General features: G+C 47.8%; 47 protein-coding genes and 1 riboswitch (1 of these 48 running past the window's edge). Of the genes, 19 read left to right on the forward strand and 28 right to left on the reverse strand.

The genetic code is table 11. From position 1 onward, the window contains the following. Nucleotides 1-595 precede the first annotated feature (595 nt). The 7 genes from Q1V85_RS19345 to vgrG form a co-directional block, all read right to left on the reverse strand. The gene (locus tag Q1V85_RS19345) at nt 596-952 is read right to left on the reverse strand and encodes a hypothetical protein (RefSeq protein WP_300602213.1); all 357 of its coding nucleotides are present in this window, start codon (nt 950-952) and stop codon (nt 596-598) included. 17 nt (nt 953-969) lie between these two features. Continuing rightward, complete coding sequence (locus Q1V85_RS19350; protein WP_300602214.1) at nt 970-1,629, reverse strand: MgtC/SapB family protein; 660 nt, start codon at nt 1,627-1,629, stop codon at nt 970-972. 207 nt (nt 1,630-1,836) lie between these two features. Continuing rightward, nucleotides 1,837-2,934, reverse strand: coding sequence for an Imm5 family immunity protein (locus Q1V85_RS19355; protein WP_300602215.1), 1,098 nt, complete (start codon nt 2,932-2,934; stop codon nt 1,837-1,839). A gap of 16 nt (nt 2,935-2,950) precedes the next feature. Next, nucleotides 2,951-4,522 (reverse strand): hypothetical protein, encoded by a 1,572-nt coding sequence (locus Q1V85_RS19360; RefSeq protein WP_300602216.1) that lies wholly within the window; start codon nt 4,520-4,522, stop codon nt 2,951-2,953. Beyond that, the gene (locus tag Q1V85_RS19365; RefSeq protein ID WP_300602217.1) at nt 4,512-4,727 is read right to left on the reverse strand and encodes a hypothetical protein; all 216 of its coding nucleotides are present in this window, start codon (nt 4,725-4,727) and stop codon (nt 4,512-4,514) included. The genes Q1V85_RS19360 and Q1V85_RS19365 overlap by 11 nt, the downstream gene beginning before the upstream one ends. 42 nt (nt 4,728-4,769) lie before the next feature. Continuing rightward, nucleotides 4,770-5,654, reverse strand: coding sequence for a hypothetical protein (locus Q1V85_RS19370; RefSeq protein WP_300602218.1), 885 nt, complete (start codon nt 5,652-5,654; stop codon nt 4,770-4,772). 11 nt (nt 5,655-5,665) lie between these two features. After that, nucleotides 5,666-7,510 carry a type VI secretion system Vgr family protein gene (gene vgrG / locus Q1V85_RS19375; protein WP_300602219.1) on the reverse strand — a complete coding sequence of 615 codons (1,845 nt, stop codon included), beginning with the start codon at nt 7,508-7,510 and terminating at the stop codon, nt 5,666-5,668. A 351-nt stretch (nt 7,511-7,861) separates the two neighbouring features. Between vgrG and Q1V85_RS19380 the strand changes: the two genes are divergently transcribed. Further along, the gene (locus tag Q1V85_RS19380; protein ID WP_300602220.1) at nt 7,862-9,916 is read left to right on the forward strand and encodes a M13 family metallopeptidase; all 2,055 of its coding nucleotides are present in this window, start codon (nt 7,862-7,864) and stop codon (nt 9,914-9,916) included. A gap of 853 nt (nt 9,917-10,769) precedes the next feature. Here the strand turns inward: Q1V85_RS19380 and Q1V85_RS19385 are convergent. The 5 genes from Q1V85_RS19385 to Q1V85_RS19405 form a co-directional block, all read right to left on the reverse strand. Next, the gene (locus Q1V85_RS19385; protein ID WP_300602221.1) at nt 10,770-11,348 is read right to left on the reverse strand and encodes an alpha-ketoglutarate-dependent dioxygenase AlkB; all 579 of its coding nucleotides are present in this window, start codon (nt 11,346-11,348) and stop codon (nt 10,770-10,772) included. Between the two features lie 157 nt (nt 11,349-11,505). Further along, the gene (locus Q1V85_RS19390; RefSeq protein WP_300602222.1) at nt 11,506-12,354 is read right to left on the reverse strand and encodes a methylated-DNA--[protein]-cysteine S-methyltransferase; all 849 of its coding nucleotides are present in this window, start codon (nt 12,352-12,354) and stop codon (nt 11,506-11,508) included. A gap of 756 nt (nt 12,355-13,110) precedes the next feature. Further along, nucleotides 13,111-13,791 (reverse strand): ATP-binding cassette domain-containing protein, encoded by a 681-nt coding sequence (locus Q1V85_RS19395; RefSeq protein ID WP_300602223.1) that lies wholly within the window; start codon nt 13,789-13,791, stop codon nt 13,111-13,113. After that, the gene (locus Q1V85_RS19400) at nt 13,788-14,705 is read right to left on the reverse strand and encodes a hypothetical protein (RefSeq protein ID WP_300602224.1); all 918 of its coding nucleotides are present in this window, start codon (nt 14,703-14,705) and stop codon (nt 13,788-13,790) included. The genes Q1V85_RS19395 and Q1V85_RS19400 overlap by 4 nt, the downstream gene beginning before the upstream one ends. After that, nucleotides 14,706-15,236: a DinB family protein gene (locus tag Q1V85_RS19405; protein ID WP_300602225.1), complete on the reverse strand. Its 531-nt coding sequence runs from the start codon at nt 15,234-15,236 to the stop codon at nt 14,706-14,708. It abuts the gene before it with no gap. A 219-nt stretch (nt 15,237-15,455) separates the two neighbouring features. On the opposite strand from Q1V85_RS19405, the gene Q1V85_RS19410 reads away from it, so the two are divergent. Then, nucleotides 15,456-16,409, forward strand: a complete 954-nt coding sequence (locus Q1V85_RS19410) for an aldo/keto reductase (protein WP_300602226.1) — start codon at nt 15,456-15,458, stop codon at nt 16,407-16,409. Between the two features lie 333 nt (nt 16,410-16,742). On the opposite strand, the gene Q1V85_RS19415 is transcribed toward Q1V85_RS19410, so the two are convergent. Then, the gene (locus tag Q1V85_RS19415; RefSeq protein WP_300602227.1) at nt 16,743-17,912 is read right to left on the reverse strand and encodes a PLP-dependent aspartate aminotransferase family protein; all 1,170 of its coding nucleotides are present in this window, start codon (nt 17,910-17,912) and stop codon (nt 16,743-16,745) included. A 147-nt stretch (nt 17,913-18,059) separates the two neighbouring features. Beyond that, a riboswitch (SAM riboswitch) is annotated at nt 18,060-18,172 on the reverse strand. A gap of 524 nt (nt 18,173-18,696) precedes the next feature. Here Q1V85_RS19415 and Q1V85_RS19420 point away from each other — a divergent pair. Continuing rightward, nucleotides 18,697-21,966 (forward strand): TonB-dependent receptor, encoded by a 3,270-nt coding sequence (locus Q1V85_RS19420; RefSeq protein WP_300602228.1) that lies wholly within the window; start codon nt 18,697-18,699, stop codon nt 21,964-21,966. 23 nt (nt 21,967-21,989) lie between these two features. Further along, nucleotides 21,990-23,753: a RagB/SusD family nutrient uptake outer membrane protein gene (locus Q1V85_RS19425; protein WP_300602229.1), complete on the forward strand. Its 1,764-nt coding sequence runs from the start codon at nt 21,990-21,992 to the stop codon at nt 23,751-23,753. On the opposite strand, the gene Q1V85_RS19430 is transcribed toward Q1V85_RS19425, so the two are convergent. The 4 genes from Q1V85_RS19430 to Q1V85_RS19445 form a co-directional block, all read right to left on the reverse strand. Next, nucleotides 23,750-24,751, reverse strand: coding sequence for a DMT family transporter (locus Q1V85_RS19430; protein WP_300602230.1), 1,002 nt, complete (start codon nt 24,749-24,751; stop codon nt 23,750-23,752). The two genes, Q1V85_RS19425 and Q1V85_RS19430, sit on opposite strands and share 4 nt — an antisense overlap. A gap of 213 nt (nt 24,752-24,964) precedes the next feature. Continuing rightward, nucleotides 24,965-25,690, reverse strand: coding sequence for an ABC transporter substrate-binding protein (locus Q1V85_RS19435; protein ID WP_300602231.1), 726 nt, complete (start codon nt 25,688-25,690; stop codon nt 24,965-24,967). A gap of 111 nt (nt 25,691-25,801) precedes the next feature. Then, a complete protein-coding gene (gene ubiE / locus Q1V85_RS19440; protein ID WP_300602232.1) occupies nt 25,802-26,545 on the reverse strand; it encodes a bifunctional demethylmenaquinone methyltransferase/2-methoxy-6-polyprenyl-1,4-benzoquinol methylase UbiE in 744 nt (247 codons plus the stop codon). Nucleotides 26,546-26,741: 196 nt separating this feature from the next. Beyond that, the gene (locus tag Q1V85_RS19445; protein ID WP_300602233.1) at nt 26,742-27,734 is read right to left on the reverse strand and encodes a DUF6600 domain-containing protein; all 993 of its coding nucleotides are present in this window, start codon (nt 27,732-27,734) and stop codon (nt 26,742-26,744) included. Between the two features lie 288 nt (nt 27,735-28,022). On the opposite strand from Q1V85_RS19445, the gene Q1V85_RS19450 reads away from it, so the two are divergent. Beyond that, a complete protein-coding gene (locus Q1V85_RS19450; RefSeq protein WP_300602234.1) occupies nt 28,023-29,045 on the forward strand; it encodes a GntR family transcriptional regulator in 1,023 nt (340 codons plus the stop codon). A gap of 10 nt (nt 29,046-29,055) precedes the next feature. Next, nucleotides 29,056-29,682 (forward strand): ribosome biogenesis GTP-binding protein YihA/YsxC, encoded by a 627-nt coding sequence (gene yihA / locus Q1V85_RS19455; protein ID WP_300602235.1) that lies wholly within the window; start codon nt 29,056-29,058, stop codon nt 29,680-29,682. Nucleotides 29,683-29,698: 16 nt separating this feature from the next. On the opposite strand, the gene Q1V85_RS19460 is transcribed toward yihA, so the two are convergent. Continuing rightward, entirely contained in the window at nt 29,699-30,076 is a 378-nt protein-coding gene (locus Q1V85_RS19460; RefSeq protein WP_300602236.1) for an RDD family protein, read from the reverse strand. A gap of 226 nt (nt 30,077-30,302) precedes the next feature. Here Q1V85_RS19460 and Q1V85_RS19465 point away from each other — a divergent pair, with 226 nt between their 5' ends. Next, entirely contained in the window at nt 30,303-30,953 is a 651-nt protein-coding gene (locus tag Q1V85_RS19465; RefSeq protein WP_300602237.1) for an outer membrane beta-barrel protein, read from the forward strand. A 33-nt stretch (nt 30,954-30,986) separates the two neighbouring features. Here the strand turns inward: Q1V85_RS19465 and Q1V85_RS19470 are convergent, their stop codons facing one another. Further along, nucleotides 30,987-32,306 carry a DNA mismatch repair protein MutS gene (locus tag Q1V85_RS19470; RefSeq protein ID WP_300602238.1) on the reverse strand — a complete coding sequence of 440 codons (1,320 nt, stop codon included), beginning with the start codon at nt 32,304-32,306 and terminating at the stop codon, nt 30,987-30,989. Between the two features lie 123 nt (nt 32,307-32,429). Beyond that, a complete protein-coding gene (locus Q1V85_RS19475; RefSeq protein ID WP_300602239.1) occupies nt 32,430-33,791 on the reverse strand; it encodes a dihydroorotase in 1,362 nt (453 codons plus the stop codon). Between the two features lie 153 nt (nt 33,792-33,944). On the opposite strand from Q1V85_RS19475, the gene Q1V85_RS19480 reads away from it, so the two are divergent. Continuing rightward, on the forward strand, nt 33,945-35,657 hold the full coding sequence (locus Q1V85_RS19480; RefSeq protein WP_300602240.1) for a hypothetical protein: 1,713 nt from the start codon (nt 33,945-33,947) through the stop codon (nt 35,655-35,657). 3 nt (nt 35,658-35,660) lie between these two features. Beyond that, nucleotides 35,661-36,263: a DUF922 domain-containing protein gene (locus Q1V85_RS19485; protein ID WP_300602241.1), complete on the forward strand. Its 603-nt coding sequence runs from the start codon at nt 35,661-35,663 to the stop codon at nt 36,261-36,263. Between the two features lie 166 nt (nt 36,264-36,429). On the opposite strand, the gene Q1V85_RS19490 is transcribed toward Q1V85_RS19485, so the two are convergent. From Q1V85_RS19490 to Q1V85_RS19505, 4 genes are all read right to left on the reverse strand, one after another. Beyond that, nucleotides 36,430-36,861: a hypothetical protein gene (locus Q1V85_RS19490; protein WP_300602242.1), complete on the reverse strand. Its 432-nt coding sequence runs from the start codon at nt 36,859-36,861 to the stop codon at nt 36,430-36,432. A gap of 97 nt (nt 36,862-36,958) precedes the next feature. Beyond that, nucleotides 36,959-37,498, reverse strand: coding sequence for a Uma2 family endonuclease (locus Q1V85_RS19495; RefSeq protein ID WP_300602243.1), 540 nt, complete (start codon nt 37,496-37,498; stop codon nt 36,959-36,961). Between the two features lie 18 nt (nt 37,499-37,516). After that, nucleotides 37,517-38,875, reverse strand: a complete 1,359-nt coding sequence (locus Q1V85_RS19500; RefSeq protein ID WP_300602244.1) for a pyridoxal-phosphate dependent enzyme — start codon at nt 38,873-38,875, stop codon at nt 37,517-37,519. Nucleotide 38,876: 1 nt separating this feature from the next. Next, on the reverse strand, nt 38,877-40,466 hold the full coding sequence (locus Q1V85_RS19505) for a S41 family peptidase (protein WP_300602245.1): 1,590 nt from the start codon (nt 40,464-40,466) through the stop codon (nt 38,877-38,879). A 155-nt stretch (nt 40,467-40,621) separates the two neighbouring features. Between Q1V85_RS19505 and Q1V85_RS19510 the strand changes: the two genes are divergently transcribed. Then, nucleotides 40,622-41,464: an N-acetylglucosamine kinase gene (locus Q1V85_RS19510; RefSeq protein ID WP_300602246.1), complete on the forward strand. Its 843-nt coding sequence runs from the start codon at nt 40,622-40,624 to the stop codon at nt 41,462-41,464. A gap of 26 nt (nt 41,465-41,490) precedes the next feature. Next, nucleotides 41,491-42,318, forward strand: coding sequence for an N-acetylmuramic acid 6-phosphate etherase (murQ, locus tag Q1V85_RS19515; protein WP_300602247.1), 828 nt, complete (start codon nt 41,491-41,493; stop codon nt 42,316-42,318). Nucleotides 42,319-42,579: 261 nt separating this feature from the next. Here the strand turns inward: murQ and rpsT are convergent, their stop codons facing one another. Beyond that, on the reverse strand, nt 42,580-42,837 hold the full coding sequence (rpsT, locus tag Q1V85_RS19520; protein WP_235553401.1) for a 30S ribosomal protein S20: 258 nt from the start codon (nt 42,835-42,837) through the stop codon (nt 42,580-42,582). A gap of 315 nt (nt 42,838-43,152) precedes the next feature. On the opposite strand from rpsT, the gene Q1V85_RS19525 reads away from it, so the two are divergent. Beyond that, nucleotides 43,153-43,650 carry a hypothetical protein gene (locus Q1V85_RS19525; protein ID WP_300602248.1) on the forward strand — a complete coding sequence of 166 codons (498 nt, stop codon included), beginning with the start codon at nt 43,153-43,155 and terminating at the stop codon, nt 43,648-43,650. Between the two features lie 254 nt (nt 43,651-43,904). Continuing rightward, nucleotides 43,905-46,655: a 2-oxoglutarate dehydrogenase E1 component gene (locus Q1V85_RS19530; protein WP_300602249.1), complete on the forward strand. Its 2,751-nt coding sequence runs from the start codon at nt 43,905-43,907 to the stop codon at nt 46,653-46,655. A gap of 66 nt (nt 46,656-46,721) precedes the next feature. Here Q1V85_RS19530 and Q1V85_RS19535 read toward each other — a convergent pair whose 3' ends face one another. Beyond that, entirely contained in the window at nt 46,722-47,369 is a 648-nt protein-coding gene (locus tag Q1V85_RS19535) for a response regulator transcription factor (protein ID WP_300602250.1), read from the reverse strand. A 227-nt stretch (nt 47,370-47,596) separates the two neighbouring features. On the opposite strand from Q1V85_RS19535, the gene odhB reads away from it, so the two are divergent. The 6 genes from odhB (at nt 47,597) to Q1V85_RS19565 (ending at nt 54,244) form a co-directional block, all read left to right on the forward strand. Beyond that, on the forward strand, nt 47,597-48,850 hold the full coding sequence (gene odhB, locus Q1V85_RS19540) for a 2-oxoglutarate dehydrogenase complex dihydrolipoyllysine-residue succinyltransferase (protein ID WP_300602251.1): 1,254 nt from the start codon (nt 47,597-47,599) through the stop codon (nt 48,848-48,850). 44 nt (nt 48,851-48,894) lie between these two features. Further along, nucleotides 48,895-50,055: a methyltransferase domain-containing protein gene (locus tag Q1V85_RS19545; RefSeq protein WP_300602252.1), complete on the forward strand. Its 1,161-nt coding sequence runs from the start codon at nt 48,895-48,897 to the stop codon at nt 50,053-50,055. A 32-nt stretch (nt 50,056-50,087) separates the two neighbouring features. Further along, on the forward strand, nt 50,088-50,927 hold the full coding sequence (locus tag Q1V85_RS19550) for a prolyl oligopeptidase family serine peptidase (RefSeq protein WP_300602253.1): 840 nt from the start codon (nt 50,088-50,090) through the stop codon (nt 50,925-50,927). Nucleotides 50,928-51,038: 111 nt separating this feature from the next. Then, on the forward strand, nt 51,039-52,025 hold the full coding sequence (locus Q1V85_RS19555; RefSeq protein WP_300602254.1) for an SPFH domain-containing protein: 987 nt from the start codon (nt 51,039-51,041) through the stop codon (nt 52,023-52,025). A 12-nt stretch (nt 52,026-52,037) separates the two neighbouring features. Next, nucleotides 52,038-53,114 (forward strand): hypothetical protein, encoded by a 1,077-nt coding sequence (locus Q1V85_RS19560; RefSeq protein WP_300602255.1) that lies wholly within the window; start codon nt 52,038-52,040, stop codon nt 53,112-53,114. Nucleotides 53,115-53,287: 173 nt separating this feature from the next. Next, the gene (locus Q1V85_RS19565) at nt 53,288-54,244 is read left to right on the forward strand and encodes a helix-turn-helix domain-containing protein (RefSeq protein ID WP_300602256.1); all 957 of its coding nucleotides are present in this window, start codon (nt 53,288-53,290) and stop codon (nt 54,242-54,244) included. Nucleotides 54,245-54,853: 609 nt separating this feature from the next. Here Q1V85_RS19565 and Q1V85_RS19570 read toward each other — a convergent pair. Both Q1V85_RS19570 and Q1V85_RS19575 read right to left on the reverse strand, forming a co-directional pair. Then, nucleotides 54,854-56,848, reverse strand: coding sequence for a M43 family zinc metalloprotease (locus tag Q1V85_RS19570; RefSeq protein WP_300602257.1), 1,995 nt, complete (start codon nt 56,846-56,848; stop codon nt 54,854-54,856). 386 nt (nt 56,849-57,234) lie between these two features. Then, on the reverse strand, nt 57,235-57,671 hold the end of the coding sequence (locus tag Q1V85_RS19575) for a glycosyl hydrolase family 18 protein (protein ID WP_300602258.1). 637 nt of this gene lie beyond the right edge of the window; 437 of the gene's 1,074 nt are visible here — the last part of the coding sequence; its start codon lies off the right edge, out of view; its stop codon occupies nt 57,235-57,237.

Raw genomic sequence — 57,671 nt, forward strand, 5'->3', positions numbered from 1 at the left:
TTTCCTGCCATGATTGAAAGCTGCTCTTTTATGGCTGCATCGCTCAGGTGATTTATCAACTTTAGCGTTCGCATGTATATAAGTTTGAACGCAAAGATAAGAAATTATTATTTTAGTATTTTTGATAGCGGGATATTATAAATTCAAAGAGGAATCCGTTTGATACTTGATGGATGTACATTTTGCAACAGATTGGAATCCTCAGGTGGAAAGGAATAATCACTTTTACATTTTAAATCCTGAAAGGTTTGGAGCACAGTGAGACGGAGGAGACAACAGCGTTTAGCTTTTAGCTTACAGCTTTCAGCTTCCAGAAATCGACTGAAAACTGAACGCCATTTAACCTTAGGGTTGGTTCGATACCTGGTATGGGATCGCTATCGGAGTAGGGATCATGAGGTAGAACGGATTCCCATTTCCACATTCTCACATTTCCACATCTTCAAATTTTCAAATAAATTCCAGTTTGCCATTTATTCAGGGTATCAATAATGGGGAACAAATTTAATAATCCCTTGCCGGAGGAGGAAAAGACCACCGAATGAAGCCGGATCTTCATTTCCACATTTCCACATTTCCACATTTCCAAATTCCCCTAAACCAACCTGCACGGCACCTCCAGGTCTTCCGTAAGATAATAGCTGGCGCAGAGGCGGTGATAGCCGTCGGCAATGATCAGCGCCGTTTCATTCCGTACCAGCAGGATGGGGGATAGCTTTTGTGCTTTCCGGAATTTTTTCAGGTTTTCTTTTACATGGATATTGTCTTCAGGCAGCAGGGGAAGTTTACTGGCTCTTAAGATATCTTTTGATTTTTTCTTTATGGTTACCGCTTTTTGTAGCTGGGCGGCGATCTTTTTGGCTGCAACAGGCGTGAATAGCAGTTCCAGGTAGTCCTGGGCGGCCGGATAATCATGTTTTTCGGGATCTTTAAGCCAGATGTTCTTTTTCATGTGCTACCTTTTAAACGTTAAAAATGATAGGAGAGGATCCTGGGATCCTGCACCATCCGCGAAACCAGCTGGTTGTGGTTCTTAAGCGTGCCTGTAACCTGCCAGGTGCGTGAAAAACCTTCAGCGCTTTTTTGCTCGCTCACCAGCAACGGTTTCAAACGGTACTCACGGAATAATGCTATACAGGCTTCAAAGTCCGTAATGGTGGCGGTGGCAATTTTATACTCCCGGATCTTATGATGATTGTCGATAAATTTTTGAATGGGCATCAGCAGTTTCAGAATTACAAGTACTACAGCGGTACCCACCAGGGCAAGATAAATATGTCCCGCTCCGGCGCTCATACCCAGGGAAGCCGTGGCCCAGATGGTGGTGGCAGTGGTAATGCCCTCTATCTTGGTACTGTCTTTAAAAATGACACCGGCACCCAGGAAGCCGATACCGGTAATAATATTGGCGGCGAGCCGGTCGGGATTCCCGACTCCTATCCGGATTGATAAGATCGTAAAAATACAGGAGCCGAAGGATACCAGGATAAAGGTTCTTAAACCGGCCGATTTGTTTTTGTATTCCCGTTCTGCTCCAATGACCGTACCGATCAGTATGGAAACGAAGATCATTATTAATTGGGTAATGATCGTGTTGAGGTCGAACCCGCTGATAACATTTTCAATCATGTATTGAAATTACAAATTTTATCGGTTCCCGGGAACAGGGGCCCGGTCCGCATGCGCATGCATCGCTTTACCGGGTGTTTGTGCTGCGAATGGTATCGGCGCTCTGCGCCCTGGTCATTTTTTATTTGTTCTGGTATTACAAAAACTGCCGATTGTTGAGGTAGCCTGTAGGAAAATGGTCTTTCTTTCCGTATAATGGCCTGTGATTTACAGGTAAGCCGCTTTTTTTCCAAGGATAGCCTGCCACCAGTCGGGGGTATAAGCTTTTGCCCGGGGAAAGGCTTCAAATTCCTGCTTAAAGTTTTCGGGATCCTGCCTGCTTCCGGGAAGGGCCGTGCGCAGATCATAGTTGAGGTCCAGGGTAAAGTCGAGATCCTTTTCGGCCACAAGGCGGAAGCCCATCCAGGCGCCTTCTTTTGGTGCCTGCTCGTACATGGCATATTTGATTTTGTTCATCAGGATAATGGTAGACTGGTCGCCTTTCTGAAGAAAATATTTCAGTTTAAACGGAACCTGGTTGCCCTCAAAAATATAAAAGCCCTTCATCCCGATGCCGGCCTTCATACATTCACCGCTTAGTTCCAATTGCTCCCATTGAACGTCCGGGTCACTCTTTTGAAGATCGGCCAGCGAAAGCTCGATGACTTTTTTGAGCATATCCATCAGCGCCGGCTGTGTATAGGTTTGCGTGCGGCTAAAAGCTTCGGAAATGACCGCTTCTGTTTCCACGGGTATATCAGACAGCCGCTCGCCGGGTTGTTGCGCCAGCTGGTCGGCAGCCTGGAGATACCATTGCCAGAAGGCCCGACGTTTTTGCGGGTCGCCCTCGTTTACAAAAGGGTTGCCGCCGGCAAAAGCTATAGAGGCATAGAAGTCGGGGTTCCAGGTGTCCCAGTCAAAAGCGCCATCGTCCTGTCCATCGTAGTCTTCAATATCCAGGATCATTGCAGCACCCGTGGCCATACTGTAACACAATGACACCGCGCTGAGACCGGCCATCCCGGCCATTCCAGGGGTGCTCTCCATATAGTTCCGGTACTGATCCCCCAGCTTCATAAAATCGGTTTGTTCCTGGTTGTAAAGGAATGCGTCGGCCCTGGTCAGCATGGCGATCATGGAGGGATTTTCCGGAAAATCCTGGTACCAGACCGGGAGCACTTTTTTGGCACATTCAAGAAAGAGTTTATTAACGATGCCGGGATCGTTCAGACTTTTCATAACGGCCACCCGGTGCTTTAAAGGAAGATGCCCCTGCGGATTTTCATTCAACGCCTTTACTGCTGCTGCTAATACTTGTTCAAGCATGTTTTTGCTGTTTTTATTAATCAATTGGATCCCACCCGATGTCTATGGGTTCTGTTCCGCCCGGCTCAAAAATATGCGTTCCGTTCGGATCTGTAACCACTACGTCCTGTCCCAGTGCATCGGCCTGTTTCTGCGCAAATTCACGGCAGTTGCTGCACATAGGCCGTGAAACGCCAACAGGGTCGCCCGGTTTATTGGTCATTACCTGTTTTTCGGCATGGCTGGCGCTGGCCTGCCCTGGTACTCCGTTATCAATGCTTGCATTTTCATTGAGCGTATGATTGATGTTGTTGGAGTGATTGATGACATCCTGCGGAGGCACATCGGTAACGCCGCCCATATTGGTCCTTGTTTTCTGACTGATCCTGTCTGGTGCGTAACCGCTAACGGTATTGATACCGTCTGATGCTGTTGTTTTACCGTTTTGACTATCGGGCAGTTTGCCGGCATTATTGGTGGCCTTGTTATAGGCATCCCTCGATTCAATGATGGCCTGTTCCCGCGTCAGCGGTACTTTTTCTGCTTCATATGCGCCATCACCTTCCTGCCTGGCGGCTTCCGTTTCCTGGGCATCGGGCTGCGGCTTACTGTTTTCATCTTCGGGCTTTTGGGTTTCTGCTTCCTCTGCTTTGGAGCTTCCCGGCTCTTCTGCTTTGGGTTTTCCTTTTCCTTCAAGATCCTGAACGCCCTTGCCCACAGGACTAAACATCAGCGCGATGCCGGCAAAATCCTGCCAGGAGCCGTTACCGGTAAACACATTTTTTACGGATTGAGCGGCGCCTGTTTCCATCGAGAAAAAGCCGGATGTAAAATCACCGGCGCCCGCAGTACCGGTGTTGCCATAAGTGGCGGCTGCGTTCTGGGCACCCAGCACGCCTCTCAGGGCCAGCCCGAATTTACCAAAGCTTTGAACCGCATTTACCAGGAAGTTTTTAGGCATGCTTTTGGCAAATTGCAGGGCCGCCTGGGATAATCCGCGTAACCCGGCCCCGCCGCTCATGGCTGCGGCACCACCGCTGAGCGCTGCGCCGCCCATTCCAACAGCAGCTCCGGCCATCATGCCTTCCATCAGTCCGCCAATGTAATTGGCCGCACCCATGGAAAGGGCCTGGCTCCAGTTCTTGATCTGGGGTGCAAACGTAATCACGCCTCCGATGGGGCAGGTCATAACATGGTCACCGGTGATGGTCTGTGTGCCCTGGGAGATAAAGTTTTGTTTTCCGCCCACCCAGGTCCGTTTACCCGACATTTTTTGTCCGCAGAGCAGGGCACCCACAACGGCACCGATGGCTGCACCGGCAAGTCCGGCCAGGGCGCCGATGGCAATCAGCGCGGCACCACCCGTGGCTACCGTAAGCACACCCAGCAATATGGCCCCTACTACCAGTACCGCTGCGGCAATCGCCATCAGGAGCATGTATTTCTTACAACTGAAATCCACGCAGCTGCTGGTTGACTTATCTTCTGTAGTGATATAAATGTCGCCGCTCTTTTTTTTAAGCCCCAGCCTTGTGCCCTGGAAGGGCGCGGGCATGTTTCCTTCGCTGCAGATCCAGAAGTCTTTTTCTGTAATGATCTTATTGCCCATAGCCGCTTATTTTTTGAAGGGTTTGGGTGCGATGATGCCATTCGATCCGGAGGCCGCCATGGGGTGCAATCCGTAAGCGGAATATGCGGGCTTTCCGTTTGACGATGCCTGCACCAGCGTCTTTTTGTGTAAGCAGGGCAAGGGTGTAGCAACGGCCGGAACGGTTCCATTGGAACCGGCTGTTCCCGATTTGAAAGCTTTTCATTTTTTGTGTTTTTTCCTGCATGGTATCGCGATGATGTATGTATTAAACAGGTTCATAGAACGCCGGCTGCGTCTTTAAACGTTCCCGGTATTTTTCTTCCGAAAGGAAGTGGTAATCCAGCTTGAGATAAAGATTTTTTTCATCGGCGATCTCCTGTTTCTGGCGGGCTGCTTCCAGGATCTTTCCGGTCTTTTTATCCAGCAGGTAATTGCTGTTGTCTGCAATTACCGGTGCCAGTTTATGCAGCGGAAGCTGATCGGCAAACTGGGCGTATGCTTTTTTTGTAAACCCGCCAAGACCAAAAAGCGGGGTGCCGCGGATTTCCAGCTGAACGGTGCGACTGCCTTCGGAAACCAGGTGCCCGCCAAATTGCAGGTGCAGCATTGCCGTATTGAAAAAATTATATTGCTGTTCCCGTTTTGCGCGGAACGGAAAATAATGGCCGTAAAGGTGGTTAAAGTAAAGCATAAAGAATTCGCTGTGCTGTATGGCAGTAACCATTTTTTCCGCACTTTGAAATAAGGCGTCGTTTAACAGGATAACGTCTTTTATTTCCGGTGTATGGTCTATATGCTGCTGCATTTCCTCCTTAACCGTGGCCCATTTGTCCAGGATAATGTCCTGGTTCAGTACCCGTTGTACCTGGCCCCGCTGGTCAAGTACCAGGTGCAGCTCATTATACATTCTGCCAAATACATCGCTTACCTGCTGTACTTCTTTTGTAAGCGGATTGGTGGCCTCCAGCAATACGTTATCCAGCCGGATCAGTTCTACTTCCAGTGCTTCCGGGCCCACACGCAGTACCCGGAAATCCCAGCGGATGCGGGCGCGGGAGTAGGCGGCAATATTCACCGCCCGCATATCGGTTTCAATAATGAGCGTGTACTTTTCAGAGAACGGCTCCCGGATATTTATGATTCCACTCATAGGTTCGGTTATTAGTTTACAAATACATCCCCGCCGTCCAGCTTGGTAATGCCTTTTATATGGTTGTTGGGTGCGCTCATATTCAGCTGGCCGGTCATGGTTGCATGCAGGTTGGCCCCGTTGAGCGTTACCTTCCCGGAATTATCGATAACGAGCTGATGTGAACCTACTGCAATTTTTACGCTTGTTTTACCGTTGATGGTTACATTGCCGGCATTGTCCATCGTAAGCACACTGCTGCCGTTGCCTACATCCGTGGTATGTTTTTCGCCTACGTTATTGGTTTGAACGGAGCCTACCTTATTGGTTTGGTTGGTGCCTACTTTGCTGGTATGGTTGGCACCCGCATTTACGGTATAGTCACTGTTGGTATTGGTAACGGCATTGCCGGCGCCATCAAATTTCATATCGGCGCCACCCTTATCCGTAAGGTGTACGCTTCCCTCATTGTCGTTTAGTACCAGCTTATTCCCGCTGCGGCTCTGCAGGGCCTTTACATCATTGCCGGCATTTCCAAAACTGTTATTGGCCTTGCCATGATATACAGCGCCGATCACATAGGGTTTGGTAGCACTATCACCTTCAAACCCAACAATGACCTCTTCACCTACTTCGGGCAGGAGGAACATGCCCTTTCCCCCTCCGGCATGGGGTGTGGTTACGCGGATCCATGGGGTTCTTTCCGATCCGTTCATCCAATGGAATTTTACACGGATCCGGCCCAGGCCGTTGTAGTCGTTATTGTCGGTTACGATGGCGCTTTGGGTTTCACAAACGGGATCCTGATGCACTTCAACCGGCGGCACTTTTATGCTGGCCGGAACGGCGGAGAAATCGTTTTTATAATTACCCTGTGCATCTACATGGTGGTTAACGGCAGTAACCAGGTAATCGCCGTACCCTTCAGACTGGCTGCTGAATACATTATTGCCCTTTACTTCAAGGGTGCCGCCGATTGCAACACCCGGATGTCCGCTTTGCCCGTTAAAACGCACGATGCGGCTGCTTTCCATCGCACTGCGGATATTGAGCAGCTCATCCTGTTGCTTTTTATTGGTAAGGAACTGGTTGTTCCAGAGTTTAGGCTGGGTTCCATAAACGGCCTGCCCGGATTTATACACCTGCTCACCCCAGGGGTTGAGACCGGCTTTTTGCTCAATACCATGGGGGGCACTGGTATATACCTGGCTGTTCATATAATCCCAGCCCATCATCTGCATCTGTGTGGGCCGGGCCTGAAGGGAAATATTAAAACTGCTGAGATGGCTGCCGTAAACCAGGGAGGCGGTTGGCCCCCCGGAGGGCTGCCCGATGACCAGGTTCCGGCCATTCCAGTAAATCCATTCTCCAAAAGTGCCGCTCAGCCGCTTCAAAAACTGCCAGGCGGTTTCTTTGTATTGTACCATATATGCCAGGGTTTCTCCATACATTACCTGGATCTTTGGCTCCAGCAGGTTCTGCGGAAAAAATTTTAATACTTCCTGCGCAATGTTTTTAACCGCTTTTTTTTCCCAGCTTTTACAATGCGGACCACTGTCTAAAATAATGGTAGGGCTGTATCCGGTAATGACCACATCCCCGTGATGCCCGGTAAACCGCGCCGTTTCCACGCCGGTTACAATACCGTTGAACAAAAGGTCGCCTTTGGTACCGGTGCCGGTTATGCGCGCACCAAAAGAGGCACCGATCATATTTTTAGAATTGTTGAAGATACCGGCCTTTCCGTCAATGGTTTGAGCCGGACAGGTAAGCGTAAAGCGATGATGTTCAAAGATGGACTGATTCAGGGAAAAGGTGGTGAACTGGGCAATGGGTTTGCCGTTGATGCTAAACATGGGTTGGGTGAGCTGGGCCATAAATAAGTTTTTTGTCGGTTATGGAATGCATGCGCTATAATTGGAAAAGAGCAATCCGCTGGAAAGAAAAAGGGCTGAGGTTCTTCCGGCAGACGGTTTCTTATTCAATAAAAAGGGTATTTCTTACAAAACAAGAAGGACAAATAAAGGAACAAAGTTTGTACCAAGATGAACAGCAGGCCTGTCTGTTGAAATAGTTTAAAAATAACTTAATCCGGATTAAGTTGATGTTGAACCATTGAGGAGTGGGTGCCGGGTGCCTGACCGGCGAAAGAAGCCGCACTACCGTTTGTGTAAATATTGGGTTCATACAGTACGGGATAATTAACTTTGAACGATAATTAATATTTTATGCGATATAAAAAAATAGTTGTTGCCGGGGTTTTGGCGGCCGGCACAGTGGGTTGTGGTGTAAATACCAGCAAACCTGCCGAACAAGCCACATCGGAACCAGCTACCTACCTGAGCAGGGCCAATATGGACACTACTGTAAAACCCGGTGATGATTTTTTCCTGTATGTAAATGGAACCTGGATACGGAATACGGCTATACCGGGTGATAAAACCCGCTGGGGAAGTTTTGACGAACTGCGGGATAAAACCAATAAATCGGTACACACACTGCTGGAGGATGTTTCAAAAGAAAAAGCAACAGCCGGAACCGCCCAGTTCAATGTAGCGGCCTTTTATAAAAGCGGTATGGATACGGCGGCTATCGATAAGGCTGGAATCGCAGTGCTGCAGCAACAACTGGATGCCATTCATGCCATTAGTACGCCGCAGCAACTGCTGGATGTGGTTATCGCAAACGGGAAAACCGGTTTGCAAACGGTATTCCCCAATTTTATAGGGCCGGATGATAAGAATGTTTCTGAAAATATCGTTCAGTTTACACAGGGCGGATTGGGATTGCCGTCGAAAGATTATTATACAGATAAGGATGCCGGTGCCGAAAAAAACCGTCAGGCCTATAAGGCATATATCGGAAAGATCCTGCAACTGGGCGGAGCCGATTCGGTAACTGCTGGAAAGCAGGCTCTGGCCATCTTTGACCTGGAGCAAAAGCTCGCAGCCGCTTCCCTTTATCCAAAAGAAATGCGGGATCCGCAAAAAATGTATAACAAATTCAGCCTCGATGCGCTTTCCAAACAAACACCGGGTATTTCCTGGAAAGAGGTGTTTGCAAAAATGGGCATCAACGGGCAGGACAGCCTGCTGGTAACCGTGCCGCAGTATTACAAAACGCTTTCCGGGCTGCTGCATTCCACGCCGCTGGATACCTGGAAAACCTACCTTACCTATAACCTGCTGTCTGATATGGCGCCTTATCTTGGACGGAGTTTTGACGAAGCGCATTTTGATTTTTATGATAAAACCCTGAGCGGTCAGAAAGAACAAAAACCACGCTGGGAGCGGGTAATGCAGGTGATCAATAATTCGATCGGGGAGCAGTTGGGCAAGCTGTATGTAGACCGGTATTTTAAACCGGAAGCCAAGCAGAAGATGGTGGAGCTGGTGCAGAACCTGCAGGATGCTTTTAGCAACCGGATCAAGAACCTGGACTGGATGAGCGATGCTACCAAACAAAAGGCGGAAGCCAAACTGGGCGCTTTTATGAAAAAGATCGGTTACCCGGATCATTGGAAAGATTATTCGGGCCTGGAGATTACTGCGGAGCATTATGCGCAAAATGTGTTGAAGGCTGCTGCGTTTGAGTATAACCGCAACCTGGCGAAGCTGGGAAAACCGGTAGACCGTACAGAATGGGGCATGACGCCCAATACGGTAAATGCCTATTATAACCCGGCATTTAATGAAATCGTTTTTCCGGCGGCGATCCTGCAATTTCCGTTCTTTGATTTTGGGGCAGATGATGCTGTTAATTATGGTGGCATCGGAGCAGTGATTGGTCATGAAATGACGCATGGTTTTGATGACCAGGGGGCACAATATGCTGCAGACGGGAACCTGAAAAACTGGTGGACGCCGGAGGATGAAAAGAAGTTTAAAGAAAAAACAAAAATGGTGGAAGAGCAGTTTAACCGTTATACCGTACTGGATTCCGTACACGTAAACGGCTCGCTGACCCTGGGTGAAAATATTGCAGACCTGGGAGGAATTACCATCGCCTATGATGCGTTTAAGAAAACCAAACAGGGACAGGGAAATGAACTAATCGACGGTTTTACCCCGGATCAGCGCTTTTTTATGAGCTGGGGGCAGATATGGCGGGGTAAATCAACACCCGAACGCGCTAAACAGCTGATCAAGATCGATCCGCATGCGCCTGCCGAATGGAGAGGGAACGGACCATTAACAAATTTTGAACCCTGGTATAAAGCTTTTGATGTAAAACCGGGCGATAAAATGTACAAGCCCGAAAATGAGCGGGCTAAGATCTGGTGATTTGTTTCTTGTTTATTTTGTTAGAAAGGCCGTCCTGATTCGATCAGGATGGCTTTTTTTCAGGCAATGGTGAATGGTCAATAGAGCATCAATGTCGTTCCCTTAAAGCCGCAGATGCGCAGATTTGGTATCGGCTTTAACTACAATAATGTCGCAGAAAAGCGCCGCAGGCGCAATCTGTGCATCTGCGGCAATCATAAAAATTGCTTAAGGAAACGACATTGAACAGGCAATGGGTAATAGTGAATGCGTAAGGTTGGGGAGCTAAATCGTAATCGGTAAATTCTAAGGTCCAAAGGGCAAAAACAAATATCAAAACCAGAAACAAAAATCAATGTCTCATTTGATCGTCCTGTCACCCAATATTAAACCCTAAATTCTAAAAAGGAACAAAAAACAAGAACCAAAGAACCAAAAGACAAAAGACAAAAAACAAAAGACAAAATTGCAAACCGCACCGGATCATCTGAAAGCCAACAGCTAAAATTCTAAATATTAAATCCTAAATTCTAAAAGAGGGCAAGATCCAAGAACCAAAAAACAAAGACCAAAATCCAAAGATCAAAAAACAAAATCACAAAGCATACCAGATCATCTGAAAGCTAAAAACTGACTGCTGAAATTCTAAATATTAAATTCTAAAAAGGAACAAAAAACAAGAACCAAAGATCCAAAAATCAAAAAGCAAAAAACAAAAGACAAAATTGCAAACCGCACCGGATCATGTGAAAACTAAAAACTGACCACTGAAAACTGACCACTAACCTTCACTTACCATCCCCGCCACATTTTCATATCTCGACATTCCCGCATTCCCACATTTCCACATTTCCAAATTTTCACATTTCCAAATTTAACCACGTATGCTCCGGAACGTAAGGTTGATACGGGGGGTAAGCACTTTTTTAGTGGGAGGCAACCGGTGCAGCCAATGGGTTTGGGTAGTACCCTTCATAACCAGCAGACTTCCATGTTCTAAAAAGCAATCGACCCGCTCGCCGCTGGTCTTGTGTTTGAAGGCAAATTTTCTTCCGGCGCCAAAGCTCAGCGATCCGATAGCTCCGTTTTTCTTTAGCTCCCGTTCTTCATCGCAATGCCAGGCCATGCCTTCGGTGCCGGTATGATAAAGATTGAGCAGACAGGAATTATACTGTTCACCTGTTGTTTCTTCACTGATCTTTTTTAGTGCCAATAACTCCTCTGTCCAGGGCAATGCCGTTTTGGTAGCGTTGGAATACGTGTATGCAAAATCTTTATCGCCATACCAGGCCACTTTTCTTTTGGTAATGATCCGTTTTCCAAAGATGACGGCCTCGTCATTCCGCCAGTCGATGGTTTCCATTAACCGGGTAAAATAAGCATCCGCTGTTCCCGGTGTAAAGATCTGGCCATAATAGTTTACAATACCGTCATAGGGTAAGAGATTCTGCATAAATGAAATCGTATTTTAAATATAGGACAGCAAACACAGCCTTTGTATTCTGGCTGTTGCTGTTTGTATCTTGCTATTTGTGTTTTGTTTTTTGAGTCTTTTGGGCCCTGGATCTTGCCTTTTGGGTCTTAGAATTTGGAGTTTAGTCTTTTGAATGTTATTCCCCATGCTGCGCCCTTGCCTGTTCCCATCCGATCATTGCCGTTTTGCGCGAAGGGCCCCACATATAACCGCCGGTATGCCCGGTAGACTGAATGACCCGGTGGCAGGGGATGAGGTAGGCCACAGGATTACTGCCGATAGCAGTACCCACGGCACGGGAGGCATTGGGATTTCCGATCTGCGCGGCCAGCGAACCATAGGTGGTCAGCTGCCCCATGGGGATCTTTAGCAGGCTTTCCCAAACCTTCAGCTGAAAGTCGGTACCTTTCAGGTGCAGTTTAACCTGTGGTAGTGGTGCATGACCATTTTTAAAAATATACAGCGCGTTCTGCTGCAATGAATCCAGCCGCTCCAGGAAGTTTGCATTCGGAAACCGGTGTTTCAGTGCTTCAAGTGCCTTTGCTGCATCATCATAAAAAGCCATATAGCAGATACCCCTGGTAGTGGATGCCACCAGCAGGTTGCCAAACGGACTGGTTGCAAAACTATAGTTGATCTGCAGGTTGCTGCCTCCGTTTTTATACTCTGCCGGTGTCATTCCCTCAATATTAATAAAGAGGTCGTGTAACCTACCGGTTCCGGAAAGCCCGGTTTCGAAGGCTGCGTCCGCAATCGAAGCCTCGTTGTTTTTCAATACCTGCTTGGCATGTTCCAGGCTGATGTATTGCAGGAATTTTTTTGGACTGATCCCCGCCCAGTCCGTAAACATGCGTTGGAAATGATAAGGACTGGTATGGGCCGCTTTTGCAATGGCTTCCAGGTCAGGCTGGTCCTTAAAATTGCTGCGGATATATTCGATGGCCGCGGCTACCTTATTGAAGTTTATTTTTTCCTGTACCTTCATAATGCGAATTTATAACACAAAATTGAGGGCTGCGGTTGTAAAAAGAAACCCGATTCTTGCGTTGTTCCGTTTTGCGAATAGACAAATAGGCGTATGCATTTTTGCAGACTGCAATGGAAACATAAAACCTGGAAGCTTCATCGTACCCGGCATTCCGTACGCATCAGTTAAATTTTAAGAGCTTAAAGATCAAAGCTGCACCGCAGCGTTGCTATTACTAGCACCGCACACCGGAATGAATGGAGGTGCAGCGCACCGGTAATACAAACCGCTTCCAAATGATTCCCGCCGCACCGCACTTTTTGGCTATCAAAAAATCAGATCTTTTGGTCCCAAAAGCGTATTTGTGCCGCATTGCAAGGCAATAGATCTCCTTCTAATGCTATGTGACAGATCCGATCGGCGCTGCATTTTTGAAAATGGATCAACGGCATAAAAAATGGCTACCGGTATTGGATCCGCAAAATCCGGGTTGTTGCCGGGAACAGGAATGTACAGCGTTAACGGCTGGCGAACGATGCTATATAGTGCAAAAAAAAGAGTGTTCTGATGAACACTCCCGGCTGTTTTTGATAGACTCTCAATCTTTTATATAGGGATAATGGTATATTCAAATCCGTTTTTAAGCAGCCAGTTGTGTGTTTGATTTTGTAGTGCAAAACTCATGTTTTTTTATCAGAAAATCCTTGACTCAGGTTAATAAATGAAAGCGGTCGTTTTTGCTGCCGGCGACTAAAAAAACGGCATGCGACCGGCTTATTTCAGCGCCATTTGCTCGATCTTATTGCCGATGGATACCTGTTTCATTTCCTGCTCCAGCAGGTCAAAGTCGGACCGCATTACTTTCTTTGTGAAAAGGCCGTTTTGGAGCAGGTGTATTTCGTCGCAGGTTTCGTGGAGCGTTGAAAAAATATGAGAGGAGATCAGGATGGTTTTACCCAGTTCCTTCAGTTTTTGAATGATGGCGGTAATCAGCAGGTTGCTTTGAATATCTACCCCGTTAAAAGGCTCATCCAAAATAAAGTAATCGTTCTCCTGCATCAGGATGGCCATCAGGGCCAGTTTTTTCTTCATGCCGGTAGAATAAGTTGCGGCATATTGATTCAGGGGAAGGTCGAAAATGTTTTTTTGTTCCGGTTGTTCAACGGACTTATGCCGGGCCCTGCAAAGCAGCTCCAGGTATTCGGCCCCGGTAATCTTTGAAAAGAAAAACGGCTCTGTTTGCAGAAAGCCCAAATGGTTTTTGAGCGGTGTGTGATTGGCTGTAATCTGCCCCTCATGTGCTTCAATACCCGCAATACAATTAAACAGGGTGGTTTTCCCTGCCCCGTTCTCACCAACGATGCCATATACGCCCCCGGTATGAAACGTAACGGATATATTCTTTAAAACTGCGTGATCACCGAAGCTCTTGGAAAGGGATGTTATCTGGATCATGAAAGGTATGTTGCTAACCGGTTCACAGACCGGGAGTAAAAAAAAGGGATCAGCCCAAACAGCAGGGGCGGGAAAAAAATACTGGCTGAAAAGATCAGCAGCTGAACCAGCTGGATCTCGCCGGGATAGGCGCTATATTTTACCAGGATGATCTGGATGATATACGCATAGCCCAGCAACTGGATACCGCCGGTCATCCACCATTGATCAGGATAAGCGGCCAGCAGTGCAACCAGGGGCAGCAATGTTAAAATGGTGGTATGCCATACCGCCGTCTTTATTTTTTCTTTTAAAAAACCGGCCGGACTAAAGGCAAAATTCCATACATAAAACAAGGGCTCCGGTTTGGTATAAAAAGAACAGATGAGTAAAATGGTTGCACCCCGCGCAAACAGGCAGAGATTGAAGTTGTGTACGAAAATGCCAATGCCCGTAAGCAGGTAGGCCGCTATCACCAGCAACAGCGATTGCCGGAAGCCGGTCAGAAATTCAAACGGCCGCTTTCCAAACGGAGTTGGAATGGTGGTGCTGATACCGGGTACATGATTGATAAAGCTGAGCAATAAGGCGGCCGGTAATAACAATAAACCGGCAATGAAATACTGCCGGCAGAGCAAAAACAATACAAAGGGCGCTGCAACAATTGCGTTCTCTGCCAGTCGTATCCGGCGCAGGGATCCCTGCGGGAAAGTGATGTGGAGAAAATTGGTTCTTTTCCGGTTGCTGAGTTGCAGCAGCCAGGAGAGCGCCGTAAACAGGTACAGGTAAATGGCCGCACCGGTTTTTGAGAACAACAACCATGAAACAAGGACAAAGCCTGCAATGCCCAGGAACCATCCCCATAAGGGTTGCAGGCCAAAGTCCTTTATCTGCCGGTTGAGCAGCCGGAACTGCAAGCGGAAATAGAAATTCATTTATTGCGCATTCAGCAACGGAAAATAAAGGTCTTCAATGATCTTAAAATGGTGGGCCTGGTGCCCTGCAATGGTAAAGCCCATGGCCAGTACCGACATTTCTGCGTTGTAGGTATGGCCTACGGAAAGTAATTGCTCATTGTTGAGATTTTTATAAAAGGCCAGGGAGCTCTGACGAACGGCCACCAGCTCATCCAGCAGGGATTCGAGGGTGCGTTCGCCCGCATTGGAATGATCGGCAAACAGGTTCTCATCAAATGATTGTACCGGTGTGCTATCTTTTCTTGCAAAGCGTAGCGCCCGGTATATAAATACCCGCTCTGAGTCGGCAATATGTAAAAGAATCTGTTTGATGGTCCATTTACCGGGTGCATACACCTGGTCACCCAGGCTGTCGATCTTCTCTTTATCCAGCTGATAGATGTCCAGGATACTTTTTTGAATCGCAGGTACAATTTCCAGTTCATCCGGTACCTGGTTAATATAGCGGTCGAAATATGCCGGCATGGGGTGAATGGCTGATTTGTTCATATTGTTACTGGTTTAAATTGAATGTAGTTACAAATATAACTCATAAGTTGGTTTCAAAGGATAACCGGCTCCCATACAGTAAGATCCCAGGGCTATAGGAAGATAACTGGGTATTCGGCATGTTTGAGGATCGGGCCAAAGCAGTACAAAAGGGCCGGGCTTTCAGGCGTTAACCGAACAATTCCTTTATCTGAACTGTTTTAATCCTTAAAACTAAATATGAATAAGCGCATACTTGGACGTACAGACCTGCAGATAGCACCCATTGTTTTTGGCGGCAATGTTTTTGGGTGGACCGCTGATGAGCGCACCTCGTTTGAACTGCTGGATCATTTCACCGACGAAGGGTTTAATATGATCGATACGGCCAACCAGTATTCCTACTGGGCGCCGGGCAACCAGGGTGGTGAATCGGAAACGGTCATTGGCAACTGGCTGAAGAAGACCGGGAAACGGAACGCCGTACTGATTGCTACCAAGGTGGGCGGAAGCATGGCCGGACAGCCGAAGCCCGATACATCAAAAGCGTATATCCTGAAGCAGGTGGAACATTCATTAAAACGTCTGCAAACGGATACGATCGATCTTTACCAGACCCATTTTGATAATGAAGCCATACCGGTAGAAGAAACGCTGGAGGCCTATGAACAGCTGATCCGGGATGGAAAGGTGCGCTGGATCGGTGCTTCCAACTTATCGCCGCAACGCCTCGAAGCGTCGCTTAACGCTTCGGTTGCTGGACAGCTGCCGGTTTATCAAACCTTACAACCGGAGTATAACCTGTATCACCGGGAGCAGTATGAAACGCAATATGAACCGATCGTTACCGCACACGGGTTAGGTGTGATCAGTTACTATGCGCTGGCAAGCGGGTTTTTAACCGGAAAGTACCGGACTGATGCAGATCTTGCAAAGAGTACCCGCGGGGGAGGTGTGAAAAAGATGCTGGATGACCGGGGAATGAAGATCCTGGCTGCCTTGGATGGCGTGTCTGAAGCATACGGCACCTCTCCCGCAGCTGTGGCGCTTGCCTGGTTATTGTCGCGTCCCTCTGTTACCGCACCCATTGTAAGTGCTACCAGTATAGCGCAGATGCAAAGTATGACCGATGCGGTGCGGTTGCAGCTTTCTGAAGATGCGCTGGCAACACTGGATGCAGCCAGTGCGTATTAGGTGTTGAACCATAGGTTGCCCATATTATATAGTTGTTCTGTTCCAATAAACCGGAACAGAACAACTATAACAATGATGGAAGGATGATTCGTTTTTGTTACAAATGATCAGATGATCCGTTTCGTCACCCTGAGCGGAACGCAGTGGAGCCGAAGGGTCTCGCAATTATTGCACGTTCCTGTATTACAGGGATGCTTCGACTGCGCTTAGCACAATGATCGGATACTCGATCTTCAATATGTAACAAGACCTGTTGCTGACAGTAAATGATCAGGCATGCAAAAAAGGACGCAGCATAGCTGTAAACAATTTTTCATTGTTCCAATGCTCCTTTTAAAGCGCCGCCGTAGCCAGCCTGCCTGTTGCTACCCGTATGGCTTTTTTCAGATCATCGACCAGGTCCTCTGCATCTTCCAGTCCTACAGAAAGCCGGATCAAACTATCCGTAACACCAGCCTTGCGGCGGATGTCGGCCGGAATGGATTTATGCGTCATTTCACTGGGTAAACAGATCAGGCTTTTTACACCACCCAAACTTTCTGCCAGCTGAAAATAACGCGTGGATCTTACCAGCTGTGTTGCAATATCGGCTTCATCAACCTGCAGGTCGAAGCTTATAACGCCGCCAAAATATTGTTGCTGCTGTTTTGCAATCGCATGGTTGTGATGCGTGGAGAGTCCCGGATAATAAACATTTCTTACAAGGTCCTGGGTTTGCAGAAATTCAGCAACGGCCTGTGCGTTTTTCGAATGCTGTGCAATGCGCAGCGGAAGGGTTTCAATACCCCTTATGGCAAGCCAGCTATCAAAGGGCCCCAGTATGGCGCCGGAAGCATTCTGAATGAACTTGACCTGGTCGCCAAGCGCCGCTGTTTTTGTGACGACAACACCGGCGATCACATCACTATGCCCGGCAAGATACTTGGTGGCACTATGTACTACGATATCGGCCCCCAGCTCCAGCGGCTTTTGCGCTGCAGGCGAGGCAAAGGTATTGTCTACGCAAAGCAGGAGCTGGTGCGCTTTTGCAAGCGCCGCAATAGCGCGGATATCGGAGATCTTCAACGTTGGGTTGGTGGGCGTTTCAATCCAGATCAGTTTCGTTCGCGGGGTTATGGCTGCCGCTACATTGGCCACATCGGTGGTATCTGTATAACGCACACTAATGCCGAACTTCTGGTATACATGGGTAAACAGGCGAAAGGCGCCGCCATAAATATCATCAACCGCCAGGATTTCGTCGCCGGAGGCCAGTAGTTTTACAACCGCGTCGATGGCCGCCAGGCCGCTGGCAAAAGCAAATCCATGGCTGCCGCCTTCCAGTTCGGCAACCAGTTTTTCTAATGTGGCCCGCGTGGGATTGTTGGTACGGGAGTAATCATATCCCCGGTGCACGCCAGGTGCATCCTGTACAAAGGTTGAGGTTTGATAAATAGGAGTGGAGATGGCACCGGTGAGCTCATCTGCGGGAATGCTGTGCAGGATTTTTGTTTGCGCTTTCATTTTTTGTTTTTTTAATAGTGAAGAATAACTCATGAACATCCATCCGGAAAAACGAACGACAGGAATGCCGGGAGCAAAAAAAAATGCGCTCCCGACAAGTCAGAAGCGCATTCAGCTATTTTACAAATAAATGAAAAGGCTTTTTCTAACTTATCTTTCCATCCGCCCTGGCGGATTGGTTGAAGGTGGCACCTTCCCGCGCAATGCGGAGGTTGCCAAGACGTCATCGGGTCAAGTCCCTCGGTCTTTCTGGATAAGAATCATTTCAAGAACTGGGGCAAAAGTATAAACTATTTGCGGAGGCCGCCAAATTTTTTTACAGATTTTTTTTGATGAATACCTGTTGCCGGTGTCGCTGCAGATACATTGCCGAATGGTAAAGCTTGATGCCTCTACCTGCGAAAGCCCCGGTGATGCCAGGATTTTGTTTGTGTATTTTTTTAAAAAAGATGCCGGGTTATTGTATAAATATTAATCTTTCGTCGATTTTGTTTTAAAAAATATCGGAAAAAATTTTGTTTCTGCATTTTTTTCGATAACATTTGTCTTGCTATTCACTATTTTTTAACAAACTCCCTGAACCTACTATGACCCTAAAAAATCAAACGTAATTCCGCCCCGTCCCGAAGTAAAAAGAGGCCTGCCTGAAAAAGAGAAAGTACCTGAGCATATAAAGCATATCTGTATAAGCGGGTGTGTTGTGCCAGTTCATTGCCATAATGCAGCCTTTTTTACTTGTTCCAATTGTCCTCCATTTATTAAACTCAAAAAATTACGAGCGCTTATGCAAACAAGATTCCAGAAGTATGTTATTGGCTTGCCGGTGTTGCTGTGTTGCCTGTTGTTACAGGTAAACGCCCTGCACGCAACCAGGCCTGTTACCGGTATCCCTGTTTCTTCATTTATCCAGGCAACGCCTGTTGAGGGAACGGTAACCGACTCTGCCGGCAATCCCCTGGCCGGTGCCACCGTTAAAATAAAGGGAAAATCTACGGCCGTTGCTACCGCAGCCGACGGCTCTTTCCGGATCAATGCAGCCGCGGGAGAGGTACTGGAAGTATCCGCTATTGGCTTCCAGCCACAGGAAGTAACGGTGGGGAATGAAGCCGCATTACAGATCCGGCTTTCGGCCGTTGCAGCCGCCCTTGATGAAGTGGTGGTGGTGGGCTATGGTGCACAGAAACGCTCCAATCTTACGGGGGCCGTTACCAGTATCAGCACCAAAAAATTAACCGATATACCAGCCGCAAATATGTCCAATACCCTTGCAGGAAGGGCACCGGGGGTAACGGTTACCAATACCTCCGGTTTGTCGGGAGCCAGCTCCAGCATCCGTATCCGGGGTGCCAATGGCGAACCGCTGTATGTGATCGACGGTGTTATCAAAGGCAAGGCAGAATTTGACGCGCTGGATCCGAATGAGATCGACCAGTTAAACGTGCTGAAGGACGCAGCCACCGCTTCCATCTACGGTTCAAGAGCGGGCAACGGGGTTATTGTGGTTACTACAAAAAAAGGAAGCGCCCAAAAGCCGACCCTGCATTTTCAAACGTCTTATTCTCAATCCAGACCCACAAGAACATTATTGAGTGATCTTACAACGGCCACGGATGAGCTCATTTACCAGAACAGGGTGGTGCAGTTTAACAATGAGTATAATAAGAAAAATGATCCGCTGCCCAACGGACAAACCGAGTTTAATTATTTTAAAGACAAGAACTATAATGTAAATGATTGGGTATGGCGCAACCCCAGTGTACAAAAGTACCTGCTGGATGTTTCGGGTGGAACAGAAAAGCTGAACTACTACAACATGGTGAGCTATACCGGTGAGAATGGGTCTTATAAAAACCTTGATTATAAAAAGTTCAACCTCCGTTCCAATATCACGGCAAAGATCACGAACGATATTAAGCTGAACATGAACATTGCTGCGGCACAGCAGAATTCCGACAAGTTTTACTGGCCCTTCTCCCCGGATGATGATTATGATGTATCTGATTTTTACCGGGTAACCTTTAACTGGCCCAAGCTTTATCCGTTTTATATTAATGCAGACGGAACCCCGGCCGGTCATATAACCGATTACCCGGTGCAAACACCCATGGGTAGCTGGCAGGCCTGGAGTGTGATTGACCAGGTAATGGGCGACCGGTATATCAAAACAAGGAAACGGCAGCTGAACACCATCGCAACGCTGGACATTAACCTGCATAAGATCACCCAGGGACTGGCCGCCAAGATCGTAGGCAACTATGAAGCCAATGATTTTTTACGGAAATGGTATATGACCTTCCAGAAAAACTACGTGTTCATACAGGGCGATCCGCAAAACCGGTTTGTACCGGGCCCGCCTGATCCCAATAAGACCAATATCTTTAATTTCAGTCAGCAGGCACCGTTTTTACGCTACCAGCAGGACAATGGCTGGAAGTACCAGTTCAATGCCTTCCTCACCTATAACCGCAGCTTTGGTAAGCATACAGTGGATGCCCTTGCAGTTTTTGAACAGCGGCAGGATCATTTGTACCGGTCGGTCTCCACAGCGTATAATCCCATTGCGAATATTGACCAGTTCTTTCCGTATTCGGCAGATCCGGCAGACCGGTTTGCAGATGGGCTCGAAGTACTGGGTGCCGCACAATCCTGGATCGGCCGGCTGAATTATAACTATGCCAACCGGTATATCGTGGATGCATCGCTCCGCTATGATGGCAACAGTGCCTTTGCCAACGGTCATAAGTGGGGCGCTTATCCTTCTGTATCGCTGGCCTGGCGGCTCTCGCAGGAATCCTTCTTTAAAGACCATGTAGGGTTTTTAAATGAACTGAAGTTAAGAGCTTCCTACGGTACCACAGGTAACGATCTGAATTATACCAGTATCGGCAACCCCGAAACGATTAAAGGATTTTATTATAAAGAAACCTATCAGAATAGTACGCCCTACGTATTTGGCGACCGCTTGTATAAAACCATACAGCCGAGCCCCGTTCCGGTGCCTGGCCTTACCTGGGCCACAGTGGTGAACAAGAATATTGGTCTGGACTTTGCCACTTTAAACAGCCGCCTTTCCGGAAGACTGGATGTGTTTACTAACAAGATGAAAGACATCCTCGCATCGCGCGTGGTGGCCATTCCGGATGTATATGGTACCACGCCTGCTCCGGAAAATTACGCCGTCCGTTCCTTCAAAGGAGCGGAGTTTGATATCCAGTGGAGTGACCGCGCCGGGAAGGAATTTTCCTATTCAGTATATGGGAATATGGGCTATGCCCGCGACCGCTGGGATGTGCTGGACGAGCCGGTGGCCTATGGACCGGGCGGTGTGGAACATTTCCGTACCCGTATCGGGCAGCCTGAAGACCGCATCTATGGTTTTAAAGCGCTCGGCATCATCCGCACCCAACAGCAGCTGGATGAGTTAACGGCAAAAGGATATAACTATTATGGCCGGAAACCCTACCTGGGTGCCATTATTTATGAAGATGTGCGGGGCGATGGCTACAAGCCCGGTGCCGACGGAAGGATCGATGGAAATGATGTGCAGTTGCTGAGCAAGAATGGCAAGCCAAGAGTGAACTATGGCTTTGGTTTTAATGTGTCCTGGAAGGGACTTTCGCTGGATGCGCATTTCCAGGGGGTAACTTCCTATGATGTAATGGTCAGCAACCAGGACGGACCGGGCATCCGCCAGTGGGGCGGTAACTTCCGGGTATATTACCCCATCTGGGCCAGTGATGTGTGGACCCCCGAAAATCCCGAAGCCAGGTACCCGCGCGTGGTAGGACAAAACTGGCTGGAGTCCGGCAGTGACGGATCTACGTTCTGGATGCGGAACGGTGCCTATACCCGCCTGAAAAACCTCAACATCGGTTATGCCCTTCCTGCCCGGTGGATCCGCCAGCTAAAGCTGGTAAATGCACAGGTGTTTTTAAACGGAACCAATCTTTTTGCCATTTCAAAGCTGAAAGAATTCCAGGATCCCGAACAGAAGAACTATGATTCTTACCCGGTGATGAAAACATTGACCGCCGGGCTGAACCTTACTTTTTAAATGACCTCCAAACAGATATTCAAATGAAAAAAATAGTCTTGTTTTTATGTATCATCATCTTCGGAACCCGTTGCTCAAAAGAACTGGATATTGAAGATGTGAGCAACTATCAGCCGGAGCAGGTATGGAACGACCTGCAGCAGGCCAATGCCTTTGTGGCCAACCTGTATAACAAATTCGGAAACTGGAATGTGGCAGCCGACCGTAACAGTGAACAGCTCTCCGGCATCGCCTTTGGCGAAAATGCCATTACCGTAACCGGCGCTTCCACCGCCAACTGGGATTATGCCAATGTGCGGCTGGCGAACCTTGCCATCCGGGATGTACAGGCCGGGAAGCTGAGCCAGGCCGAAAAAGAAAGCATCCTGGCCCAGGCGTATTTTATGCGGGCATATACTTATTTCTCCATGGTGAAAGAATACGGTGGTGTGCCAATTGTGAAAACACCGCTGGACCGGTATAAGGATGACCTTGACCTGCCGCGTAACTCCACAAAAGAATGCTTTGATTTTATTATTGAGGACCTGAACAAAGCCATTACCTTATTACCGGCCAAGATCGATGTAACGTCACCGGATTGGGGGCATATCGATGGCAATTTTGCACAGGCCTTTAAGGCAAAAGTGCTGCTGTATAAAGCCTCGCCATTATTCAATCCCGGTAACCCCTGGAGTAATGCTTACTGGGCCGATGCTTATACAGAGAATAAAAAAGCCTACGAAAGCCTGAAGAGCCAGGGATATGGGTTGATCGAAGATTATGGAAAAATTGCTTTGTCTGAAAAGAACGCCGAGATCGTGTTCCCGGTGATAAATAAATTTCCCGGTAAAACCGCCGGCTGGGATTTTGGTGCACGGCCGGGTTCCCTGAGCCGCGGAAATGCCTCGGCATGTCCTACCTGGGAGTTTGTAAAGGCATTTCCCATGAAGGATGGTAAACGGTACAACGATCCCGGCGGCAACTATACACTGTCTGATGCGGCCTTCCTTCAGGCCTACTGGAAGAACCGGGATCCGCGTTTTGAAAAATCCATTCTATGGAATGCCAAAACCTTCCCGGTAGCGGGAACCGCGAAAGGGTATAAACAATATACCAGCGTGGGTATTGCTTCGGCCAATGATAATTTCGGTATCAATCCCAATGTGGCAGATAAATCGACCAACAACAATACCTACACCGGCTTTTTTATCCTGAAGAACTGTAACCTGAACCTGACCCAGCCCAATGTACAGCAGTATGATATTGATTTTGTACTGATGCGTTTTGCGGAAGTGATGCTGAACTATGCGGAAACCGCTAATGAAACCGGTCATTCCGCAGATGCCCTGGAGCTCCTGCGCGAGATCCGGAAACGGGCCGGCATTGAACCCGGGGCCGGAAGCACTTATGGCATCACGGCTGTTTCAAAAGAAGATGTGCGGCAGGCCATTATGGACGAACGGAATATTGAACTGTGTTTTGAAGGGCATCGTTTTAACGATCTGCGCCGCTGGCGGTTGTTCAGCTTGCTGGATCAAAAAACAAAGAGCGGGGTAGAAGCCATTGCCATCAATGCCAATGGAACAGAGATGCCGATCCTGCAGGCGCAGCAGCAGGCGAGTACGTTCAGCCTGACGGAAGAAAATTTCAAATACTCCGTGGTTCAGGTACCGCAAACAGGTGTTCAAAAGAACATCGTACCCGACAAGTATTACTTCTACCCGATTGCGCAAAGCATTATCAATAAAACCACCAGGCTGGAACAAAACAAAGACTGGGGTGGTTCCTTTGATCCTACCTTGCATTAATCAATCCGCAGGCAGGGTTGCTCCGGTGCCGGCTGCACCCTGTCTGCGGAATTTTTAGCTGCAGCAACAGGCGGTTGGCTGCTGCGTTCTTTACGGCCTAGTAACAATACGGTGGCGATAATAAGCCCGCTTCCGGTTACATCAATCAGTCCGAAGGGGACCTGCAGCCATAATACTGCGATGATGGTTGCGGAAAGCGGCTCAGCAGAGGCCAGCAGGCTGGCTTTTTGTCCGCCGATGATCTGTACCGCGCTGAGATAGGCATAAAAGGGTACCAGTGTACCCAGCAGGATAATGAACAGGATATAGCTATACGTGTATCCATCCCAGATCCCGGTTATTTGCCAGGGCGCTTTCACAAAGGAAATGGCCACACCGCCAATCAGCAGGCCCCAGCCGATAACCGTTGCGGAGCTGTATTTTTTTAACAGGGATACGGGTTGCAGGGTATAAATAGCCAGGGCAACGGCGGAGGCAATTCCCAGTATAAGGGCAGTACGCGAAATGTTCAGGGTATGAATATCGCCGTGGGTTACCAGCAAAAAAGTACCGGACACCGCCATGAGGATTGCAAGCAACTCAGGCCGTGTAGGTGCTTTTTTGTTTTTAAGCGCCAGGTACACGGCTATGATTACCGGGCCGGCATATTGCAGGATGGTGGCGGTAGCGGCGTTGGAATGCCGGATGGCCGCGAAATAAGTATACTGTACGGCCAGCATACCGGTAAGTCCAAATATCAATAACTGGAGCCCGTCTTTTTTGGTTTGCCATATTTTCCAGAGGTCGCTGTTTTTTTTCGTTCCGGAGAAGGCCAGCAGCAGGATGCCGGAAACCAGCATCCGCATAGCCATCAGCCATTCTACATTGATATCCCGTTGCTGGAAAAGAAACTGGCTGAAGGTGCCGGAAATGCCCCATAAAGAGGCCCCGGTAAGCGCCAGTAAAATGCCTTTGAGTGATGGATCCTTTTTAGAAGGACCATATTGCTGCTGCTTCATAAATCTTTAATAAAACGAGGGCGCAAATTTAGAACAGATCAGGGGTAATATTTTATTAAATTTATCGGGTGTGTTGCAATTTTTGTTTGATCAGGAATGCCTTAGGGAAAGGGTGGGACCAATCCGCCGGCTGTCCTTCAGCAATAAAAAAATCGGTACTTTAAAATCGTTGCAGCAATGGACTGATATTATTCAGCCGTCAATAACCGGCCTTTACCGGCCCGCCCGTAGTTGTTTAAAATAATCCGGTGCCTGCAGCATCCGGCTGCCATACCAGCTGAAGAATTCCCCGTTTGCCAGCAGGATCTTTGCCTGGGGATAAAGCGCCTGTAATGCTGTTTTATGTGTTTCCTTAAAGGGATAAGGTTCCGAAGAAAGGAGGATGTATTCCGGGCAATCTGCCTGTAATGCATCCAGGGTTATGGCAGGGTACCGCTTTAACGGGGCGTACCGGTTTGTAAAACCGGCCCGGTGCAGCATGTCATGAATAAAGGTATCACCCCCAACCGTCATCCAGGGATCCTTCCAGATAAAATATACGGCAGTGCCAATGGGGCTGGTATCCAGCCGGGCAAAAGCTGCTTCAATGGCGGCAACTAAGGTGCCGGCTTTTTCTTTGCGGTTTGTATGATGTCCCACCGTTCGGATCATTTCCAGCGCATCCGGGTAGTTGTTTACATCGGTAACAAGAACGGGGAACCGTGCGGCCAATACCTCCACCTGCTCTTTTACATTTTCTTCTTTGTTGGCAATGACCAGGTCCGGACGAAGGGCGATGATTTTTTCTGTATCCAGGGTTTTGGTGCCGCCTATCCTTGTTTTGGTACGGAACCAGGTTTGCGGATGCACGCAGAATTTAGTAATACCGGCTACCTCCTGTTCCAGATCCAGGGTGTACAAAAGCTCTGTGATGGAAGGAACCAGGGATACGATTTTCACGTTTCAGTTTAATGGGTAATTTGAAGATTTGACAATGTGGAAATGTGAAAATGTGAAAGTGTGGAAATAAGGTGCCACATTGAGTATGGAACGGATCCAACCTGAAACTGCTTATTTCTCGGCAGTATAAATACAACAAATGCCAAGGGTAAGCGCCTTGTACCGGGCATTGGAAAACCCTACCTTCTCCAGGATACCGGTAAAATCCTTCCGCTCCGGAAAGGCACGGGCCGATTTGTTGAGGTACTGGTAGGCTTCCTTGTTCTGCTTTAAGAGCCCGGCGATCTGCGGAGCCAGTACGTTCATGTAAAGCTGGTACAAGCCTTTAAATACGCCCGGTTTGGGTCTTGAAAACTCAATGATCAGCAATTGTCCGCCCGGCTTTAGTACCCGGTACATTTCCGACAGGCCTTTTTCCAGGTTTTCAAAATTGCGTACACCAAAAGCCGCCATGGCTGCATCAAACCGGTTGTTGGGGAACTGCAGGTTTTCGGAGTCGCCCAGTTCCAGCGTGATCCGGTCGCTCAGCCCTTCTTTCGCAATTTTTTGCCGGCCAACCTCCAGCATCTGGGCAGAGATATCGACCCCGGTTACCTGCTGCGGCCCCAGCATTTTATAAGCCCGTAACGCCATATCGCCCGTTCCCGTAGCAATATCCAGTACCTGCTGCGGCTGGTATTTCTTCAGCATACCGATGGCTTTCTTCCGCCAGGCTACATCCGTGCGACCGGAAAGTACCCGGTTGGTAAGATCATACCGGGGGGCAATGCGGTCGAACATTTCAGCAACCTGCTCTTTTTTTGTTTTTTCAGATTCTTTATAGGGAATGATATGGTCGTGCGAAAATTCTGTCATAAACCACAAAGGTAACGGGAATTATACAGTCTTTTGCCAGGATTTGCAGACCGGCACATAGATCTGCGCTCAAAATAACCGTTCTGTTCTATCCTCGTAAGCAGCGGGTGCCCCGCCCGGGTTTTGGAATAAAAAAGAGATGGCGCCGGATCATCCGGCGCCATCTCTTTTAAGAGCATATTCATAAAGCCGTTGCTTAACGACGGGATCCCCTGCGGCCACCGGACTGTATGCCCGTCTGGCGGGGTAACCGGTCTACATTGCTGATCTGTTCCTGGCGTTGCCCCATCGGCCGGTCATTTATGGACTGTATGGGCCGGGTATTATTCCGGGCTACCTGTTTAAATTCTTTGGGTTGGGGCGCCCGAACGTTATTAGCCGGAGGCTGCTGCACGCGGGGTCTGTACATATTGAGCTCGTTATGCTGCGCCGGAACTCCACGGTCAACCCGGTTATTGGCATTGTCTTTTCTGGGATTGCCCATATTCCGGTCATGTTGGGTTATGGATACGGGGTTGATCTGTGTTTTTGTGAATTGCTGAACATCGGTAACCCTTGGTCCCCTGGAGTAATAATTGTTGTTTGTTTTTGTTGTATTAAAGTTGTTGATGATCGTAATGTTGTTATGAATATTGTTAACAACAGAAGGGCCTTGTACCACCCGGGTCAGGTTCCGGTCGTAAATATGTCCCCGTTCCACCGCGTTCCAGTAAATAGAATGCGGCCTCCAGGAGCCAAAGGCACTGCTTACACTGATGCCCGGCATCAATGGTGCCCAGCAATAATAATTACCGGTATATCCCCAGGTAACCCAGGCCGGAGACCAGTCGTAACCGGGCACCCAAAGCCAGCCATACAGGTCGTCGTACAACCACCGGCCATAGTGAAAAGGCGCCCACCCCCATCCGTAATCAGAAGCCCAGGCCCATCCCTCATCGGAATAAACCCAGTGCCCGCCGGTAGCATACGGACGAAAATCTGCACCTAATGAAGGATGCCATACATTTCCGTAGCCAGGGTAATTGATCCAGCTTCCGTAAGGAGAAAGATCATCGTAAAAGGTTTGATAAGTGATGGTTCCGTCGGGAGCAACCACCTGCGCCTGTGTTTGGTAAGAAGCAGTGCAGCTGCTGAGTATGATTCCGAACAGTAGCAGCTTGATCCATGTCCGGAACTTTTTTGTTTTCATAATTGTTCCATTTAATTTGGTTCGAAATATGCTTCCTATTACTTGACGGCAAAGCAGGCCTGCGCCCTTCGTGTGCACCCGGGGTTTAATGCAAAGGAAATGTTATAGATTCCAGGTTATCTCCGGGCGATGTTCTTTTGTTGAAAGGCTTTTACGGGTGCTGCCGCCCGGGTTTAAATACCTGCAAACACTTGTGAAACAGAATGATTGCCGGAATGTGTACGTAGCGGCAATTCCGGTATCTTCGTTAATTTTTCCTACTTTTATTTCCATATCTGCATGTAGAAAATGAACATTCTGAAATATATTGAATTAGATGTATTGTCTGCCACCCCCAAGTATCAGCAACTGGCCCAGTCCATTGTGGATGCTATTGCGGATGGCAGCATCAAACAAAACGATCTCCTGCCATCGATTAATGAATTGAGTTATGAGTTTGAGATCTCCCGCGATACGGCGGAAAAAGCCTACAAACATCTGAAACGGATGGGGGTGCTGGGGTCCGTACCCGGGAAGGGCTATTTTGTAAAAACGGCAGAGCCTCAAAGCTCTTTAAAGATCTTCCTGCTGTTTAATAAACTGAGCACTCATAAAAAGATCATCTATGATGCCTTTGTAAAAACACTGGGTCCGGCAGCGCTCATCGATTTTTATATTTATAACAATGATTTCAACTTATTTAAAAAGTTGCTGTCCGGCATCGAGAAGCCGTATACCCATTTTGTGATCATTCCGCATTTCCTGGAAGGAGGACCCGGCGCATCGGAGATCATCAATGCATTGCCAAAAGAAAAGCTCATCCTGCTGGATAAGCTGGTGCCGGGCATCAGCGGCGATTTCAGTGCCGTGTATGAAAATTTTGAAGAAGATATTTACCAGTCGCTGGAGCAGGCGCTGGGCCGGCTGCGACATTATGAAACGCTGAAAATTATTGTACCGGAATACTCTTATTTCCCGGAGGAGATCACCAAGGGTTTCAGGCGCTTTTGCGACCAGTATGCCTTTAATGGAGCCGTAGTACATCATATCCGGAAAGAAACCATTGCACCCAAAGAAGTATATATCTGTTTGATGGAAGACGACCTGGTAACCCTTGTGGATAAGGTTATGGCAGCCCAGCTGCAGATCGGCCGGGATGTGGGCGTGATCAGCTATAATGAAACACCGCTGAAACGACTGATCCTGCAGGGCATCACTACCTTCTCTACCGACTTTGCGGCCATGGGTGAGGAAACGGCCCGGTTGATACTCAGCGGAGAAAAACGGCAGGTAGCGGTGCCTTTTCATTTGCGATTGCGTCCTTCCCTGTAAATTTGCAGCTATGGAGATTGTATCTGCGGAATACGTAAAGAGCAGTGCTGAATATACGCAGTGCCCGAAAGCCGACCGGCCGGAATTTGCATTTATCGGCCGGAGTAATGTTGGGAAATCCTCCCTCATCAATATGCTGTGCAATAAAAAGGCATTGGCCAAAACATCGGCCGCGCCGGGAAAGACACAACTGATCAATCATTTTGACATTGCATCGGGCAGACGGGATAAAGCGGGAAGGATGGTAAAATCATCCTGGTACCTGGTCGATCTTCCGGGTTATGGCTATGCAAAAGTGTCGCAAAAACAGCGAAAAAGCTGGTCCATGATGATTGAGCGGTATATTCTTAAACGGGAAAACCTGGCTTGTTTAATGGTGCTGATCGATAGCCGGCACGAACCGCAAAAGATTGACCTGGAATTTATCCATCAGCTGGGTGAATGGGGCATTCCCTTTGCCCTGGTATTTACCAAGGCCGATAAAAACAAGCCGGGAGCCACTACCCGTAATGTAAATGCAGTACTGGAAGCATTGAAAGAAACCTGGGAAGAACTGCCGCCGCATTTTACAACATCTGCCATCGACAGGCTGGGAAGAGATGAATTGCTGCAATACATTCAAACACTTCAGGAGTAATTTTAATAACTGCAGGTTATCGTTTGATCATTACACTTCCGGAAAGGATGTCGTGGATAGCCCTTCGCTGTTTGTTGGTGCCTATCGTAAAAAAAGAAGCGATTCCCAAAAATAGTTTAATAGGATACCGGAGCAGGGACTGACCGATGCTGATCTTTTTCAGGGGGTTTGTACTTTGCCGCACCCGGATCCCTTTTATATAATTTCCCAGCGTACAGCCCAATGCCACAAACAGGGGTTCATAAATGATCAGGAAAACAAAAATACTGATTTTGACTGCATCGGGTACCTGCTCATAACGGTCGAGAATCATCGCCGCGGTAAACATAAGCAGCACCAGTAGTCCAAAGTCAATAAGCGAAGATTGAATCCGGTCAATTACTTTTGGATACATGATCTTATTTTAAATAAAAAATAAGATCCAATATAATACTTTCTTTTCCATTTGATGCAACTATTGTTGTTGTGGCCCGCATGTGTTTAGATAAGGGGTGCTATTTAGCTCCGTCAATATTCGGTATTGAGAACCTGCGGGTCCAGGTGTTCTATCGGGCTCGTTTATTTTTTCTTCTTAATGTTGCATTGATACCAGAAGATGCGTTATATGATGAAAACTGATTATGAGAAATAGCTGCCTGATCATTTTGTTATTCTTTTGTATGAAAGGGAATACCCAGGTATTTACTTCGTCTCCGCTCAGTGTAAAAGGCTGGTATGCCGAGGCGCAGGCTGCGGCCGGCCACAGCTGGTACAGTAATTTCAGTCGCCATGCACTTTTTCATCTGCATTACAGGGGAGGTATCAACCTGGTAAAAATGGGAGGCGGTCCTGTTGGATTTGGAGTTGGCCTGGCATTTAATAAAGAAGGGGCGTCTGAAAAAAATGATCTATATTCCATCCGCAGAACAGAAAACGCTTACTATATAAAAGTGCCCATGTTCGCCCGTTTTTTGGTGAACAGGACGCGGAAAACACAGCCCTTTGCAGATGCAGGTGTGGAATGGGGCTTTTTTACGGGCGGACTAACCCGGGAGTACAACAGCAATGGCAAGCGAACATCAGAAACTACAACGAGCATTACCAATGAAACAGACCTGGGACTTTTGGGTAATATCGGGGTGATGCACCAGGTGAACAGGGTTTTCAGTATTTCAGGGTTTGCAGGTTATTATCACGGGCTTTCGCAAAAATACTTTTTAACCGGAGGAAAGTCGCCCACGATGACGAACCGGAATGTAAGAGTCGGTATCGGGCTGGCCCGGAAGCTATAAAACAGCAGGTTTACCCTAAACCCAGGATCGTGTTTACTGGAGCCGGTCCAGCATTTCCACTACTTTTTCTTTTTTCAGGATAAAGTATCCGAGGCGGTCCTTGCTGATGCCGTCTTTGAGCTGGTAGCTGAAGGAAAGCGTGTCGTCGTTGATCGTGGTTTCAAAATGTTTAAAAGCGATGGAAGCGGTTGATTCAAGTTCTTCCCCGATTTCATAGAGATGGGTAGACAGTATGAACAGGGAGCTTTTTACCTTCAGCAGCCCGCGGATCACAGCCAGGGAACAGCGCATGGCATCCTGCACATTGGTGCCTTTAAACAGTTCGTCGATGAGCACCAGCCATTTTTGACCGTTGCCTACTTTTTCCACGGTATTTTTGATCCGCTGCACTTCATTAAAAAAGAAGCTTTCGCCTTTTACAATATTATCCACTACGTTGATATTACTGATGAGGCCATCGAGCAGGGTAAGCCTCATGGAACGGGCCGGTACGCCCATGCCGATATGTGCCAGGAATACAGCAGCACCCACCGATTTAATAAGCGTACTTTTACCGGCCATATTGGCGCCGGTAAGAAACAGGAAATTATTTTTCTGGGTAATGTCCAGGTCGTAAGGAACGGGGTTCTGCAGCAGGATATGGTACAATCCCTTGGCCTCAATAACCGGCGTGGCCCGGTCAATAAATTCAGGGAACGCCAGGTTATAATGTTTTACGGCCATTGCCATCGAATACCAGGCATCCAGGCGGCTGTAAATATCCATAAGCTCCTGCACGGCATGTTTATGTACCTCGCGGAGCTGGCCGGCATAATACAGGCTCCGGCTCATAGGAAAGGACTGGTCTTTTTCGGACTCGGACAGCTGGTTAAAGGCTTCGATCTTCAGCAGGTGATCGATCCGCTCAATATAAATACTGAAGCTGGCGGGAAGCGCCACCTCATTCAGCAGCATGGAGATCTTTCGCATGCTGCGGAAAAAATCGGCGAAATGGTTGATCGAAAAGCGCACCATTGCATAATCGGCATGATGCAGCACCCGGTAAATGGCGGCATCCAGTGCATTGGGGCTATTGCTTACACGGTCCAGCGCGTAATCCAGGAAGCGGTCCATTACCAGGATGGTTCCGTTGGTGATATCTTCCGGCCATTCATCCACATGAAGGATCAGTTTGCTGAGGATGCGTTGGGTACCCCGGATCTTCTCGATATCATTGAAGGGGTTGGAAAAAAAATGCCGCAGCCATTCACGTCCGCCAAAGGTGCGGGTAAAATTCAGTTTGTGGAAGATGGAATAATCCTCTTCGGGATGAAAGATAGCAATGTCATTAAAAGAGATACCGTCGATCTGCATGGTTCTTGTTTAAGGTTCCGGGGTTAAGGTTCAACGTCAGAAAGACCGGCTCATTTCCACATTTCCACATTTTCATATTTCTCACATTCCCGCATTTTCCGCATTTGCCCAATCACCCTAACGTTACCGGTTAAATAATAACCGTTCTCCCTTTACAGACTCATTCCACTGCCCATTTCCATAAACTAAATTCCCGTTTACGAACGTATGGGTGATGCTGGCCGGAAATTCGAATGGTGTTCCGTTACCATCCACATCTTCAAAAGGACTCCAGCCGCATTTGTATAAGATATTTTCCTTTGTTACAGCAAACGGTGCATGCAGATCTGCAATGACCAGGTCGGCCTGGTATCCTTCACGGATATAACCGCGGTCTTTGATCTGGAAACAATCCGCTACCGCATGGCTCATTTTTTCCACTACTTTTTCGATGGAGATCTTTCCCTGCTTTACATAGTATAACATCAGCGGCAGCGAATGCTGTACCAGGGGTACGCCCGCATGTGCCTTGGGATAGGGTTCCTGCTTTTCTTCAACGGTATGCGGAGCATGGTCGGTAGCAATCACATCCAGCCGGTCATCCAGCAGCGCCTTCCATAAAGCCTCGCGGTGATGCGGCGCTTTAATAGCAGGGTTACATTTGATGCGGTTGCCCTGGATGGCGTAATCATCGGCGGTAAAGTGCAGGTGGTGCACGCATACCTCAGCGGTGATCCGCTTGTCTTTGAGGGGCAGCATATTGGTAAAGAGCTGCAATTCCTTTTCGGTGCTGATATGCAGGATATGTAACCGCGAGCCATGTTTTTTAGCCAGCTGGATGGCATAAAACGAAGATTCGAAGCAGGCTTCCTCGTTACGGATCACCGGGTGGTCGGCAGCGGTAAGCTCCCTGCCGGATTCATGGGCTTTTTGAAGATTGGCCTTAATGATCCGCTCATCTTCACAATGGGTGGCGATCAGCATTTCACTTTCGGCAAACAGCTTTTCCAGTACCAGCGGGTTATCTACCAGCAGGTTGCCGGTGCTGGAACCCATAAAGGCCTTGATACCGCAGATCCGGTCTTTATGTTGGTTGGCCATCAATGCATCGGCTGCATTCTGATTATTGGTGCCGATAAAAAAAGAATAATTGGCCAGGGAATGATTCCGGCCGATCTCATATTTGTTTTCGAGCAGGTCCAGTGTAAAAGCGGGAGGAACGGTGTTGGGCATTTCCATAAAACTGGTTACGCCACCGGCTACGGCCGCCTTGCTTTCGGTATAGATCGTGGCCTTATGTGTAAGCCCCGGTTCGCGGAAATGTACCTGGTCGTCAATAACACCGGGTAACAGGTATTTGCCTTCACCGTCTATTTCGGTTACACCGGACGGTATATCGATACTGCCGGCGATTTTTTCGATTTTCCCGTTCCGGATCAGCACATCGCCCGTGCCTGTTTGACCTTCATTTACAATGTTTATATTCTTAATCAGAAATGTTTGCATGGTTTTTGTTCTTGAGTGCAACAATATTGGTAAAGTACAAAAAAACTCCGAAATTAATCAATTGAGGGGAATCCTGTTGTAATACCCTGATGATCTTATCTTTGCCACAGGAAGGCGGTGGACCGAAAATAATGAAAACCTTATCTTACGCATATGCAAATCAAACAACTCCTGAAGCTTGCACTGATCCTGTTGCCTTTTTACAGCCAGGCTCAAACCGATAATATTGAGCTGAGCGATAAACAGAACCGGCTGATTAACCGGCTGGATATAAAGCTGCGGGGGGATTCTGTGCTGCAGTTTACCACCGTAAAACCCTATGGACGCAAAAGGGCTACGGAGCGCGTGGAACGTATCGATTCGCTGGATAAGGCTGGTGCGCTGGAAGGAGTGCTCACCAGCATTGACCGGTATAATATCCGGAGCATGATGATGAACAACTCCGACTGGACCACCAATTATGCGGATTCTTTCCACAGAAAGCCGATCCTGGGCGCTTTTTTTAAAAACCCGGCGCACCTGTACTCCGTAGACAAGCGGGACCAGTACAGCCTGATCATTGACCCGGTCATCAATTTTGAACTGGGGAAAGCTACAGGTACCAAAACCTTTGTAAATACCCGGGGGATCCGGGTACGCGGACAGATCGACCAGCGGGTAGGGTACTACCTGTACCTCTCTGAAAACCAGGAACGGGATCCGCTGTATGTGCAGGATTATAATAAAGCGCATGTAAGTGTGCCCGGATTGGGATATTATAAAGCATTTAAAGGCGATGGATTTGATTATTGGGATATACGTGGAGGGGTGACCTTTCATGCCGGAAAATATATCGACTTCCAGATCGCGCATGATAAATTTTTTATTGGTGACGGGTACCGCACCTTATTTATCAGCGATTTCAGCGCCCCGTACCCGTTTTTAAAGCTGGGGGTACAGGCGGGTAATTTTCAGCTGACATCGGTGGCTGCGCAAACCATTGCACCGTTTGAAAATTTTTATTTTGGAATGGACTCTACCCGTCCGCGCAATTACATGATGTTTCATTACCTTACCTGGCAGGCAACCAACTGGCTGAAACTGGGCTTTTTTGAAAGCACCATGTACAACAGCAAAAAGAACGGCGGCTTACAGGTGGGGTACCTGAATCCTTCTATGTTTAACCGGGCCTATTCCTCATATACTGGCAATAGCGCCAAGTCCAGCATCGGGCTGGATGTAAAAGCGAATTTTGCAAAACATTTCCAGGCCTATGGCCAATGGCTGATCAATGAATTTGTGGTGAACAAGGCATTTAAATCCGGCGGCCCCTGGGTGAACAAATTCGGTTACCAGGTAGGTGCCAAATATGCCGATGCCTTTACCATCAAGAACCTGGACCTGCAGGTGGAAGGTAATTTCGTTCGTCCGTTTACCTATACCGATAAATGGGCGCAGAATAATTTCCTGCATTACAACCAGCCGCTGGCACACCCGCTGGGAGCTAATTTCAAAGAGTTTGTGGGTATTGCAAATTATCAGCCCCTGCCGCGCCTTTATCTGAAAGCGATGCTGGTGATGTATAACAAAGGACTGGATACTACAAATTATAATACCGCCTGGTATTCGCCCAGTTATGGCGGCGACCTGTTCCGCAACTATAACGACGGACGTGAACGCGAGGATGGTTATTCCATTGGCAGCGGTATCAGCAACAAGGGCATGATCGGATCGATGACCGTTTCTTATGAGATCCTGCAAAACCTGTTCTTTGATGTAACGGGGATGTACCGGAAATACCGCATTGAAGGTGTGCCCGACCAAACCACCAAGTGGCTGTCTGTTGGATTGCGCTGGAATATGGCGCGACGGGATTTTGTGTTTTAGCGTATGAAGAAAATCCTGTTAACGGCCGTTTTATTTTGGGCGCAGCTGGTGATGGCGCAAACACCGGTAGTACAGTGGTCGCCTTCGCGCAAATTAAATCTGTCTGATTATACGATCATCAAAACGGGGCAGGAGCCTCCGGCCGCCCTGGGACGGAATATGGCTGTAACGCGTACCGGTTTTGTGTATACCATGAGCCGGATAAATTCCGGCGCCGATAAAGGCAAATCCCTGATCCGGATCTATGCACAAATGACTCCTGCACGTTCCTATATCCTTGCTGAAGTGACAAAAGGCAGTCCGGAAGACCGAGCCTACCTGCTGAACCACGAACAAAAACATTTTGATATTTCGGAGATCTATGCCCGGGAATTATCGCGTTTTTTACGAACGCAGTCCCTCGGTAAAACGCCCATGGAGCGTATGACCAATGCAATGAACCGGCTGTTTAAGGAGCTTGATACCTTCCAGAAAAAATATGATGCAGAAACAGCGAATGGACGCAATAAGCAAAAGCAGGAACTATGGAACCGGCTTATTGCACAACGGTTAAAGACCTTGCAGCCATACGCGGCTAAGGATTATATTCTATCCATGCCCCGTTGATGGATTACCGGACAGGGCAGCCGTTATGCATACCTTTTTATTGCCACAGATTGGCTGACACACCGTGCATGATGCGCCTGTATTTAAACTGCATAGGGCACCGGGGTATTGGCTTTTCAAAGAAGTGTATATAGCTCCGGTGCATGCTGTTAGGCGGGCATATCTTTTAGAAGATAGACCCCGGCTGACTGGAACGGGTCAGTGCCAGTTGCAGATCGGTATGGAACTGTTCAAACTTTTGCTTGTTGGTCGATTTATAAATGGCTTTTACCAAAAGAAAGCAAAGCACAAATCCCAGGCCACCAACGCTTCCAAATACCGGCACTTTCAGGAGCACGGTAAGTACTACAGACACAATAACAATACTTGCCAGCAGGGCTGCAATGGTAAGCAGTACCGGTGGAATAAAATCTGTAACCAGCACGGTATTGCTCTTTGCCGGACGGATTACATGTTTCATATTTCCGGAGGGAACAAGGAGGTGCTGCGGGCCAAATGCATTAAAGAAGGCTTTTCTTATTTTAACATCCGGGTAATGAAAGGATAAATTATCCTGTATCTCTTTTAATGTTTTTCCCGTTGGGTTAGTAACTTTCATATAAATAAGGTTTTTGATTTGGGCGCCAAAGATACAGGTTTCGGCTAAACGGGCCGGGAGTTATGGGGCTTATCTGGTTAAAAAATAAGACCGGATCTTAGCTCCAGATCTTTGTAAAATCAACCCGGATCACGCAATCGTTTTGCAGGTCAAAAGAAAAGGTAGTAGTGGCCGGTTGCAGCTCATACCGGTCATTGATGAGGCGATAAATTTCGAGGGCTTCTTTTTCAGGGTCGGCGATCAGGTAAAACGGAACTTTTTGCAGCTGATATAACTCGTACTTGGTATGACGGTCGCGCAGCGCAGTAGCAGGAGATAAAACCTCAACCACCAATGCAGGCGCAAAATCCAGGTAAGCTTTAGCGATTTCGCCACAAACGATCAACACATCCGGAACCAGGATCGTATCGTCGGATATTTTATAATCAAGCGGTTGGTATACCTTACAGTGGCTGCATTTGCCAGCTCTCAAAGCCATTTCTATTTCTACAATTAGGTTAGCTGCAATGCGCTGGTGCTTCGGCTGCGGCATAGGACTCATTGCAATCGGAATACCGTCGATCAATTCCCAACGACCTTCCCAACGCACCCAGTCATCATAAGTATAATGAGGCAATATTTTTTGCGCATACGCCATACTGTAAAGGTACAAATTTTATTTGGCTACGCTCTGAACGATGTCGTACTTGGTAACAATATGATAATTCCCCGCTTCGTCCTGTGCCAGCACCGCGCCGTTGGCTTTGCTGATGAGGGAACCGATACGTTCTACCGGTGCATCAAATGCTACAATGGGATAAGGGGGCTCCAGGATATTTTGCAGGCTTTCGTTTTTTATATTCGGGTCTGAAAATATTTTCTGAAACAACCCGCCTTCGCTTACGGCTCCAATTACGGTGCCGTTCTCCATCACCGGGATGTGCTCAATATCATACTTGCGCATCAGCTCAACGGCCTCCGACACCGGGGCCGTTTGCTGGATGGTGACCAGGGGACGGTTGCTGCGGCTGTTAATAATATCTTTAAAGGTTTTTACTTCAAGGAACCCGCGCTCCATCATCCACTGGTCGTTATAGATCTTGGCCACATACCGGCTGCCATGGTCATGAAAAATACAAACCACCAGGTCGTCTTTGGTCAAACCGTCTTTGAGTTGTAACAATCCTTTGATACAGCTCCCGGCGCTATAACCGCAAAACAATCCTTCTTCTTTGGCCAGCTTGCGGGCCATCACGGCGCCATCTTTATCAGTAACCTGCGTAAACGCATCAATCACGCTCATGTCGTAGTTCCTGGGTACAAAATCTTCTCCAAAACCTTCGCTGAAGTAGGGGTACACCTCATTCATATCCGTTTCACCGGTATTGAAATATTTTGTCAGCAGCGAGCCGTAGGCATCCACCGCCCATACCTTGATATTGGGGTTTTGTTCTTTCAGGTATTTGGCCGTACCGGTAATCGTGCCGCCCGTACCGGCGGTGCATACCAGGTGGGTGATCTTTCCTTCCGTTTGTTTCCAGATCTCCGGGCCGGTGGTTTCATAATGCGCCAGGCGGTTGGCCAGGTTATCATATTGATTCATATGATAGGCATTGGGCGTTTCCTTTGCCAGCCGTGCCGCTACACTATAATAGCTCTGCGGGTCTTCGGGTTCTACGTTGGTGGGACAAACAATCACTTCGGCACCCATGGCCTTCAGTACATCTGCTTTTTCCTTTGATTGCTTATCAGTAGTAACAAAAATGCATTTATATCCCTTTACAATAGCACCCAGGGCCAGCCCCATACCGGTATTGCCGCTGGTGCCTTCGATGATGGTTCCCCCGGGTTTCAGGTGGCCTTCCGCTTCCGCCACTTCAATCATTTTAATGGCCATGCGGTCCTTGATACTGTTGCCGGGGTTAAAATAATCTACTTTGGCAGCCACGGTGCAGGGCAATTCTTTGGTGATCCGGTTTAAACGGATCAACGGCGTGTTGCCGATGGTTTCCAGTATATTATTTTTAATATCCATCTTATTTTGTTTTTAAAAGGTCCACTGCTTTTAACACTACAGAATCCGTAAGGTTCAGTATCTGGTAGTAGCCGCTGTCTCTCCATTTAAACCGGGCCAGGTAAGCCTCCATGCGGTTAGAAACGCGCAGCTTTTCTGCCTCGGGGATATGGGTTAAATTTACCGTATCTTTTTGAGCCCGGCTTACAAACTGCTCCCACATGGCTTTTCCCGGATCAAAAGCCTGGGAAAAAGAAAGCGGGGAGGTATAGGGCTCCATTACCTTCTGATTGCTGAGGTAATAATGGAATACAAAATCCGTAAAGGCTCCGTTATAGTACAGCCGGTTGATCTCTTTTGAGGTTTTAGAAGTATCCAGGCCTACAAATACATCGGGCATAATGCCGCCGCCGCCGTAGAGGATGCGTCCGCCGGGTGTTTTGTATTCCTTGCCATTGTTTACTTTATTGCTGTCGGCAAAATAAGCCTGACCATTGGCATACCGCTCCCAGATATCGTCCATATACACTTTCTTACCCTTATTGTAGGGGCGCTGAATGCTTCTGCCCAGGGGTGTGTAGTAACGGGAAACCGTCAGTTTTAATGCCGAACCATCACTGAGGGGGAAGATCTCCTGTACCAGGCCTTTTCCAAAGGTTCTGCGGCCGATGATGGAGGCCCGGTCCCAGTCCTGCAAGGCCCCGCTCAGGATCTCGCTGGCACTGGCCGATAGTTCATCTACCAGTACGGTCAGTTTGCCGGTTTCAAAAATGCCCGGCCGTTTGCAACGGTATTCTTTCCTGGGACTATTGGTTCCCTGGGTAAACACGATCAGCTTGTCGCCGCTCAAAAACTCATCAGCAATATCAATGGCCTGTTCCATATAGCCCCCGGGGTTGCCCCGCAGGTCCAGTACCAGTTCGGTAAGGCCCTCTTTTTTTAGGCGCTCCATGGTTTCCATAAACTCCCGGTAGGTGGTAGAGCCAAATTTATCCAGTTTAATATACCCGGCTTCCTTATTGATCATATAGGCGGCCACCAGGGTTGGTGTTGGAATATTATTCCGCGTTACCGGGATGGTGAGCAGGGTTTTGTTCCGCAGTATCTGGAGGGTTACCGTGGTGCCTTTTTCTCCGCGGATCAGGTTTCGTACGGTAGCACTGTTGGTTTTTTTGCCAGCCAGCAACGAATCGTTGACTTTGATGATCTGATCGCCTATTTTTAACCCCGCTTTTTCACTGGGTCCGCCGTTTAATACATAAGTGATGTTAACGGTATCCCGGATCTGGTTGTATTCAACGCCGATCCCGTCAAATTTGCCGGAAAGCGCCTCATTGGTTTCTTTAAGATCTACAGGGGGAAGGTATACGGAATGAGGATCCAGTTCATTCATCATTTCCCGGATGGCATTGGCCTCCAGGGTATCCAGCTTCACGGAATCCACATACTTCTGCCGGATGATTTCAAGCGCTTCCTCCAGTGCAGTACTGCGCCCGGATTTTGCAAAATCTCCGTTGGGTTGTGCGCCGCGCAGCTTGTAACCAATAAACATTCCAATAATCATTACCAGAGAGAACAGCAGCGGCAGCCAGACCTCAAATTTCTTTTTCATTCATACAATTTATGCGAGGCTGCAAAATAGCCAAACTTTGCTGTTTATTTTAGAAATCAAATCATTTTCTGTTTATTTTATAAATAAGCTATTTTTGATACTTATATTGCGGTGTAAAATTACCCGGATAACTATCGGTCTAAACTCCAGTCTCAATGTCAAAAGTGCAACTCATCGCAGATGCGGGATCTACGAAAGTGGAATGGTGTCTTCTTCATAACGGAAAAACAAAAACAGTACTTACCAGTGGTGTAAGTCCCTATTTTTTAAACGGGGATCAGATCGCTGCATTATTAACAAAAGAGTTGCTTCCAAAGCTGAAAAACGCGGCGGTTGACGAAATTTTTTATTACGGTACGGGCTGTTTAAACCCGGATAACCGCAAAATGGTGCAAAAAAGCCTGCGCGGTCTGTTCAAAGGGGCCAAGGTACAGGTTTGGCATGATGTGGAAGGAGCGGCCCGTGGTCTTTGTGGCAGGGGAAAAGGCATCGCCTGCATCCTGGGAACAGGGGCCAGCGCCTGTTATTACGACGGGCGGAAAATTCAAAAGAACAGTCCGGGGCTGGGCTATGTATTGGGGGATGAGGGGAGTGGCGCCTACCTGGGACGGAAGGTGATCCAGTATTTTTTGTACAATACTTTTGATGAAGACCTGCGTGCCCGGTTTGATGCGGCCTATGTAACCAATGCCACGGAAATACTGGAGCGGGTATATAAACAACCGCTGCCCAACCGCTATCTTGCGGGTTTTGCAAAGTTCCTGGCAGACAACCGGGGACACTATATGGTAGAGAATATTATTGAGGATGGGCTAAATGATTTCTTTTTTACGCACCTTTGCAAATTCCAGGAAGCCTGGAAGTACCCGATCAGCTTTGTAGGAAGTATCGCTTTTGGTTTTAAAGATGTATTAAAGGAACTTTGCAGTAGTTACAGTTTTGAGCTGGGTAAGGTACTTCAAAAGCCCATGAAGGGGCTGGTGGAATATCATTCCTGAATTATTAAAAGAAATTAATCGGATATATGGCAGGAGAAAAGATCACGGAGCAGGCTAGCAGATATGATCACCTAGAAAAAATGTCGGTACATGAGTTGCTGACTTCCATGAACAAAGAAGACCAGGAAGTGCCGCTGGCGGTTCAGCGGGTAATTCCCGAAATAGAAAAACTGATCGAGGCGATCGTTGAAAATATGATCGGAGGCGGACGGCTGTTTTATATCGGTGCCGGCACCAGCGGACGTTTGGGTATCCTGGATGCCAGTGAAATTCCGCCCACTTATGGGTTACCCACAGGTGTGGTGATCGGGATCATTGCTGGTGGCTGGAAAGCCATTACCACCCCGGTTGAAAATGCCGAAGACGATGAAGCACAGGGCTGGAACGACCTGGAGGCGCATGGTGTAAATGAAAAAGACGTAGTGGTAGGTGTGGCCGCCAGCGGTTCTACCCCCTATGTGATCGGCGCGCTGCGTGAATGTCAAAAAAGAGGGATCGTTACCGGAAGCATCAGCTCTAACCCCAATGCCCCGGTAAGCGCCGTAGCCGATTTTCCGGTGGAGGTGATCGTAGGGCCCGAATTTGTGACCGGAAGTACCCGTATGAAAAGCGGTACCGCACAAAAACTGGTATTAAACATGATCTCCACAACCGTAATGATCCAGCTGGGCCGGGTAGAAGGGAACCGGATGGTGAACATGCAGCTGACCAACGATAAGCTGGTTGACCGCGGTACCAAAATGGTTATGGAAAAAACCGGCCTGGAAGACTATGAGCGGGCAAAACAGCTGTTGCTGGAAAATAAGAGTGTAAAGAATGCAGTAATTGCTTATAACCAGGCGCAAACGCACTAAAATAAGCATATTCCTTTTTATATAAACGGGGTCTGGTACGGGTTACACCTGGTCAGGCCCCGGTTTCGTTCGTCAGGCAGAAAATGCGGCAAGCGCCGTTTGGTGTAACGAGCCTCAGCGAAAAAAGTCTGAAATAAAGATACCGGGAGTGGTATCCGGGGAATAAAATGCTGTTTATCAGCTCTTTTGAAAGATAATCATAACAACAAAAGGAAGAGTGAAAGCTCTTCCTTTTTGTTTCTTAAAAAGAAAATATCGGTATTAGGCAGCTGCTGCCGCGTTGATCTTTTTAGCCAGTTTGCTCTTCAGGTTCGCCGCTTTATTACGGTGAATAACCCCTCTTTTAGCTAATTTGTCGATCATGCTTTCTACTAAAGGTAATTGTTCTTTAGCTTCAGCACCTTCCGTTGCCCTCAGACTTTTAATGGCATTACGGGTTGTTTTACCATAATACTTATTTCTGTCGCGACGCTTTAAGGCCTGACGTGCATGTTTCTTTGTAGCTTTATGATTCGCCATTGATCTCTTTTTTTGGACGGCAAAGGTAACGGTTAAGTTTTTAACGGACAAGTTTTTTTCAATTTAAAGTTTATATAAATGTATTTGTATATATTATCCCTGGCGCATATATTTGTGATTATTAACCATTTTTATTAAAAACAACTGCGAAAAGTTATGAAGAAGACTGCCACCCGTTTTTTTATGCTGCGGGCATCCTGTTACATCTCGGGAAAGTTTTAATAGTACACGGTCCAAATACGGAAGGCAATCAAAAGTGATGGTTGCCAGGGACTGCAGCAGTAATGGTTTTAGGGAAAAGATAAAATGATCGCAATGAAGCACTTCTTAATGAAAAAAATTACGGCCATCCTGGTGGTTTGGCTGTTAGCAAATGCCTGCACAAAAACAAAGCAACATGAAATTCAATATAACACGGTTACAGACATTCCTGCGCATTTGCTGACCGGGGGCGAATTTTATGGGGTTTGGAAGATCGACATCGTGGAAATGGAGAACGGCAGCCGTTACACCGGGGATGGTCAGTTGTACCTGGCGTTTACCAATGACGGAAAGCTGGTGGTAGAAAATAAAACCGGCACCCGGCCTGCGTTCTGGTATATGAGTTCCGGAACAAAGACCTTCGCCCTGGAGGGCCTTACCACAGTGCAGGGCGGACCGGTAGTGGATGTAGTGCTTTCCCGCTCTGCACTGCTCACTATTAAGGAAGGCAATGAAAAATGGGTTGCTAACTATTCGCAAAACAGGATGATGTTTTACCGGGAGCGGTCTGGTAATCCGGCTGTTGCTATATATGCCTCAAAAGGAGAGTAGAAGTTTCAATCATCAGGTATTCAACAAATGCGGTCTCTTGTAATGAGCCGTTTTTTTTAAAGGTACCGGCAACAACTCCGTTTGTCTTTATTTCCGTTGCTGCTTTTATCTATTTTAACCTTTCTCTGGCATCCTTGTTGGGTGGGATTCAAATTAAGTCTTACTTTCGCAAAGGAAAATTGCAATCATTGATTTGCAGCTTTTCGGACATAATTTAATAAAAGATTTTATAATACATTAACGGTTCATTTACAATGAAGGATTTTTCATACATTACAAGCTCTTCCCCCGAATTTATTGAAAACATGTATAAGGAGTTTGTAAGCAACCCTGAGAATGTAGACGTTGAATTGAAAAAATTTTTCGAGGGCTTTGATTTTGCAGTAGGAAATGGCCTGGCACAAAAAAACGGGACACCGGCTGCCGTTGCAGGCATAGCAACCGGAGCCGGGTCGGACTGGAGGAAGGAGATTGCGGTATACCGGCTTATTTTAGGATACCGCAACAAGGGGCATCTGCTGGCAGATACCAATCCCATAAAACAACGTAAAGACCGGGGAGCAAACCTGGATCTTTCGTTTTTCGGTTTGTCTGAAGCCGACCTGGATCATGAATATGAAGCAGGAAACCTGATCGGATTGGGAACCACATCGCTTAAAAATATCCTGGCACATCTGAAAAAATGCTATGCCGGACATGTAGGCATCGAGTTTAAATACATCAGCGATCAGAAAAAGGTAGACTGGCTGACCAATGAAATGGAAAAGAAGTTTACCAGCCCGCTGCCGCTGGAGCAAAAAAAGCGCATCCTGCAGAAGCTGAATGAAGGGGTGATGTTTGAAAAGTTCCTGCATACAAAGTATGTAGGCCAGAAACGTTTTTCACTTGAGGGCGGGGAAACCACCATTGCGGCACTGGATGCCATTATTAACAAGGCGGCAACCCTGGAAGTAAAAGAAGTGGTGATCGGCATGGCCCACCGCGGACGCCTGAATATCCTGGCCAATATCCTGGGAAAGACCTACGAGCAGATCTTTAGTGAGTTTGAAGGAACGGGTGAGATCAACCAGACGATGGGAAGCGGGGATGTGAAGTACCACCTGGGTTTTGGAAGTGTGATTGAAGCCACCAACGGAGAAACCGTACATTTAAAATTAATGCCCAATCCCTCCCACCTCGAAGCGGTGGATCCGGTGGTATTGGGTTTTGCCAGAAGCAGCGCCAATATCCTGCACGACGAACGTTATGAAAGCGTATTGCCTATACTGATACATGGGGATGCGGCACTGGCCGGACAGGGTGTGGTATACGAGCTGTTGCAAATGTCGAAGCTGAACGGTTTTTACACCGGCGGCACCATTCATTTTGTGATCAATAACCAGATCGGTTTTACCACCGATTTTTCCGATGCACGAAGCGCCGACTATTGCACCTCCCTGGCAGCGATGGTACAATCGCCTGTGCTGCATGTGAACGGCGATGACCCTGAGGCGGTGGTAAAATGCGCAGAAATTGCTACCCGTTACCGGAATGAATTTCATGCCGATGTATTCATCGACATGGTTTGTTACCGCAGGCATGGCCACAATGAAGGCGATGATCCCAAGTTTACCCAGCCAGCTATGTATGCGCTGATTGATAAGCATCCCAATGCCCGGGAAGTATATGTGAAGTATTTGCTGGATAATGGTGAGGAGGATGCAAAGGAACTGGCAAAAGATATGGAGAAGCAATTCTGGGCCGATCTTCAGGACCGCCTGGATGAAGTAAAGCAAAAGCCCTTACCTTATACCTACCAGGAACCGGAGCTGCAGTGGAAAAGTCTTCGCAAAGCTACGGGTACCGATTTTGATGAAAGTCCGGATACCGCAATCAGTGCCGATACATTTAAAACGGTATTCGACGGCCTGATGACCATACCTGAAGGTTTTACACCTTTGAAGAAAGTGGCCAAGCTGTTGCAGGACAAAGTAAAATTGCTGGAAACCGAGCAGAAAGTAGACTGGGCTACCGGTGAATTAATGGCCTTTGGCAGTTTGCTGATGGATGGCTTTGATGTGCGTATGACGGGCCAGGATGTAGGCCGGGGCACCTTCAGCTCCCGCCACGCCATATTAAGAGACGAAATAACCGATGCAGCGTACAACCGGTTAAGTAACCTGCCTACCAATAAAAAATTCAGGATCTATAACTCATTGCTGAGTGAATATGCAGTACTGGGATTTGAATACGGATTTGCCCTGGCATCGCCCAATGTACTGGTACTTTGGGAAGCCCAGTTTGGCGATTTTGTAAATGGCGCACAAACGATGATCGATCAGTTCATCACCAGTGCCGAGCAGAAATGGAACCGGATGAACGGACTGGTAATGCTGCTGCCACATGGTTTTGAGGGACAGGGCCCCGAGCACAGCAGTGCGCGTATTGAGCGCTTTTTGCAGTCCTGCGCAGAATTGAACATCGTGGTAACCAATATTACGACTTCCGCCAACTATTTTCATGCCTTGCGCCGGCAGCTGAGATGGCCGTTCCGTAAGCCGATGGTGAATTTTGCACCCAAGGCCAACCTGCGGCACCCCGGCAGCTACTCTTTAAAAGAAGCGTTTACCAGCGGAAAGTTCCAGGAAGTGATCGACGATACCTATGCCGATGATCCGGTAGTGGTAAAAACAGTATTATTCTGTTCGGGTAAGATCTATTTTGACCTGGCCGAAAAGCAGCAGAAAGACAGCCGGAAAAATGTGGCCATTGTGCGGCTGGAACAGCTTTACCCGCTTCCCAAAAAACAACTGGATGCCTTGTATGCGAAGTATAAAAATGCGGTATGGTACTGGGTACAGGAAGAACCGCTCAATATGGGCGCTGCCTCATTCCTGCAGATGAATCTTAAAGATATCAATTATGGTATCATTGGCCGCAAGCCCAGCGCGGCGCCGGCTTCCGGGTTTATGAAAGTGCATAAGGCCGAACAAGAAGATATTATCAATACAGCGTTTTCAATTTAACATGAAATAGCGGGCGGAATAGAAATTCCGCCCTTTTTTTATCTATTCAAAACTAAACATGAGCGTTTATAGTAACTTCTGATTCAGGGCTTTTACAACAGCTTCTGAAACGGAGTTTACCTGTAATTTCTCGTATACATTTTTGATATGGGTGTTCACCGTATGAATGCTCAGGTTGCAGGCTGAAGCCACCATTTTGCGGGTATACCCTTTTACCAGCAGGTTGAGGATCTCTTTTTCCCTGCCGGTGAGTTCTACTTCCTCATTGTTTTCAAAGAAGACGTTTTTCTGAAAAGCAGTCAACACTTTTTTGGCAATAGAAGCAGTCATGGCTGCGTCCCCGTTATATACATCTTCAATAGCCTGAAGCAACTGGGCCGGAGGCGACTTTTTTAGAATATAACCGGATGCCCCGGCACAAATGGATGCAAAGATTTTATTATCGTCTTCATAAACAGTTTGCATCAGCACCTGGATCTTCGGAAAATTAACCTTGATGATCTTTACACCTTCAATGCCGTTTACATTGGGCATATCAATGTCCATCAATACCACATCCGGGTCGGCCTTCCGTATATCGGTGATCACATTGCTGCAATCAAAAAAGGTACCCGTACAGGTCATTTGGGGCGATGCATTGATCAGCATAGATAAACTATCCCTCCGGTACGCATTATCATCAAAAACAGCCACACGTATGGTTGTTATATTCATATTATAAAATTACAGCAATAAAAATAGCGGCCTATCGCCAATTTGTGTGATATTTTATTTGCGGCCGGCATTGAGCGTTCAATGATCCGTCCGGAATCAGGCTTTCGACCCTTTGCAATCCGCTAAAAGCTAACTGCTGAAGGCGATGAGCTCAAATCTCAAATCAGAATGTAGAGTTTACAATTTTTTGCCGTACTTTGCCTTACCTTTTAAAAAGCGGTTTTTTTATGGCAATTGATATAAAAGTTCCCACTGTAGGGGAATCGATTAGTGAAGTAACCTTATTGAAATGGGTAAAAAATACAGGGGAATATGTAGACCGGGACGAAGTGATCGCGGAATTGGAAAGTGAGAAGGCTACATTTGAAGTAAATGCGGAAAAAGCGGGTGTGCTTACAACCAATGCGGCCGAGGGCGATACGCTGAACATCGGTGATGTTATCGCATCCATTGATGATACAGCGGCAAAACCGGCTCCGGCTCCGGGTGCGGAAGAAGCCCCGGCAGATAAAGTTCCCCAGGAAGCAAAAAAACCGGCTCCGGATCCCGAAAAGGAAAAACCTGCGGCAACGCCTGCAGGTAGCGGGGCTCCTGTAAAGGCTACACCGGTGGCTTCTGCCATTATTGCGGATAAAGGTGTAAATCCAAAGGATGTAACACCTTCCGGCTTCTCCGGTAAAATTGTAAAAGAAGATGTACTGGCAGCCCTGGCCAACCCGGGCCGCAAAGCCTTTGCCGGAGGTGAATTATACAGTCGTAACGAACGGCCGCAGAAAATGACCAGTCTGCGTAAAACCATCAGCCGCCGGTTGGTGGAGGCCAAAAATACCACGGCGATGCTGACCACCTTTAACGAGGTGAACATGAAGCCGATCATGGATATCCGGTCTAAATACAAAGACAAATTTAAAGAAATACATGGTGTAGGGCTGGGCTTTATGAGCTTCTTTGCAAAAGCCTGTGCCATTGCGCTTGCCGAATGGCCTTCTGTAAATGCCTATATCGATGGCGACCAGATCCTGTTTCATGATTATGCAGATATCAGCATTGCCGTAAGTACACCGCGCGGGCTTACCGTTCCGGTGATCCGCAACGTGGAAAGCCTGAGCATGGCAGGGGTGGAGAAAGCCGTACTGGAGCTGGCTAAAAAAGCGCGTGACAGCAAATTAACAGCGGAAGACCTTACCGGTGGAACCTTTACCATTACCAATGGTGGGGTGTTCGGTTCACTGATCAGTACCCCCATCATCAACCTGCCGCAAAGCGCCATCCTGGGCATGCACAATATTGTGGAGCGTCCGATTGCAGAGAACGGACAGGTGGTGATCCGCCCGATGATGTATATCGCATTAAGTTATGACCACCGGATCGTAGACGGACGCGAGTCGGTAAGCTTCCTGGTGCGTGTAAAGGAATTGCTGGAGAACCCAACCCTGCTGCTGATCCAGCAGGATCCTATAAAAACGTTACTGGAATTATAAAAACCTGCAAACCTATGAGGTCTTAAGACTTCATAGGTTTAGTTATGCTACAAGAACCTCCAAAAGGGCTGGGGCGTTACTACTCCTACCTGAACAGCGCTGTAAAGATCATTGGCGACTATAAAGGCAATGAGCCATTGGCGCATTTTCTTAAAAATTATTTTTCCCGCGAAAAGAAATTCGGTGGTAAAGACCGTAAACAGGTAGCACAGTTGTGCTATGCCTATTACCGGCTGGGAAAATCCTTTACCGACCTTTCTTTTGAGCAGCGGGTGTTACTGGGGCTGCGCCTTTCTTCAAAAGAAATCGCTGCCCCATGGGAGGAATTGTTTACCATTTACAAGGTGCCTGAAACCTTTTCGGGAACCGTTTTCCCCTGGAAAGACCGGCTCAGTCTGCACATCGATCCGGCAGCCTTTGAACGCTCCTTTTTTATTCAGCCGGATCTGTTCTTACGCATCCGCCCGGGAAATGAAGCGCCGGTGCTCAAAAAGCTGGAACAGGCCAGGCTTCCTTTTGAAAAAGAGGGCGATGCCTTACGCCTTCCCAATACGGCAAAGGTCAGCGAGCTGCTTTCCATCAATTCGGAAGTAGTGATCCAGGACCTGAGCTCACAAAAAATAAGCAGCTTCTTTAAAACCCTGAAGTCTGTAAACGGGCCGCAATTGCCGGTGCGTACGATTTGGGATTGCTGTGCGGCCAGTGGTGGCAAATCCATCCTGGCAGCAGATACATTAGGTACGGTGGAGCTAACGGTCTCCGATATACGGCCGTCTATTATAGCCAATTTAAAAAAACGCTTTCATGAGGCAGGGATAAAAAATTTCCGTGCCCTGGTTGCGGATACGGCAAAACCGGATACACCGCTTTCCCGTGAACGCTTTGACCTGGTTATAGCAGATGTACCCTGTTCGGGAAGCGGAACCTGGAGCCGCACCCCGGAGCGGCTGCACTTTTTTAATACGGAGGAAATCAGGACCTATGCTACCTTACAGCGCAACATTTTAAACAATGTAACGCGCGCTGTAAAACCCGGTGGCTTTTTGTTATATATTACCTGTTCCGTATTTAAAGCCGAAAATGAGGACCAGGTGGCCGTGCTGCAACAGCAGGGATGGGAGGTAATGGATCAACAGGTGCTAAAGGGATATACGTTGAAAGCAGACACCATGTTTGGAGCATTACTCCAAAAGAAAAATTCCTGATGGGCATTTATAAATAAAATAAAAACATCCGGATGCGCCAACCCATGAAATGGATCGTTCCCTGTCTTTTTTATCTGCTTGCAACGACTATGGCGACGGGCCAGCAGATGGTGGTTGCTACAGCCTCGTTCGACAGTACGGCAGCAGTACGGGCAAGAGCCTACCTCAATAGTTTGCCGGATACGGCCTATCAGAAAAAAATATATACAACAGGTCAAACATCTTTGCCATACCGGTTGCTGGTTCCGCCAAACCAGGGCGCGCACCAAAAATATCCCCTGGTGATCACACTGCATAATTCCAGCCGGATGGGAACTGATAATGAAAAACAGCTGGAACCCCTGGCGCGCATCTGGCTACAGAAGGAGATCCGGGAACAATATCCCGCGTTTGTAGCGGCACCGCAGTTTGCAGTACGCTCATCCAATTATGCGATGGATTCGGTCAAAGGCGTGCTGGCTTCCTTTCCTGCTGCAGAAGTGGGCCTGGTATTAGGCCTGGTGAGGGACCTGCTAAAAGACCATTCTGAAATAGACCGCCGGCGGGTGTATCTTGTTGGCTACTCCATGGGAGCTTCCACCGCACAGCACCTGTTGAGCATGGCCCCGGATCTGTTTGCGGCCCTGGTATCCATTGCCGGTGTGCCGGATTTTTCCAATATTGCAGGGATGGCGCATAAACCCATCTGGCTGATCCACGGTGATGCAGACGATGAAAATCCATATGCAGGAACGGTGGCATTATTTAAGCTGCTGAAGAAAAACCGCCGCCTTTTGTTTACCCGTTTTCGTCATTTCAATCACAACAACATTTCTGTTCCTTTTCTTTCAGATGATGCACTGCCGGCATGGTTGTTCAAACAAAAACGGTAAAGGATCCGGCCAGGGTTTTCTTCTACTTTCTAAGTAGAACGGCACCCCCAAAAAACTTCAGTCTCCCTGTCATCTTTTTCCCTTAATTTCAAGCTATAAAAAAGCAACCTCATGGGATTATTTGATTTTATTAAGAATGAATTCATAGAAGTCATTGAATGGGTAGATACATCCAGTAACACCCTGATCTGGAAATTCCAGGATAAAGGAAACAATATAAAAAACGGCGCAAAACTAACGGTTCGCGAAAGCCAGCTGGTGGTGTTGATGAATGAAGGAGAGTTCGGAGATGTGTATCAGCCGGGGCTGCATACACTGTCTACCAGCAATATGCCCATTACCACCACCTTAAAATCCTGGAAATACGGGTTTGAATCACCGTTCAAGGTAGACATTTACTTTATCAATACCCGTCAGTTTACCGATCTTAAATGGGGTACATCCGGCCCGGTGCTGATCCGGGATGCGGAGCTGGGACAGGTGCGTTTGAAGGCCTTTGGTAATTTTGCCATCCGAATCAGCGATGCCAAAAAGTTCATTACCGAATTTGCAGGTACCAATCCCTTTGTACGGGTAGAAGGCGTGGAGGAAGTATTACAGGGCATCCTTTCCAGTCACTTTGCCGAAGTACTGGCCAAGGCAAAGATCTCTGTGCTGGAGCTGGCCGCCAACTACCAGGCCCTGGGTGCCCAGTTAAAGCCCGAATTTCAAAAGGAGCTGGATAGCTACGGCCTTTCCCTGGAAAAGTTCTTTATCGAAAATATTTCATTACCCGAGGAAGTAGAAAAGATCCTCGATAAGAAAACGGAACTGAATATTCTGAAAGGGAACCTGAATGAATTTAACCAGATGCAGGGAGGTATTGCATTAGAGAATCTCTCAAACAATGATGCTGCGGGCAATATGGGCGGTGTAGGGGCCGGTGTGGTGCTCACCAACCTGATGGCGCAGGCCAACCAGCCCCAGCAGCCGGCTGCCGCAGAAAGTAAAACCAACCTGATGGATGTTTTAAAACAGCTGGGCGAATTGAAGAGCCAGGGCATCATCACGGAAGAAGAATTTGCGGAAAAGAAAAAAGACATCCTGGCGCGGTTGTAATGAACGTATTTTATGCAGGCATTTGAAGAATATCCCTGTCCCAATTGCGGATCGGAGCTGAACTATGATGCATCCAGGAGCAGTCTGAAATGCCTTCATTGCGGTACGGCTTTCGCCATTCAGCAAAGCACGGAGGTGATCGAAGAACGAAACATCAGCATTTTTAAAGATGCGGAGGCCATCCCGATAACACCCGTACAGGTGGTGGTTTACCGGTGCAGTAAATGCGGACAGGAAACGCAGAAGGAGGGCGATGTGGCTTTTTTCGAATGCCGGAATTGTGGTAATAACGTTGTTAATCCCGCGGCCTATGCTACCCGCAGCATTACCCCCGCAGGCATCATCCCGTTTAAGATATCGAAACAGGAGGCGCTGGACCGGTTTGCCGGCTGGATCGGCAAAGGGTTCTGGAATGACGGTGATCTGAAAAAACTTTCATTAACAGATAAGCTGGAAGGGCATTATGTACCTTTCTGGACCTTCGACTGCCATACGGAAAACGATTGGAGCGGGTATGCCGGCCGCTATTACTATGAAACCGTACGCCGGCGGAATGCCAACGGGGAGGAAGTAACGGAGCAGATACGGCATACCGACTGGACCTGGCGTTCGGGGTCGTTTGAACGTTTCTTTGACGATGTGCTGGTATGCGGAAATAAGGCTATTCCCCAGGATCGCATTAATGATATCTACCCCTACCTGCTGCGGGATGTGGTCGTATTTGACGATGAGTACCTGCTGGGCTGGAATGCCCGGGCCTATGATAAGGACCTTTCCGAAACCTATCAATTGGCACGCTCCATCATGAACCGGAAGATCGAGGAGGATGCCATTTCCCGGCTGGCGGAAGATACCTATCGCGATCTCCGTGTGGCAACACAATATTCGGGGGAAACGTTTAAACAGGTGATCCTGCCGGTTTGGCTGTGCCAGTACCTGTTCAAAGGGAAGACCTATCATTTTATCATTAACGGGCAAACGGGCGCGATCAGCGGCACTAAGCCACTATCGGTATCCAAAATTGCAACGGCCGTTGTGATCGGCATCCTGGTACTGATAGCCTTGTATTTCTTTTCAAAATCCGGATAGCAACCAGGCGATGCATGTACCGTTGTGAGGCTGGCCGGCATGGGAACACCTGGGGAAATAACGATGAATACCGGAGGCTGCCTGCGCATGCAGATCAGCCTGGGCTGTTGCGATAAAAGCCACAGAGCGCTACGATCCTTCGACTATCTTTGTGGCGTCATTTCGATCATACGATGCATTATAAAAGAGCTGCCAAAGCCGATGTTGATTACCTGCTGGGAATGTTGGGCGTTATTTACCCCATCAGCCAGGAACTTAGCCTTGCTTTTTATAAAAAAACAAAGAGCCTGAATATAAAACAGGGAACCGTATTGTTGCAGGAAGGTGAATGTTGCCGGTACATCTATTTTATTAAGCGGGGCGCCCTGATGGGACAAACGACCCATCAGCAAAAAAATATTGTCACCTATATTTCGATTGACAATGAGTTTGTGAGCTCTATTTCCGGTTTGCATGGGATGGAACCCTCGCGTGAAGCCATTGTTGCCGTGGAGGATGCCGAACTGCTGGCAATGCACAATGATGATCTGCAGGCATTATTCCTGGCACATTTTGATATGAATTTTTTGTTCCGGGTAATGATAGAGCAATATTACCGAGATGCACAGGAACGCGCCCATATCGTTCGGGTGGGTAATATGAAAGAGCGGTACCTTTATTTTCTAAAAACCAAGCCGGGGCATTTGGAGCGGCTGCCTTTGCATTTGGTGGCATCTATGCTGGACATGAAGCCGGCTACCTTGTTCAAACTGCAAAAGCAGCATCGCCTGTCGCTTCAAAAAAGCCAGGAAACCGAACGGTGGTGCAGGGAAATTGAAAACTACATCATAGCGCAGGAAGCATTTAAGGATGCGGGCCTGAGCCTGGTGCAGGTAGCCGGGAAGCTGTCTGTAAGCCCGCACCAGTTATCAGCATTGTTCAATAATATTTACGGGCTTAGTTTTGTTGATTTTGTTAACCGGCAACGGGTTCTTCATATACAGCAGCAAATGGCTGCCAAAGATGCTATGCACCATTACACCATTGAGGCCCTGGCACGGAACTGCGGCTTTGCATCACGCAGCGCGTTTTACAATGCCTTTAAAAAGATAACGGGTACCAGCCCGGCCCGGTATCGCAATTCCTTATAAGCGGCCTTGCCGGTTAACAGCGACGCATTCCTTATGCAAACCCGGTTACGGTGATGATAGAAAACGTTGCTCATCTGCTCTTATAAACAAGTTTGTCCTGATTTATAAATCAGGACAAACTTGCGCTTAAATAAGATGGGACATTGGAAGGGGCATTTAACTTTGCAACCGTTAATTGAACGCTGTTAACGAAGAAAATAATGCATTGTTTTAAAGCAACTGGAAAAGGGTTGATAACCAGGCAATATTTGGCAGAACCTTAGTTAAAAAGAAGCAATTAATACTAACTGTTGCTGCGCTGCTGATGGGCGCAGCTTTTTTGTTTATGGCTGCTGTGAGAACTGATAACCGGGTAGTTTCAGGTTAGATTCGTTTTCATACCGGATATACAATACTGAAAACTGTTAGCTAAAGGCTGAACGCTGATTGCTAAAAGCCATTATCAGATGTCAGATCATCAATCCCGTATGAAATCGACTGAAAACTAACAACTGAAAACTAACAACTGAAAACTAACAACTGATAACTAACAACTGATAACTGACGACTGATAACTGACAGTGATGACTGATAGCTGTATGCTGCTAAGCTAATGCTGAACGCTAAAAGCTATTCGGCTACGATTTTCACGGTTTTACTATATTGTTTAACGCCATTTTTATCTACCTGGGCAATACGGATAAACTGTGGCTGACTGCTATTTTCAGCATCGGCTACCGTATGTTTATTACAGGTGATAAATAAACCAAGGATCACCGTACTGATCAGCAGCAGTTTTTTCCTGCGGTTGCGTGCCGGCTGCATGGAAAGCAGAACGGCCAGCAAACCCAGGCCCAGGGCCAGTTTGCCATTACCATCAATCGAAATGTGGTATTGCAGGGCGTGATCGGAAATACCGTTTTGCGCCTTGCTCTCTACCCGGGCAATGGGAAGAAAGTTGATACCATCGGCAGAAGCCTCCACCATAAAATGATCGTTATTTGCTTCCGTACTGGTATTCCATTGTACGTCCAGTGTATGGTGCTTCATGCGCGCTTCAAATTGCCCAAAAACAACGGGCAATGTCAGATCGATGCGTACCCAAAAATCTTCTGTTTGCCCAAATAGCAATTGGCTGTTGGGTGTAAAGTCGTCGTTATACCATATATCGGCCATTACGCGCATGCGCAATAATGCATTTTTAACGGCTCCGCTCAGCAATGCAGTGGGCAATATGGCCGTATGGGTATAGAACGGACTGGAAGCTGTACTGTTTAGGATCAGTTCGTTGCTGCTGAACTGTCCGTCGTTGTTGGCGTCGATCCAGGCCTTACAAACCTGGGTATTGGATTGCGTGGTAACGCTGATCTGCTGACCCGCATTTGTAAACAGGGTGGTACCGATATTGCAGCTGTTATCCGAATAGTACTGGTAACCGTCATGGCTGTAGCCATAGGATACGTAGTTCATACTGCCCAGGCTAACATTACAGGGGCCTATATTGTTTTGGTTGTAGGTGTTCCTGATATCCGGCGGCATCTGGATGCTGGCCTTTACCGGGGCAGGCGGGGGCGCTACAGTGCCCTGCGAACTGATCAGTCCGCCCCTTGCCGTCAAAAGCGTAGCCATCATCCGGTCACTCTGCCCTTGTGTAAACCGGTTCAGGCAGGATCCATAGCCCATGATATTATTTTGAGCGGTTCCATAAGGGGCATTGGTACAGGGGTTGATGTCGGCAGGGGCCGGACAGGGTACGCTCAGCAGGCTTTTTACCGGATCGGTATCGCATACCTTATCACCATCTTCGTTGCAGTTGATATTTATGGGGCAGGTAGTTTCATCCCCGCCTTCAAACGTATGATACAAACCAAAGGCATGTCCCATTTCGTGGGTGAGGGTAGGAGCAGTTGGGCTCATCTGCTGACTTAGGATCACCATTCCCTCTGCCGGAAAAACATGGTAGTCGTCACCCACATAGGGCAAACTGGCATAGCCGGCCACAAAGCCCGGCCCGCTTATATTGGAGCTGATCTTCCATACCACCCAGATATTGTAATATGATTTTTCGGGCCAGGTGCTGAGGCTTTTTATATCCATTTCATTTGCCCCCGGCACGTTCGATCCGGGTGCAGAAACACCATTGGCATCATACCCGTTTACCGGGCCGCCGTTGATGCGCTCAATACCGTTGGTACCGCCGCAATCCGGCCGTCTTTTAGCCAGGGCAAATCGTATCGGGGTACCCGCTCCTATATTTCCCGATCCTGCAGCCGCTGCAAAATTGGCGTTTAAGCGATCGATGGCTGCCTGTATCTGGACATCTGTAGGATTGGATGGCGCCCCCGGGTTGGTATCGCCGGTTTTGTGAATGATATGAACCACTACAGGTATCTCATATTGGCTGCCGCCCAGCACATTCATACTGCGCATGGCTTTGCGGTTTGCAGCGATCTCCTTTGCTTTTTGCCGGATCCTGCTTTCCGTTATGCTGATGCCGGTTTGATATTCCGTATTTTGTTTTAAACGCTGATTGATGCCATCAAAACCACAAATAGCATTTTGCGCGCTGGCTTTAATACCGGATAAGATCAGGAAGGCAAACAAGAACAACAGTCTGGGGCTCATAATACAACAATTTGGTCTAAGGCTTTTAGTACAGAGGTTTCTATGGAGATAAAGATAATTACAATTTGTTAAAAGCTTCTGTTGAGGTTATCTATTTTGTCCAGTAAAAAAAAGGTATCAATCATTAAGTGAACCTGCTAAAATATACAATGGGCTGGTGCTTCGCGGCAGGGTTAACATGGGTCGCTGCGGTTAATATGTCTGCGCATTTTGAGGTGTCATTCAAACGTTCGTGCTCCTGAAAAAAATGTTCCTGAAGCAACAGCATACCTGTAGATATAGTGCTGCCTGGTGGAGGCTGGGGCTTTTGTTTTATAAAAACCGGAATGCTTCATTCCTGTGGCCGCAATGATAATGGAGTATTGGATACCGGGCAATGCCTCTGGTTAAAAGCGCAGCACATCCAGGAGCCCGTCCCGGAACGTATCATAATACAGTTCCCAGAACATAATACCTCCCAGCCGATGCTGCCGGATATAGTCTAGCTTATATTGAAGCGATTGGCGGTCGTCGCCGGTAACAAAAAGATTCATTGTTGCATTAAACCAGTAAGGTGCTTTTGCCTGCTCATCCCAATAACGGGTAAATCCATTGGCTGTGGTTAATGAGTCCAGGTTGCGCCGGTAGCCCCGCATATACAGGAACCTGCCCGGCTGAAAGAGCCCGTTGTTGGTATTGTTATTTACCTGGAAGGTCCGGACATAGAACGGAACACCTATAATAATTTTCCGCAACGGGAACTGTATGTTCCGGAAGAACTGCACACACCGGTCAACGGATTCTTCGGTAGGCTGTGCGGAGTAAAGGGAGGATTGATGGCCGG

It is taken from the genome of Niabella sp. (genome assembly GCF_030150205.1).
Lineage (GTDB): Bacteria > Bacteroidota > Bacteroidia > Chitinophagales > Chitinophagaceae > Niabella.

Bases quoted from the DNA above. Each gene is read 5' to 3' on its own strand.
- Q1V85_RS19535 (WP_300602250.1), bottom strand. From the start codon at position 47,369: ATGAATATAACAACCATACGTGTGGCTGTTTTTGATGATAATGCGTAC.
- Q1V85_RS19395 (WP_300602223.1), bottom strand. From the start codon at position 13,791: ATGATCCAGATAACATCCCTTTCCAAGAGCTTCGGTGATCACGCAGTT.
- Q1V85_RS19460 (WP_300602236.1), bottom strand. From the start codon at position 30,076: ATGTATCCAAAAGTAATTGACCGGATTCAATCTTCGCTTATTGACTTT.
- Q1V85_RS19490 (WP_300602242.1), bottom strand. From the start codon at position 36,861: ATGAAAGTTACTAACCCAACGGGAAAAACATTAAAAGAGATACAGGAT.
- Q1V85_RS19430 (WP_300602230.1), bottom strand. From the start codon at position 24,751: ATGAAGCAGCAGCAATATGGTCCTTCTAAAAAGGATCCATCACTCAAA.
- yihA (WP_300602235.1), top strand. From the start codon at position 29,056: ATGGAGATTGTATCTGCGGAATACGTAAAGAGCAGTGCTGAATATACG.
- Q1V85_RS19450 (WP_300602234.1), top strand. From the start codon at position 28,023: ATGAACATTCTGAAATATATTGAATTAGATGTATTGTCTGCCACCCCC.
- vgrG (WP_300602219.1), bottom strand. From the start codon at position 7,510: ATGGCCCAGCTCACCCAACCCATGTTTAGCATCAACGGCAAACCCATT.
- rpsT (WP_235553401.1), bottom strand. From the start codon at position 42,837: ATGGCGAATCATAAAGCTACAAAGAAACATGCACGTCAGGCCTTAAAG.
- Q1V85_RS19370 (WP_300602218.1), bottom strand. From the start codon at position 5,654: ATGAGTGGAATCATAAATATCCGGGAGCCGTTCTCTGAAAAGTACACG.
- Q1V85_RS19345 (WP_300602213.1), bottom strand. From the start codon at position 952: ATGAAAAAGAACATCTGGCTTAAAGATCCCGAAAAACATGATTATCCG.
- Q1V85_RS19485 (WP_300602241.1), top strand. From the start codon at position 35,661: ATGAAGAAAATCCTGTTAACGGCCGTTTTATTTTGGGCGCAGCTGGTG.
- Q1V85_RS19400 (WP_300602224.1), bottom strand. From the start codon at position 14,705: ATGAATTTCTATTTCCGCTTGCAGTTCCGGCTGCTCAACCGGCAGATA.
- Q1V85_RS19505 (WP_300602245.1), bottom strand. From the start codon at position 40,466: ATGAAAAAGAAATTTGAGGTCTGGCTGCCGCTGCTGTTCTCTCTGGTA.
- ubiE (WP_300602232.1), bottom strand. From the start codon at position 26,545: ATGACAGAATTTTCGCACGACCATATCATTCCCTATAAAGAATCTGAA.
- Q1V85_RS19425 (WP_300602229.1), top strand. From the start codon at position 21,990: ATGAAAAAAATAGTCTTGTTTTTATGTATCATCATCTTCGGAACCCGT.
- Q1V85_RS19545 (WP_300602252.1), top strand. From the start codon at position 48,895: ATGCTACAAGAACCTCCAAAAGGGCTGGGGCGTTACTACTCCTACCTG.
- Q1V85_RS19420 (WP_300602228.1), top strand. From the start codon at position 18,697: ATGCAAACAAGATTCCAGAAGTATGTTATTGGCTTGCCGGTGTTGCTG.
- Q1V85_RS19565 (WP_300602256.1), top strand. From the start codon at position 53,288: ATGCATTATAAAAGAGCTGCCAAAGCCGATGTTGATTACCTGCTGGGA.
- Q1V85_RS19365 (WP_300602217.1), bottom strand. From the start codon at position 4,727: ATGAAAAGCTTTCAAATCGGGAACAGCCGGTTCCAATGGAACCGTTCC.
- Q1V85_RS19350 (WP_300602214.1), bottom strand. From the start codon at position 1,629: ATGATTGAAAATGTTATCAGCGGGTTCGACCTCAACACGATCATTACC.
- Q1V85_RS19410 (WP_300602226.1), top strand. From the start codon at position 15,456: ATGAATAAGCGCATACTTGGACGTACAGACCTGCAGATAGCACCCATT.
- Q1V85_RS19500 (WP_300602244.1), bottom strand. From the start codon at position 38,875: ATGGATATTAAAAATAATATACTGGAAACCATCGGCAACACGCCGTTG.
- Q1V85_RS19405 (WP_300602225.1), bottom strand. From the start codon at position 15,236: ATGAACAAATCAGCCATTCACCCCATGCCGGCATATTTCGACCGCTAT.
- Q1V85_RS19530 (WP_300602249.1), top strand. From the start codon at position 43,905: ATGAAGGATTTTTCATACATTACAAGCTCTTCCCCCGAATTTATTGAA.
- Q1V85_RS19360 (WP_300602216.1), bottom strand. From the start codon at position 4,522: ATGGGCAATAAGATCATTACAGAAAAAGACTTCTGGATCTGCAGCGAA.
- odhB (WP_300602251.1), top strand. From the start codon at position 47,597: ATGGCAATTGATATAAAAGTTCCCACTGTAGGGGAATCGATTAGTGAA.
- murQ (WP_300602247.1), top strand. From the start codon at position 41,491: ATGGCAGGAGAAAAGATCACGGAGCAGGCTAGCAGATATGATCACCTA.
- Q1V85_RS19525 (WP_300602248.1), top strand. From the start codon at position 43,153: ATGAAGCACTTCTTAATGAAAAAAATTACGGCCATCCTGGTGGTTTGG.
- Q1V85_RS19550 (WP_300602253.1), top strand. From the start codon at position 50,088: ATGCGCCAACCCATGAAATGGATCGTTCCCTGTCTTTTTTATCTGCTT.
- Q1V85_RS19555 (WP_300602254.1), top strand. From the start codon at position 51,039: ATGGGATTATTTGATTTTATTAAGAATGAATTCATAGAAGTCATTGAA.
- Q1V85_RS19415 (WP_300602227.1), bottom strand. From the start codon at position 17,912: ATGAAAGCGCAAACAAAAATCCTGCACAGCATTCCCGCAGATGAGCTC.
- Q1V85_RS19390 (WP_300602222.1), bottom strand. From the start codon at position 12,354: ATGAAGGTACAGGAAAAAATAAACTTCAATAAGGTAGCCGCGGCCATC.
- Q1V85_RS19380 (WP_300602220.1), top strand. From the start codon at position 7,862: ATGCGATATAAAAAAATAGTTGTTGCCGGGGTTTTGGCGGCCGGCACA.
- Q1V85_RS19495 (WP_300602243.1), bottom strand. From the start codon at position 37,498: ATGGCGTATGCGCAAAAAATATTGCCTCATTATACTTATGATGACTGG.
- Q1V85_RS19480 (WP_300602240.1), top strand. From the start codon at position 33,945: ATGCAAATCAAACAACTCCTGAAGCTTGCACTGATCCTGTTGCCTTTT.
- Q1V85_RS19570 (WP_300602257.1), bottom strand. From the start codon at position 56,848: ATGAGCCCCAGACTGTTGTTCTTGTTTGCCTTCCTGATCTTATCCGGT.
- Q1V85_RS19560 (WP_300602255.1), top strand. From the start codon at position 52,038: ATGCAGGCATTTGAAGAATATCCCTGTCCCAATTGCGGATCGGAGCTG.
- Q1V85_RS19355 (WP_300602215.1), bottom strand. From the start codon at position 2,934: ATGCTTGAACAAGTATTAGCAGCAGCAGTAAAGGCGTTGAATGAAAAT.
- Q1V85_RS19445 (WP_300602233.1), bottom strand. From the start codon at position 27,734: ATGAAAACAAAAAAGTTCCGGACATGGATCAAGCTGCTACTGTTCGGA.
- Q1V85_RS19465 (WP_300602237.1), top strand. From the start codon at position 30,303: ATGAGAAATAGCTGCCTGATCATTTTGTTATTCTTTTGTATGAAAGGG.
- Q1V85_RS19510 (WP_300602246.1), top strand. From the start codon at position 40,622: ATGTCAAAAGTGCAACTCATCGCAGATGCGGGATCTACGAAAGTGGAA.
- Q1V85_RS19385 (WP_300602221.1), bottom strand. From the start codon at position 11,348: ATGCAGAATCTCTTACCCTATGACGGTATTGTAAACTATTATGGCCAG.
- Q1V85_RS19475 (WP_300602239.1), bottom strand. From the start codon at position 33,791: ATGCAAACATTTCTGATTAAGAATATAAACATTGTAAATGAAGGTCAA.
- Q1V85_RS19470 (WP_300602238.1), bottom strand. From the start codon at position 32,306: ATGCAGATCGACGGTATCTCTTTTAATGACATTGCTATCTTTCATCCC.